This is a genomic window from Pseudomonas pseudonitroreducens (assembly GCF_021603645.1).
Taxonomy (GTDB): Bacteria; Pseudomonadota; Gammaproteobacteria; order Pseudomonadales; family Pseudomonadaceae; genus Pseudomonas; species Pseudomonas pseudonitroreducens.
On the sequence record NZ_BQHJ01000012.1, the window covers coordinates 111120 to 166337 of the forward strand.

Below are 55218 nucleotides of genomic sequence, written 5' to 3' on the forward strand. Positions count from 1 at the left end.
ACCAACCGCACCTCGCTGGAAACCATGGTCTCCCTGGCCGGCGAAAGCGTGCCGGAGAAATTCGAAGACCTGGACTTCTCCCTGCTGCTGCCGTCGTTCGTGCTCAGCGAGCTGAAGACCGCCTTCCAGCTCGGCTTCATGATCTTCATCCCGTTCCTGGTGATCGACCTGGTGGTGGCCAGCGTGCTGATGGCGATGGGCATGATGATGCTCTCGCCGATGATGATCTCGCTGCCGTTCAAGCTGATGATCTTTGTGCTGGTGGACGGCTGGGCCCTGATGATGGGCACGCTGACCAGCAGCGTGCAGCCCTTCTAGCGGCCTTGCGGAGAACGCCATGCTCACCCCGGAAAGCGCCGTCGACATCGTTTCCAACGCCGTGCACATCACCGCGCTGATCGTTTGCGTGCTGATCCTGCCGAGCCTGATCGGCGGCCTGCTGATCAGCATTTTCCAGGCGGCCACGCAGATCAACGAGCAGATGCTCAGCTTCCTGCCGCGCCTGCTGATCACCCTGGGGATGCTGGTGTTCGCCGGGCACTGGATCCTGCGCACGCTCTCAGAGCTGTTCATCCAGTCGTTCCACCAGGCAGGCCGCCTGGTCGGCTGATGCCATGCAGCCAGGCGCATCCTTCCTGCAGGCCTTCGACTACCTGCAAACGCTGCAGGCCTGGTGGTGGCCCTTCTGCCGGATCATGGCGGTGTTCGCCCTGGCGCCGATCTTCAGCCACAAGGCGATCCCCATGCGCCTGCGCATACTTCTCGGCCTGGCCCTGACCGTCGCCCTCGGCGCCGCGCTGCCACGGCCGCCGGCTATCGACCCGCTGTCCGCCCAGGGTCTGCTGGTAGCGCTGGAGCAGATCGTCTTCGGCCTGATGCTGGGCCTCTCGCTGATGCTGGTGTTCACCGTGTTCACCCTGGTCGGCGACGTGATTTCCACCCAGCTCGGCCTGAGCATGGCGGTGTACAACGACCCCATGAACGGCGTGTCGTCGTCCTCGATCCTCTACCAGCTGTACTTCATCCTGCTGGTGTTCCTGTTCCTCTCCATCGACGGCCACCTGCTGGTGGTGAGCATCCTCTACCAGAGTTTCATCTATTGGCCGGTGGGCAGCGGCCTGCACTACCTGGGGCTGGAGTCGGTAGTGGGCAGCCTGGCCTGGGTATTCGCCGCCGCGGTGCTGATCACCCTGCCGGTGGTGTTCTGCATGACCCTGGTGCAGTTCTGCTTCGGCCTGCTGAACCGCATCTCGCCGGCGCTCAACCTGTTCTCCCTGGGCTTCCCCATGGCGGTGCTGGCCGGCCTGGTATGCATCTGGCTGACCCTGCCGGATATCCCCGAGAACTACCTCAAGCTCACCCGCCAGCTGCTCGATGCCATCGGCGTGATCTTCCGCGAGGGGCGCCATGGCTGAGCAGCACAGCGCCCAGGAAAAAACCGAAGAGGCCTCCCAGCAGAAACTCAAGAAGAGCCGCGAGGATGGCCAGGTCAGCCGCTCCAAGGACCTCTCCACCACGCTCTCGCTGCTGGCCACGCTGGTCGCCCTGAAGTTCTGCGTGGAGCACTTCTACGAAGGACTGAAGCAGGGCTTCGCGCTGTCGTTCATCGATTTCAGGAACAGCGAGATCGGCCTCGACGACCTGCCGCTGGTGCTCGGCCATCACCTGGTGCTGTTCATCACCACGCTGCTGCCGCTGCTGGTCACGCCATTGCTGGTGGTGCTGTTCTCGATGATCCCCGGCGGCTGGATCTTCTCCAGCAAGAACTTCATGCCCAAGCTGTCCAAGCTCAACCCCATCACCGGGCTCGGACGCATCTTCTCGCTGCAGAACTGGACCGAGCTGGCCAAGTCGCTGCTGAAGATCGCCGTGCTGATCGTCGTCGCCGTCTACCAGCTGCACGGCGCCCTGCCCGGCCTGCTGGCGCTGCAGCGCAGCAACGTACACAGCGCCATCGCCGCAGCGTTCAGCACCTTCTACGACATCACTGTCTCGCTGCTGGTGGTGTTCATCCTGTTCTCGGTCATCGACATCCCGATCCAGTACTTCTTCTTCAAGAAGAAGCTGCGCATGACCAAGCAGGAGCGCAAGGAAGAGCACAAGAACCAGGAAGGCCGCCCGGAAGTGAAGGCGCGCATCCGCCAGTTGCAGCGCCAGCTGGTGCACCGGCAGATCAGCAAGACGATCAAGACCGCCGACGTGGTGATAGTGAACCCGGTGCACTTCGCCGTGGCGCTGCGCTATGACCCGAAGAAGGCCCAGGCGCCCTACGTGGTCGCCAAGGGCCTCGACGAGACCGCGCTGTACATCCGCAAGATGGCCAGGGCCCATGACCTGGAAGTGCTCGAACTGCCGCCGCTGGCCCGTGCGATCTACGCCACCACCCAGGTGAACCAGCAGATTCCGGCACAGCTGTACAAGGCCGTGGCCCACGTCCTGACCTACATCCTCCAGCTCAAGGCCTGGCGCTCCGGGCGCCGTGAACGACCGGAGCTGATCCGTAACGTCCCCATCCCCGAAGAATTGCTGAACAGAGTCTGACCATGCGCCTACTGCAGTCACTATTGCCGACGTTCCAGAGCGGCCGCATCGGCATCCCGCTGATCATCCTGTCGATCCTTTCGATGATCATCCTGCCGCTGCCACCGCTGGTGCTGGACGCCCTGTTCACCTTCAACATAGTGGTGGCGATCCTGGTGCTGCTGGTCAGCGTGTCGTCGAAGAGCCCGCTGGACTTTTCCTTGCTGCCCACGGTGATCCTGGTCACCACGCTGCTGCGGCTGACCCTGAACGTCGCCTCCACCCGCGTGGTGCTGCTCGACGGCCACACCGGCACGGGCGCGGCGGGCAAGGTGATCGAAGCCTTCGGCCACGTGGTGATCGGCGGCAACTTCATCGTCGGCCTGATCGTCTTCGTGATCCTGATGATCATCAACTTCATGGTCATCACCAAGGGCGGCGAGCGCATCTCCGAGGTGACCGCGCGCTTCACCCTGGACGCCCTGCCCGGCAAGCAGATGGCCATCGACGCCGACCTCAACGCCGGCCTGATCGAGCAGAACGAAGCCAAGCGGCGGCGCTCGGAAGTGGCCAAGGAAGCCGACTTCTACGGCGCCATGGACGGCGCCTCGAAGTTCGTCCGTGGCGATGCCATCGCCGGCATCCTGATCCTGCTGATCAACCTGTTCGGCGGCCTGGCCATCGGCGTATTCGTCTACGACCTGCCGGCTGCGCAAGCCTTCCAGCGCTATGCCCTGCTGACCATCGGCGACGGCCTGGTGGCGCAGATCCCGGCACTGCTGCTGTCCACCGCGGCGGCGATCATCGTCACGCGGGTCAACGAGTCGGCGGAGATCACCAGCCTGGTGCGCAAGCAGATGCTGGCCTCGCCGTCGCTGCTCTACACCGTCGCCGGCATCCTCGTGGTACTCGGCCTGGTGCCGGGCATGCCGCACACCGCCTTCTTCGCCTTCGCCGCACTGGTGGCGTTCATCGCCTGGCGCCTGTCGCTGGCCGGCCCGCCCATCGAGGCGCAGACGCTGGAGCAGACCCAGGCCCTGACGCACGCGATGGACCAGGAAAAGGCGCAGCAACTGGCCTGGGAAGACATCCCGCTGGTGGAGCGGCTGTCGATCTCGCTGGGCTACAAGCTGGTCAGCCTGGTCAACGAGGCCAGCGGCGCGCCACTGCCACAGCGGATTCGCGGGGTGCGCCAGACCCTCTCGGAGAGCCTGGGCTTCCTCCTGCCGGAAGTGCAGATCCGCGACAGCCTGCGCCTGAAGGCCTCGCAGTACGCCATCCACATCAACGGCGAGCGCATCGACGGCGCGGAAATCCACGCCGACCGGCTGATGGCGATTCCCTCGCCGGAGCTCTACGGCGAGATCGACGGCATCCTCGGCGTCGACCCGGCGTACCGCATGCAGGTGGTGTGGATCCTGCCGGCGGACAAATCCCGCGCGCTGAACCTGGGCTACCAGGTGATCGACTGCGCCAGCGTGGTCGCCACGCACCTGAACAAGGTGGTGCGCGAGCACCTGCCGGACATCTTCAAGCACGACGACGTCGAACACCTGATGCAGCGCCTGACCCTGCAGGCGCCCAAGCTCGCCGAATCGCTGAAGGCGCAGCTGACCTACTCGCAGCAGCACCGGGTGTTCCGCCAGCTGCTGCAGGAAGAAGTGCCGCTGAAGGACATCGTCACCATCGCCAGCGCCCTGCTCGAAGGCAGCGAGACCACCAAGGACCCGGTGCTGCTGGCCTCCGACGTGCGCTATGCGCTGCGCCGCAGCATCGTTTCCTCGATCGCCGGCGAGCGCCCGGAGCTGAGCGTATTCGTCCTGGAGAATGCCCTGGAAAACACCCTGCTCGGCGCCCTGAGCATCGCCCAGCAGGCCGGCCCGGTGAGCCTGGACAACATCCCGGTGGAGCCCAGCCTGCTCAACCAGCTGCAGCACAGCATGCCGGTGGTGAAGGAGAAACTGCGCAAGGAAGGCCACCCGCCGATCCTCACCGTGATGCCGCAACTGCGGCCGCTGCTGGCGCGTTATGCGCGGGTGTTCAGCCCGGGGCTGCACGTGCTGTCGCAGAACGAGATTCCGGAGCGGGTGGGGGTGCAGATCGTCGGGACGCTGGGGTGATGGAGCTGGCGGAGCGGGTGCCATTCTGAGCGTTCGGCGCGGGGTTTCCCCCTCACCCTAACCCTCTCCCAATGGGAGAGGGGACTGTCTGGTGCAGGCGGATATTCCCGTGCTTGCCGGCGAGCTTCGACACAACCACAAAACGCCGAACGGCCTCCTCTCCCTCTGAGCGGGGCGCGCAGCCAGGGCTGGGGTGAGGGCCCGCCCGAGCACCGGACTACCCCATCACGACAACCGCGCCCGCCCCAACAGGCTGCGGTTGAAACTCACCGACATCGTAGTCACCAACTCGGTAAACGCCGCACTCGGGCGGTCGAGCTTGAAGCCCTGCTCGAAGCGCGCATTCTTGGCGTCCTTCTTCGACCACTGGCAGATCGCCGTGATATCCACCGAACGGGTGTGGTCCTCGCGTACCGGTATTTCCAGGCGCATGTCGTAGCAGCTGCCCGGCGCCAGCGGCTCTTCCGTCACCAGCCGCAGGCCACCCATCGAAACGTCCAGGACCACACCCATGGGGTCGCCGCTCAGGCGGTTGGTCACGTTGATCTGGCCGATGTGGCGGAAGGTCAATCGACGGTGCTTGCGCATGGCGGCCTCTTGTAGGGAGCGGGCTCTGGGACAGGCGTTTCAGCAGCGAAACGCGCGCGCATCCTAGCAGCGGCAGCCGCTCAAACGAACTCAAAAGCTATCAACTGGCCAGTATTTATGGCGAAACCTTTGCGCCTTCCATCGCCACGCGCGCCGCTGCATTGATGCAACGGATATTCTGCAAACAACGCTGCATGATTGCCCGCAGTGCTGCGATTTTGCACACACCCTTCCGCGCCACCCCACGGCGCACGGGCGTTTCAGCCTGGCATGCAACATGCCTTGAGTCTTCTTGCGCGCCGCCAGGCGGCCGCATCGCCGTGTTGGGAATTTGCATCTGGAGAGGGAAATGGACCCGCTAAAACTGCTGCTGGACAGAGGCCTGCTGCTGTCCGACAGCCTGACGTCCCAGGGACGCTTCATCGAAGTCTCCGCCGAGCAGACCGACCAGCTCGGCTACCCGCCGGGCTCGCTGGATGGCCAGGGCGCCGAGCTGATCTACACCGCCGACTCGCTGAACGCCCTGATGCAGCTGTTCGCCAGCCCACCGGCGGACGAGCGTGTGCAGGACCTGGAGCTGACCCTGATCCGCCACAACGGCGGCCTGTTGCCAGTGCTCGCCAGCGGCGTGCTGCAATGGCGCGACGGCGAGCCGGCGCGCCTGCACCTGGTGAAGATGCCGCTGGGGCCGGTCAGCCGCCGCCTCGGCGAGCTGCAGAGCGCCAACGAGGTGATGAGCCAGATGCTCTTCAGCGCGCGGGTGGCCTACTGGTGCATCGAGTTCGCCGAGTCGGTGGACGTGCGCGAGACGCCCGACGAGATCGTCCGCCAGGTGTTCGAGAACCGCTCCTACTGGCGCATGTGCAACCGCGCCATGGCCAACATCTACGAGATGCCCGCCGACGTCGATTTCAGCGAACAGCCGGTGCGCCTGTACTGGCCGCGCAGCCCGGCCAACGAAGAGTTCGTGCGGCGCCTGATCGAGGCGGAATTCCACGTCGATGGCGCGCTGTCGGTGGACCGCCGCCACGACGGCTCGCCGGCCTACGTGGAGAACGACGTGCGCGCCAGCATCCACAACGGCCGCCTGCTGCGCATGTGGGGCAGCCTGCGCGACGTCAGCCAGGAGCTGCGCATGCAGCACGACGCCGAGCAGCGCATCGAAGCGCTGCGCAGGGTGTTCGACGCAGTGCCCGACGCCGTGCTGGTGATCGACGAGGCGGCCCAGCCGCAATGGCGCAACGCAGCCTTCGAGCAGACCTTCGGCATCACCCGCGCCGCCGGCCTGGCCTCGACGCTGAACCGCATGCCGCTGCCCGAGCGCACCTGGCAGGTGCTCGACCTGCCGGACCAGTTCGGCAACTATCAGTCGTTCAACAGCCACTGCTCGCGCATTCTCATCCGCGAGGGCGTGGCCTGGCGCGTCTTCGTGCTGCGCTTGGCGAACAAGGCGACGGAGCTGCATCCATGAGCAAAGAAGCATGAGCGAAGAAGGTTTCTTCGCGCCGCTGCGCATGGGTATGCGCTCGTCGGTCAGCGCGTCCGGGGAGATGCTTTCCGCGCTGCTGGAGACGCCAGCCCTGCACGCCCTGCTGGACAGTTTCAGCGAGGCGCTGATCGTCTGCGACGGCGACTCGCGGGTGCGCTTCATCAACCTCGCGGCGGAACGGGTCAACCGCGTCACCCGCGTCGATGTGCTGGGCCTGCCGGACGTGGACTTCTTCCAGCGTTCGGCACTGCAGTTCGACGACTTCCAGCAGGCCCTGCGCCGCGGCGGCAAGAGCGCGCTGACCCGCTCCCGCGACGGCCGGGTGTTCCTCACCCGCGCCCAGGCGGTGCCCACCGGCGCCTATGAGAAGCCCTACAGCCTGCTGATCCAGCGCGAATACGAACCGGGCACCGCCGGCAGCCTGCGCAGCCCCTCCGGGCGCGCCTCGACCACCGACCTGCAAGGCCTGGGCGACCCGCAGGACAACGCGCTGCACATGTCGCCGCTGCTCTCCTCCATCGCCGACATGGGCGTACGCGCCTTCCGCCGCCGCGCGCGCCTGTTGCTGCTCGGCGAGCCCGGCGTGGGCAAGACCGCCATCGCCCGGCACATCCACCGCGCCGCCGGCTGGGGCGACCGGCCGTTCATCGACGTGAACTGCGCGAGCATCCCCGAGACGCTGTTCGAGTCGGAGATGTTCGGCTACGAGCGCGGCGCCTTTACCGGCGCATTGCAGTCGGGCAAGCGCGGCTACATCGAGAGCGCCTCGGGCGGCACGCTGTTCCTCGACGAGATCGGCGAGATCCCGCTGCAGGTGCAGGCCAAGCTGCTCAAGTTCCTCGAGGACGGCACCATCCAGCCGGTGGGGTCGCCGCTGTCGAAACAGGTACAGGTGCAGGTGATCGCCGCCACCAACAAGGACCTGCGCGCCCAGGTGGCGGCCGGCGAATTCCGCGCCGACCTCTACTACCGCCTGGCCGTGCTGCCGGTGGAAATCCCGCCGCTGCGCGCCCACCGTGACGACCTGCCGGTGCTGATGGACATCCTCCTGGCGCGGATCAACCGCGACCGCCAGCCGCCGCTGCGGTTGTCCTCGGCATGCCGCGAACGCCTGCTGGGCTATGACTACCCCGGCAACATCCGGGAGCTGGTGAACATCTTCGAACGCCTGGCCGTACTCGCCGACGACGTGGCGGAAGAGCTGCACCTGCCGCCGGAGCTGCTCGGCGCGCCGCCGGCCGGCAGCCCCGTCGCGCTCGCCGAACCGGCTGCGGCCATCGACGACCAGCCGCTCAAGGCCCAGGTGCAGCGCTACGAGCGCCAGGTGATCCTGCGCGCGGTGCGCCTGTGCGGCAGCAAGCGCAAGGCGGCGATCCACCTGGGCATCGACGTCGGCACGCTGATCCGCAAGTTGCAGCGCGACGATTGACCGTCCTCCGCTCCACACCGCGATTCCCGACATGCGTAGGAGCGGACTCCGTCCGCGATATGCAACAGGCCGGCTCCGAGCAGCCGGCAATCGATCGCGGACGGAGTCCGCTCCTACCCAAAACCCACCTGCCTGCGCGGGACCAACCGGTCGTGCGGCTTTACCGCGCCCGACAGAAATCCCCCTGCGACAATCCACCGCTGCAAGCCTGCCTACAGGCGTTGTCATTTCTGCTTACACCTGTACTTTCTGATTTTAAATTTTCCATTTAATTTCAATCACTTAACTATTTGGCACAGCCTGTGCTCTGTGTATCTCCGACCCGTGACCGTGCGCGGGTCCTCGAATCGCGCTGGCGCTCCTGACCGAGAGAGCCGGCAGTTCTGGAGGCACAAGAATAATGCTCATCACAGGTATCAAGAGCCGGCCGGTCTACGACCAGTTGCGCCCGCTCGCCGGCGGCAACCACCACATCATCGCCGGCCAGGGCAGCGGCGGCAGCGCCATGCTCCGTCTGCTCGCCGAAATGCCGCGCAGCGCGCCCATCCGCGTGCTGTATTCCAGCGAATCCTTCTCCGGCCAGGATCACTTCGCCGCGCTGCGCGACATTACTGACGTGGAGCTTTCGATCTACTCGAGCAACCGCGCGCTGGTCGATGACCTGCACGCCCTGCTGGGCCAGTCGCGCATGGGTACCCGCCTGTACCTGGCCGGTTCGGAGAGCTTCATCGGCACCGCCATGCAGGCCGCCGACGCAATCAACCTGAACAAGGACGAAGTGCTGCGCGAGCACGCCGGCTCCTTCGTGCGCCGCGTCTGGTGCGTGCACTGCGACGGCTACACCGAGAACGTCACCCAGCGCGTCTTCGATTGCCCGCACTGCGCCCGCACCCTGGTGGTCCGCGACCACTACTCCCGCCGCCTCGCCGCCTTCCAGGCCGTCAAGGCCGACGCCGAAGTCCCCGGCGAACTGCCGGAAGCCGAGGAGCTCGACACATGAGCCAGTCCAACGGAACCCTGAATGTCCGCGTCACCCGCATCGAGCAGGTGACCCCGGAGATCAAGCGCTTCACCCTGGCTTCCACCGACGGCGCGCACCTGACGCCGTTCTCCGGCGGCAGCAACGTCGTGGTGCTGATGCCCCACGCCAGCGGCACCTACCGCAACGCCTACTCGCTGATGAGTTCGCCCTACGACGCCAGCGCCTACCAGATCGCCGTGCGCCGCGTGGAGGAAGGCCGTGGCGGGTCAAAGCACATGCATGACGTGGTGCAGGAAGGCGACGAGCTGGAAATCCTCCGCCCGGTGAACCTGTTCCCGCTGAGCAAGCATGCGCGCCTGCACCTGTTCATCGCCGGCGGCGTGGGCATCACCCCGGTGTGCTCGCAACTGGCCGAGCTGCGCCTGCGCGGCACGCCCTTCGAAGTGCATCTGGCCGTGCGCGGCGATGCCCATGCGCGCCTGGGTGAAGAACTGCTGCAGGAATACGGCGACGCGGTGCGCCTGTACCGCGACGAGCGTGGCGAGCGCCTGGATATTTCCGCCGTGCTGGCCGACCGCCCGCTGGGCAGCGACGTCTACGTCTGCGGCCCCGAGGGCATGATCCAGGCGACCATCGACGCCGCCCACGCCCACGGCTGGACCGACAGCCACATCCACTACGAGCGCTTCCTCGAACAGGGCAGCGTCGGCGAGGCGTTCCAGGTCACCCTGGCGCGCAGCGGCGCGAGCATCCAAGTGTCGCCCGACCAGAGCCTGCTGGAGGCCGCCGAGGCCGCCGGCCACGACATCCCGTACCTGTGCCGCGGTGGCGCCTGCGGCATGTGCGAGACCAACGTCCTCGAACTGGATGGCGAAATCCTCCACACCGACGACTGGCTGTCCGACGAGGACAAGGCCGCCAACAAGAAAATCATGCCCTGCGTGTCGCGTGCCAAGTGCTCGCGGCTGGTCATCGACTGCTGAGCCGGAGAACGACCATGACCATCCAATTCCGCCCCGACGAAACCTACCGCGACGACTACACCTACGCCAACAGCCAGGCCTGCATCGACCGCGCGCCCTGGCCCTTCCCGGACGACGAGTACATGTACTCGATGAACCTGGAGCCGCACGTTTCGGTGGGCAACGACGCCTTCCGCGCGGTGTTCGACATCGACGAGCACTACATCAGCGAGTGCCGCGACCGGGCGATCACCCTGGAGAAGGACCCGGGCATGCACTACGTCTCCGCGCCGCACATGATGGAGGCGCAGTGGGACCTGCTCGAGCTGATCATGGAGGCCTACGCCAAGGACTACCCGGAGTACTTCTCCCTGGAGAAGGACGGTACCCGCTGGCACTGGACCAACAAGCTGCTGAACATCGACGACACCTTCACCTTCGGTGATCCGTCGACCCTGCCCTATGAGCCGATGGAGTACGTCACCCGCCAGGCCCAGGGCGACTGGGTATTGCAGGAAGAACGCGACGGCACCCTGTACTGGGGCGCGGGCATCGCCACCCAGCGCGCCGACTACTCGCTGCGCTTCAACCTGGGCATGGCCTGGCACGAATTCCACGGCCCGGTGCCGCTGGTGAAGGAAACCGGCATGCTCGACCGCGCGCTGAAGTTCCTCCTGCGCCTGCGCAACGGCCACCCGGTGCGCCGCCTGAACTGGTCGCTGACGGTCAACCCGCGCCTGGACGTCTCCGCCGAGTCCCTGCCCGAGTGGGCGCCGGACCGCACCACGGTGACCGCCGAAAACGCCGGTCAGAAGGTCTACCTGCGCATCGAACTGCAACCGCTGCACCGTCTGCCGCGCAGCAACGCCATCGTGTTCCCGATCCGCACCTACCTGCTGAGCCTGGAAGACATCGCCAGCAACCCGGCGTGGGCCAAGCGCATGCACCGCGTGCTCAAGTCCCTAGACCAGCAGCTCGTCGACTACAAGGGCTTCACCCGCTACCACCAGCAGGCCGTGGAGTGGCTCTCGAAGTACGACGACGGCCAGTGATCGTCGCTTCGCACACATAAAAAACCAACCCGAAAAGGGAACCGGCGGGCGTCGTGAGGCCCGCCGGACGAATGCCTTCTGCCCATCAACCCCTGAGAGGAAACAACGATGAGTGGGTCCCCTGCCAAGCGTGCCGCTGGCGTTACCGATCAAGACGCCGAGCAGCTCGCTGCCCTCGGCTACAGCTCCAACTTCGAACGCAGCATGGGCCTGTGGGAGAACTTCTCCCTGGGCTTCACCTACCTGTCGCCGGTCGTCGGCGTCTACACCCTGTTCGGCCTGTGCCTGGCCGCCGGTGGTCCGCCGATGTTCTGGACCTACCTGCTGATCGGCCTGGGCCAGTTGCTGGTGTGCCTGGTGTTCTGCGAAGTGGTCTCGCAATTCCCCATCTCCGGGGGCGTCTACCCCTGGGCCCGTCGCCTGGTGGGCAAGCGCTGGGCGTGGATGGTCGGCTGGGTGTATGCCTGGGCGCTGTGTACCTCCATTGCCGGCATCGCCGTGGGCGCCAGCCCGTACATGGCCGCCATGCTCGGCTTCGACATGCACGGCAACGCCGCCATCGGCATCGCCCTGGGGCTGATCGCGCTGTCCACCGTGCTCAACCTGTCCGGCACCAAGCTGCTCGCCCGCGTCGCCATGTTCGGCTTCATCTGCGAGCTGGGCGGCGCGCTGCTGGTGGGCGGCTACCTGCTGATCTTCGAGCGCCACAACGACTTCAGCGTGCTGTTCAACACCTTCGACATCAAGATCGACGGCAGCTACTGGCCGGCCTTCCTCGCCGCATCCCTGGCGGGGCTGTTCCAGTACTACGGCTTCGAGGCCTGCGGTGACGTCGCCGAGGAAACCCCGAACCCCGGCAAGATGATCCCCAAGACCATGCGCATGACCATCTACATCGGCGGTGCGGCGGCGATGTTCGCCTGCCTGGCGCTGATCCTCTCGGTGCCGGATATCCAGCGTGTGATCAACGGCGAAGACACCGACCCGGTGACCACCATCCTCGCCAACGCCTTCGGCCCGGTGGGCTCGAAGCTGGTGATGGCCGTGGTGATGGTGTCGTTCGTCTCCTGCGTGCTGAGCCTGCAGGCCGCCGCCAGCCGCCTGCTGTTCGCCTATGCCCGCGACGAGATGATCGTCGGCAGCAAGGCGCTATCGAAGCTCAACAGCAACCACGTACCGGCGGTCGCGCTGATGGTGGCGGGCGTGATGCCGGCAGCGATCGTCTGCCTGGGTCTGTTCATGGCCGACGCCGTGGCCACCATCGTCGGCTTCGCCGCGATCGGCATCTACATCGCGTTCCAGCTGATCGTCGTCGCCGCGCTGATCGCCCGCGCCAAGGGCTGGGCGCCGGGTGGCCAGTTCACCCTGGGCAAATGGGGCGTGCCGGTGAACGTCGCGGCGCTGCTCTATGGCGTGGCGGCGATCACCAACATGGTCTGGCCGCGCACCCCGGATGCGCCCTGGTACATGAACTACTCGATGATCCTCACCACGGTGATCGTGCTCGGCGCCGGCCTGCTCTACATGCTGCTGGCCAAGCCCTACGACAAGGGCACGGCGCCAGCGGGCGACGCCCACCGGATTTCCCGCCGCCAACCATCCGTGCGCGCTGCGGGCGCGCTGACCGAACCAGCTTGATCGCAACGTTGACGCAATTCGGGCCATACGCCTGAGGGGCTGCGTCTGGAGCGCCACCTTTCCCCGGTGACGCTCCCCTGCGTTTGCGCAACGGACCGCCTTCTCCCGAGGGTTGGTCCGTTTTTTTATGCCCGCACGGAGCGCTTTTTTGTAGGAGCGAGGGGGGACGCCTTCGTTATTGCTTGCGAACGGATCTACCGGCGACTCCGGCGCTGGGCGATTCGCGAGCAAGCTCGCTCCTACAGGGAGATCCATTGCGAGCCCTCTGTAGGAGCGGACTCCGTCCGCGATCGACTCCCGGCAACTCCGAGCTGGCCGGTGGCACATCGCGGACGGAGTCCGCTCCTACCCAAAGGCTGCTAGCGGGCGATCCACAGCAGGCACAGTGACAGCGTCACCAGCGAGCCGAGGGTAGACAGCAGGATGCTCCGCGACACCACCGCCGCCTCGCGCTGGTAGTACTCGGCGAGCATGAACGGCCCGGTGCCGGTGGGCAGCGCGCTGAGCAGCAGCGCGGAATCGGCCCACAGCGGCGGCAGGTCGAAGACCCGGTAGGCGAGGAAGCCGGTGAGCAGCGGCTGGCCGACCAGCTTGATCGCCACCAGCGGCCAGGCGCCGACCTGCTCGCCTCGCACTTCCTGCTTCTGCGCCAGGAACAAGCCGAGCGATACCAGAGCACAGGGCGTCGTCGCGGCGGCGAGCATGTCGAGGAAATGCAGCAGCGGAGCGGGCAGGCCGATGCCGGTCAGGGCCCACAGGCCACCGATAATCGGGGACACCACCAGCGGGTTCTTGCCCAGCGCCTTGGTTACCACCCACACGGCGCGGCCGATGTGTTTCTCCTCCTGCAGGCCGACCTCGATGCACACCACCGAGATGGCGAACAGCACGCAGACCACCAGCAACGAGGCGATCAACGCCGGCTCCAGGCCATCCTGGCCGAACACCAGCAGGCACAGCGGAATGCCCATGTAGCCGGTGTTGGCGTAGGACGCGCTGAGCCCGTCGATGCTCGCCGCCGGAAGCGGGCGGCCCTGCAGCAGGCGCCAGACGAGAGTGGCGAAGAACACCAGCAGGCAACCGCCGGTGAAGGCGGCGAGGAACCCCGGCTGCCAGATTTCCGCCCAGGTCGCGGTGGCGGTGACCTTGAACAGCAGCGCCGGCAGGCACAGCCAGACCACCAGCTTGTTCACCTCCGACGCTGCCTGCGGGCCGAGGCGGTTGCTGCGCCGGCACAGCCAGCCGACCAGGATCAGCGCGAAGATCGGCAGGACGACGGCGAACACGGTGTGCATGGCAAAGAACCTGGAAAGCGGGAGCGGCAGGCGAGCATAGGGTTGCCAATCGATACCGTCCAATGCTTACTAGAGCGTCAATCCATACCCTTTGCGTATCGATGATCGACTTCCGTCAGCTGCGTTACTTCCTCGCCCTTACCGAGCACCTGCACTTCGGACGCGCCGCCGAAGCACTGCACATCACCCAGCCGCCGTTGAGCCGGCAGATTGCCGCACTCGAGGAAGAACTGGGCACGCCGCTGTTCGCCCGGCATTCCCGCTCGGTGGAACTGACCGCCGCCGGCCGCGACTTCCAGCAGCACGCTCGCGCCCTGCTGTCGGGCCTGGATCTCGCCGTGCGTGCCGCCCGTGCCACGGCGCGCGGAGAGCGTGGCGAGTTGCGCATCGGCTTCACCATGCTCGCCGCCTGGACGCTGCTGCCGCGCCTGCTGAAGACCTTCGCCGATGGCCACCCGGCAGTGAAACTGGTGCTCAACGAAGTCCTGCCACGCGACCTCGGCCCGGCCCTGGACAACGGCGAAGTGGACGTTGCCCTGACCTTCCCCGAACGCGAACCGCACCAGCGCCTCTACCGCACGCTGCAAAGCGAGCCGCTGTGCGCGGTGCTGCCGGCGGATCATCCGCTGGCGCAGGAAGCCGAACTGGACGTGGCGAAACTGGCCGGCGAACCCTTCATCACCTTCCCGCCCGCAACCGCACCGGCGCTGCACGAGTCGGTGATGGACTGCTGTCGCCAGCATGGATTCGCCCCGTCAGTGCGCATGGAAACGCACCTGCAGCAGACCATCGTCAACCTGGTGGCCGAGGGGCTTGGGGTGTCCCTGGTGCCGGATTCCATGCGGCGCATGCAACTGCCCGGCGTGGCCTTCCGCGCCATCGCGGGCTCGCCGCAAGTGGAGTACGGCGCGGCGTGGAGCCCGCACAACGACAACCCCTGCCTGGCGGCGTTTCTGCGCAGCGTGGGTGCGGTCGAAGCCTGAGATGTAGGGCGCATAACGCCTGCGGCGTTATCCGCCGCCATGGCGGATAACCCGTTCCGGGTTATGCGCCCTACGGTCGATAGAGTTCCACCCGCTAGACCCGCCCAGTCACCGGAATGCATGCGCCGGTGATGGCTGCCGCTGCATCCGAGGCCAGGAACAGCAAGGTCGCCGCCAACTGCTCCGGCCGCACCCAGCGGTCGAACTCGGCATCGGGCATGTCGGCACGGTTCTGCGGGGTGTCGATGATGCTGGGCATCAACGCATTAACGGTCATGTGTGCGTCCTTCAGCTCTTCCGCCAGCGCTTCGGTCAGGCGCATGACGCCGGCCTTGGACGCCGCGTAGGCGCCCATGCCCAACGCGGCGCGATTGGCCGCCGCAGCGGCGATATTGAGGATGCGCCCGTGCCCACGGGCCTTCAGGTGGGCCAGCGCGGCCTGGCTGGAGACCACGGCAGTACGCAGGTTGATGCGGTACATCAGGTCCCAGGTGTCGACGTCGCCGTCGGCCAGGGTTTCCCAGTGGAAGCCGCCCGCCACGTTGATCAGTGCATCCAGGCCACCGAAATGCTCGTTGACCTGCTCCAGCGCTGCGCGGGCGGCCGCTGAATCGGTGAGATCGATGCCGCCGATGGACAGCGCCCCGGCCTGTGGATAACGCGGCCCGACGGCACGATCGAGCAGGGCAACCTGCCAGCCGGCATCGGCGAACGCCTGGCCGACCACGCTGCCCAGATGGCCGAAGCCGCCGGTGATGGCGACGATCCTGTTCATGGAATGCTTCCTCGCGATGAAGTGGGAGGCGCACTTATAGGGTTAGCAGGCGCGCCACGAAAGGTCGCGGGCGCCAGATGAGGGGACGGATCGGGACGGGGGATTTGCCGGCAGGCACGGTGCTCGGCACAGCCCTCGCCCTGACCCTGGCTGCGCGCCCCGCTCAGAGGGAGGGACCGTCTGCAGCCGGATGGCAGCACGGTGTCAGCCGGCACAATCGACTCCCTCTCCCTTCGGGAGAGGGCTGGGGGTGAGGGGAACAGGCGCGCAGCGGAGCCAATCCCCCAAGCTCTTACTTCACCAACCGCGCATCCAGGCTGTTCTGCGCCAGCCGCTGCGCCTGCTCCTTGGTCATGCCCAGGTGCTCATGCAGGGCCTGGAAGTTCTCGGTGACGTAGCCGCCGAAATAGGCCGGGTCGTCCGAGTTCACCGTCACCTTCACGCCACGCTCGAGCATGTCGAGGATGTTGTGCTCGCGCATGTGGTCGAATACGCAGAGCTTGGTGTTGGACAGCGGGCAGACGGTCAGCGGGATCTGCTCGTCGATGATGCGCTGCATCAGCCGTTCGTCTTCGATGGCGCGCACACCGTGGTCGATGCGCTCGATCTTGAGCAGGTCCAGAGCTTCCCAGATGTACTCGGGCGGGCCTTCCTCGCCGGCGTGGGCGACGGTAAGGAAGCCTTCGCTGCGGGCGCGGTCGAACACGCGCTGGAACTTGCTCGGCGGGTGGCCGACTTCGGAGCTGTCCAGGCCGACGGCAACGAAAGCGTCGCGGAATGGCATAGCCTGGTCGAGGGTCTTGAAGGCTTCTTCCTCGGACAGGTGACGCAGGAAGCTGAGGATCAGGCCATGGCTGATGCCCAGTCGCTTCTCGCCATCCTTGAGCGCGCCCTGGATGCCGCGCAGCACCACTTCGAAGGGAACGCCACGGTCGGTATGGGTCTGCGGATCGAAGAACGGCTCGACGTGGATGACGTTCTGCGCCTTGCACTTCTCGAGGTACGCCCAGGTCAGGTCATAGAAGTCCTGCTCGGTGCGCAACACGTCGGCGCCAGCGTAGTAGAGGTCGAGGAACTCCTGCAGGTTGTTGAACGCATAGGCCTTGCGCAGGCTCTCGACGTCGCCCCAGGGCAGGGCGACCTTGTTGCGCTCGGCCAGGGCGAACAGCAGCTCGGGCTCCAGCGAACCCTCGAGGTGCAGGTGCAGTTCGGCCTTGGGCAGGGCATTGAGCCAGTCGTACATGGGTGAGGTCTCGTTATGGGTAGGTCAGGCGCCGCCATTGGCACACAGGCGGTTCCGGCAAGCAATTGGCCGCGAGGGGGCAGGCCCCATCACGCAGTGGACAGAGATAATTCTGACGCAAAAGACAGATATCCGCGAAATCTTCCGACCGGCCTCCTTCCTAGAATCACGCTCCCCCCTTTCACGGTGGCCTGTCCCCATGAACAAGACACTGCTGGCGCTGCTGATGCCCCTGACCCTGGTCGCCTGCGACGGCTCCTCCTCCGATTCCCAGTACAACGAGTTGGTAACTCCCGCCTTCCTGCACAACGTGCAGCGGATCGACCGCGACATGGAGAGCCTGGTCAACGGCGACTTCGACGCCGGCCAGGGCGCCAGCGCTGCGCGGCGGGTGGAGAACCCCGCGAGCCACATCGCCGAACTCGAACACGACCTCAATCAGGTGCAGCAACTGCGCCACAGCGAGGATGCCAGCCGCTTTGCCAGCAGCCTGTCGCGCTACTACGAACTGCAGATCGGCTATTACCAGCAGCTCAAGCGCTACGCGGAAACCGCCGACAAGGCCAGGAAGGAGGCCCTCGCGCAGGAACTCAACGTCGCTTACCAGGCGTTGCGCGTGCTGCCCGACCAGGTGCTGGCGGCGCAGAAGCAGTTCGTCGAGCGCGCCGACCTGCCCCACTGACCGTAAGGGCTGGCCAGGCGCCGCGGCGCTCGCTGGTGCGTCTCCTGTGCATTGCCTAAGATGGCGCACTCGCCTCTTACGGAATGGACATCCCCCTCGATGCTGCGCGCGCTCAAAGAAGAAAAATTCCTCCTCCTCGCCCTGCTGGTGGCGATCGCGGTGTATCCGCTGGAGCACAGCCTGCTGGGCGGCGGCAAGATGCTCGCGGGGATCGCCGCGACTGCGCTGCTGGCGGTGATCATCGGCGTCTCGCTGCGCGTCGCGCACCACGCCGAAATCCTCGCGGAAAAGGTCGGCGAGCCCTACGGCACCATGATCCTCACCCTGGCGGCGGTGCTCGTGGAGGTGGTGATCCTGGCGATCATGATGGGCCACAACCACTCCCCGACGCTGGCCCGCGACACCATCTACGCCGCAGTGATGCTCGACATGAACGGCATCCTCGGCCTGGCCGCACTGCTTGGTGGCCTCAAGCACGGCGAGCAGTCGTACAACGACGACTCGGGCAAGACCTACGTGACCATGATCCTCACCGCCGTGGGCATCTCCATGGTGGTCCCGGAGCTGATCCCGGCCGAGCAGTGGAAGCTCTACTCATTCTTCACCATCGGCTGCATGGTCATGCTCTACGCGCTGTTCCTGCGCATGCAGACCGGCCAGCACAGCTACTTCTTCAGCTACAACTACGCCACCCACGGCGAGCACGCCGAAGGCCACGAGGCGCCGGGCAACAGCAAGCAGTCCATGGCCCTGCTGGTGGTCGGCGTGGTGCTGATCGGCGCACTCGCGGAAGTGATGTCCAAGGCCCTCGACGTGGGCCTGGAAGGCAGCGGCGTGCCGCCCATCGTACCGGCGCTGCTGGTGGCGGCGATCTCCGCCAGCCCGGAAATCCTCACGGCTCTGCGCGCGGCCATGGCCAATCGCATGCAACCGGTGGTCAACATCGCTTTGGGAGCCTCGCTCTCGACCGTCATCCTCACCGTCCCGGTGATCGAGGCGCTGGCGCTGTTCAAGGGCCAACCGATCCAGATGGCGATGACCCCGCTGCAGACCGGCATGATGTTCATCACCCTGATGGTCGCCGGCTACAACCTGCATGACGGCAAGACCAACGCCATCGAAGGCATGACCCACTTCGTGCTGTTCGCCACCTTCCTGATGCTGTCGTTCATGGGACTCTGACCATGCTCAAGATCTACCTCGCCGGCCCCGATGTATTCCGCCCCGACGCCTTCGCCCAGGGCGAGCGGCTCAAGGCGCTGTGCGCCGAGTTCGGCCTGCAGGGCCTCTACCCGCTCGATCACTCGGTGCCCGACGACATCGCCAACCCGTCGGAGCAGGCTCTGTGGATCTACCAGGCCAACCTCAACCTGATCGCCGACGCGGACGCGGTGCTGGCCAACCTCAATCCCTTCCGTGGTGCCGAGCCGGACAGCGGCACGGCCTTCGAGCTGGGCTACGCCGCCGCGATGGGCAAGCCGCTGTATGGCTATATCGAGGAAGGCGGCAATTGCGCGCAGCGCCTGCCCTGCGAGTGGCTGGGCGAGGAGCCCGGGCGTGACCGCGAGGGCAACCAGATCGAAAGCTTCGGCCTGCCGCTGAACCTGATGCTCGGCGTCCCCGTGCAGATCGCCGTGGGCGGGGCGCGAGAAGCACTGGAGCTGCTACGGGAAGAATTGCTTTCGTAGGAGCGGACTCCGTCCGCGATTGGTCCGCATCGCGCCGAATACCATCGCGGACGGAGTCCGCTCCTACGCCCTGTGCTGCAACGGCAAATTGGCAGCAACAAAAAACGCGCCCTGGGGCGCGTTTTTGTTGGGCTCGCAAAGGCTGTCAGCGACGGCCCTCGAGCTTGAAGAAGAACACCTTGGTCGCCTGGCGGGCGACGATCCGGCCACCGCTGACGCGTGGCTCGAAGCGCCACTTGTCCATGGCATCGCGCACGGCGTTGTCGAACATCCGCGGCGGCGAGGACTCCAGCACCTGGATGTCGGCGATGCGGCCATCGCTGGTAATGGTGAACAGCACCTTCACCCGGCCTTCGATGCCACGGTTCAGCGCCATGCGCGGATAGACCGGCGGATCCATGCGCAGCGGCTTGATGTCGCTGTCGTTCAGGCTGCCGGTAGGCAGGCCGGCGGGCCCTTGCGATCCGGTCGGCGCGGCCTGGGCGCCCTGGGTGAACTGACCGACGGTCGGTGCGGCGGGCGGCGGCGGGGCGGCCGGAGTCGGCGGCGCGGCGGCTTCCTCGGCGGGCTCGGGGTCAGGCTCGGGCTTGGGTTTCGGCTTGGGCTTGGGCGAAACCTTGGGCACGGCCTTCTCGGGCGGCTTGGGTTTGGGCTTGGGCTTCTCCACCGGTTTGGGCGGCTCGATCGGTTTCGGCGGCTCGGGCTCCGGCGGCGGCGGAGTCGGCGCGGCGGCCGGAGGCTGCTGCACCTCGGGCTTGGGCGGCAGGGTGACGACGCTTACCTGCATGGCCTTGGGCATCTCGCCGGCACCCAGATTCAGCTCGGCCGGAGTCGGCATCACCCAGACCAGCGCGGCAACGATTGCCACGTGCATGGCGATCGCCAGGCCGGAGGACTTCCACCAGCCCCCCGGAGGCGGCGGCTGCTCGCCATCCTCCACGCCTTCAACCGGCGTGGCATAGGGAATCAGGACCTCTTCGGGAACCACTTCTTCGTCACGGCGGGGGCCCGCACAACTGACGAGTCGCAGGGTGGCCTCATTGACGCGCTGAGCGTTCACGCTGGGCAAATGGGCGCCGTCATCCGCCTTGGCGGAAGTGAACAGCTGTTCCTCAGCGTCCACGGCAGGACCGGGGTCCGCCGCTTTGCGCGGTTGAGATAACGACATGAGAAAGCCTGCGGGAAGAGTTCACGAAGCAGTATCTGCTGATAATTATTATCATTCACTAGTTCCGCGAGGGCAACCTTCTCTGTCAGATCGGTGCGCTGGCACAACGCAGAAGGCCGTCCTGCAGGGCCTGTGGATCAAGCTCGGCAGCCAGGATCAGCTCGATCCGGCTGTCCTTGCGCCAGGCGCTGGGCGTCCACGGAGCCGGACCAACGGTACGGTTACAGGCCAGCCAGGCGTCCTCGCCGTGGACCACAGCCTTGGCCCGCAACAAGCCGGGAAGCCCGCCCAACCAGGCGTCCAGCTCGGCCGTGCGGAAGCGCCAGTCACGCTGGAAACGCCAGCCGACCGCCTGTCGGCCATCTTCAACGCGTACCTGGCGCAATGGTGATTCGCGGCGCAACAGCATCGCAGGTTCGGCGCTCGAGGCAGGCTGCGGCAAATCAGCGCCCGCCGCATCGACCGCTTCCCTCGGCAGCTCGCTCAGCGACAGGCGGCCCTGGGTCGTCCAGCGCAATGACACGGCCGGCCAGCGCGCCGCCAAGGCCGAACGCGCTGCGTCATCCAGCGCTTCGGACTTGTTCAGCAACAGCATCGTCGCCTCGCCCAGCGCCAGCTGCTGTGCCTCAGGCAAGGGTTGCCCGGCGGCCAGCGCGGCGGCATCGAGCACCATGACCAGCGGTTGCACGGCCAGCACGCCCAGCCAGGGAGCGGTGCGCAGTTGTGCGAGCAGTTGCGCGGGATGGCCGAGGCCGGACGGCTCGATGAACAGGCGCTGCGGCCTGGCCTTGCGCAGCAGGCGAGCGAGGCCGACCTGGAAGGGCGCGCCATTCACACAGCACAGGCAGCCGCCGGCCACTTCGCCCAGGGCAACGCCGTCTTCGTCGCGGGACAACAGCGCGGCATCCAGGCCGACCTGGCCGAATTCGTTGACCAGCACGGCCCAGCGCTCCCCCGCCGGGCGTTGCGCCAGCAAGGACTGCAGCAGGCTGGTCTTGCCGGCCCCGAGGGGGCCGGCGATGAGATGAGTCGGGATCTGCTTCAACATTCGCCCATGGTGCCGCCTGACGCTCGCCGGGAAAAGCGCTAGAGTCGCGGCTTCGTCACTCCACGCCCGGATCGATCATGCGCCTGTTGCTGCCTCTCGCCCTCGCTTGCCTGCCCCTTCTCGCCCACGGCGAAGCCTGCGTGGTGCACACCCAGGGCAAGGACATCGACGTGAAGGTCTGCCAGCAGAACCGCACCATCCCGGAAAAACTCTTCCGCGAGGGCTTCTGCCAGCCGCAGCTGAAGGACCAGAAGGTCGAGGTGACCTACGCCGAAAACTGCCCCAGTGGCGCCTTTGGCGTCTGCGAAAACGCCCAGACCCAGGGCGTTGCCTATCGCCAGGACATCCACTATTACGGCGTTGCCAGCGACGCACGAATCCTTCAGCCGTTCTGCGAGAACCAGAGCAAGGGCCACTGGCGCAAAGCGCAGTAATGGTCATCGCCTTGTCACACGCTTCGGGCCTACTGTCCCCGGGTACCTCACACCCTCCCGGCACCCCACGCCGGGCATGATCTTGGTGAATTGGGCCGCTCTCCCCGGGCGGCCTGTTTTTTTGCCCGGGCGAAGCCTTGCGTAGGAGCGGACTCCGTCCGCGATGACTCACAGCCACTGTGCATTCCAGAAGGGATAATCCCCAATCCGCCTGACCATTCCCGCTCGTATCGGGTTGGCGACGATGTAACGCGCCGCAGGCAGCACTTCCTTTTCATTGCGTAGCGCGTGATCGTGAAAAGCGGACGTCCAGACTGATCCCCGTCGTCCCGACAGCCGATTGAACTCGCGTGCGCTGAGAGCCTTCAATCGTCCGACGCTAGTCTCCAAGCGCTCACCCTCTCCCAGTTGCAGCAGCCAATGCGCATGGTCAGGCATCAACACCCACGCAAGTAATCGGTTTTCGCCCAGCGATAGTCGACCTTCGAAACACCGGGCTACACAGCAGGCCTTAGGGAAGTTCACAAACAGCGGCTCTCGGCGGAAGGTGGTGACGGTCAGCAGATAGATCTCGCCTGCGATAGATGCCCTGCCTTTGCGCAGTGCCTGGTGGCCGGCAAGCCAGGAAGGCTCTCGGGGTCTGCTCATGGATCAACCTCTGTGCGGAGGCCTGACTATCGCGGACAGAGTCCGCTCCTACCCAACGGTCGGGTCTGGAGCGGAGGTAGGTAATTTCAGATGGGCGTCACGCATTCGTCTCCCAGGGCTCGAATGGATCGGGCAAGCGCTTCCAGGCAGTGGTGCCGGCGGCCATCTCGTCATCATCCAGCAGGCAGCGATCCAGTTCGTCGAACAGGCGCTGGAAGTCCAGGTTCTGGCCGATGAACACCAGCTCCTGGCGGCAATCGCCGCTGTCCTCGCGCCAGTGGCGCAGTACGCCCTGGAGCTCGGTGGTGTCCTGCGGCCAGTGCTCGCGCGGGACGAAGCGCCACCAGCGTCCGGCCAGGCCGTGGCGCATCAGGCCGCCGGCCTGGGACCAGCTGCCCGCCTCGCGGTAGCGGCTGGCGAGCCAGAAGAAACCCTTGGAGCGCAACAGCCGGCCATTGCTCCAGGGCTCGGCGAGAAAGTCATGGAAGCGCTGCGGGTGGAACGGCCGGCGCGCGCGGTAGACATCCGAGGAGATGCCGTAGGCCTCGGTCTCCGGCAGATGCTCGCCGCGCAGCTCCTTGAGCCAGCCCGGCGCCCGCTCGGCGCGCTGGAAGTCGAAGCGGCCGGTGTCGAGGATGCGCGCCAGCGGTACCTGGCCCATGACCATGGGCTGGATATCGGCGTCGGGGTTGAGCCTGCGCAGGATCGCCAGCAGCTCGTCACGCTCGGCGCTGCCGATCAGGTCGATCTTGCTCACAAGGATCACGTCGGCGAACTCCACCTGCTCCACCAGCAGGTCGCTGAGCGAGCGCTCATCGTCCTCGCCCAGGGTTTCGCCGCGCTCGGCAAGGCTGTCAGCGCCCTGGTAGTCAGCGAGGAAGTTCAGTCCGTCGACCACCGTGACCAGCGTGTCCAGCCGCGCCAGGTCCGACAGGCTGCGGCCCTGCTCGTCGCGGAAGGTGAAGGTCTCGGCCACCGGCAGCGGCTCGGAGATGCCGGTGGACTCGATCAGCAGGTAGTCGAAGCGGCCTTCGCTGGCGAGGCGGCTGACCTCTTCCAGCAGGTCCTCGCGCAGGGTGCAGCAGATGCAGCCGTTGCTCATCTCCACCAGGCGTTCCTGGCCGCGGTTGAGGCTGACGTCGCGCTGTACCTCGCGGCCGTCGATGTTGATTTCGCTCATGTCATTGACGATGACCGCGACCTTGAGGTCCTCGCGGTTCTTCAGCACGTGGTTGAGCAGCGTGCTCTTGCCGGCGCCGAGGAAGCCGGACAGCACGGTTACGGGAAGTGGCGCATTCATCACGGTGGGACTCCAGGGCAATCAGGCTTCGCGGACGTGCAGTTCGCGCCGTTCCTGGCGCTCCTTGGCCTCGATGCACAGCGAGGCGGTGGGGCGCAGCAGCAGGCGGCGCAGGCCGATCGGTTCGCCGGTTTCCGCGCACCAGCCGTAGTCACCCCGGGCTAGGCGCTCCAGCGCCTGGTCGATCTTGTCGAGCAGCTTCTTCTCGCGCTCCAGCAGGCGCAGTTGCCACTGGCGCGACTCCTCGCGACTGGCGACATCGGCTTCGTCGCTGGCCCGCTCGGGGTCCTGCAGTGCCTGGAATTCTTCCTCGATGCGAACCTGCAGCTCGTCGCGCTGGTCCAGCAGCAGTGCGCGGAAATAGCCCTGTTGCGCCTCGCTCATGTAGGCCTCGCCGGGCTGGGCAAGCAGTTCCTGTTCGGTCATGACCGTCTCCGGAAGGGAGTGATCTTTTATGTTATATTATAACAATGCACGATTCGCAATTGAGAGCTGACAAGCATCCGACGACGTGCGATACCGACGTTTCGCTCCACCACCTGCCGAGACCATCGATGCTGCGCCGCGCCCTGCTGCTCTGCCTGTTCGCCCCCTTCGCCCACGCCAGCGGCTCCGCGCCACTGCCGTTTCCCGGCGAGGAGCCGGCACGCTGCGCCTGGTCAGCCTCGGTACTGGCCTGCATGGACGATTCGGGGAATCTCTACAGCGTCGCCACCCAGGGCCACGACACCTACCTGCGCGGCTTCGAGGCCAGCAGCGGCCGGCGCTGGGCGCAGACCGGCACGCGCTACGGCAGCCTGACCTTCTTCAGCGGCGTGGCCAGCGACGGCCAGGTGTGGGTCGGCACCAGCCGCGGCATCGGCTGGACCAACATCAGCCGCTTCAGCAGCTCGTCAGGCGACAGCGCCCGGCTGACCTGCGGGCGCGTGAGCGGCTGCAAGCAGCAGGAGCGCTGAAGAACCCATTGCGGGATTGCCGGGAAGCAAATACGTTATGTTATAACAATTACTGGACGCGACCTGCCCATGACCGCCCTGCTCCCCGATATCGCCTGCCAATCCACCCGCCTGCCCATTCCGCTCGACTGGGTCGGCATGCAGGGCATCGCCGTGCCACTGCGTATCGCCGGCGAGCGCGTGGCCGCCTTCGCCGACGCCGGCGTCAGCCTCGACGAGGCCGAGGCACGCGGCATCCACATGTCTCGCCTGTACCTGGCGCTGGAAGCGTTGGCCACAGCAGAGCTCTCGCCAACTCTGCTGCGTGATCTGCTCAAGCAATTCCTCAGGAGCCACGCCCAGTTGTCGCGGCGCGCCAGTCTGGCGCTGCATTTCGAGCTGCTGTTGCGGCGCCCGGCGCTGGTCAGCCCGCTGAGCGGCTGGAAGCGCTATCCCTGCGAGGTCCACGCGCAACTGGAAGACGATGCGCTGCACCTGGAGTTGCGCCTGACGCTGCCGTACTCCTCGACCTGCCCTTGCTCGGCGGCACTGGCGCGCCAGCTGATCCAGGAGCGTTTCGACGCCGACTTCGCCGGCCGCGCGCTGAAGGCCGGCGAGGTCCGCGCCTGGCTCGGCAGCCCGCAGGGTATCGTCGCCACACCGCACAGCCAGCGCAGCGAGGCACAGCTGAAGCTGCGCCTCGCGCCGACCGTGCAGGCGTTCGCTTTCGCCGAGCTGGTCGACCACGCCGAAGACGCCCTCGGCACCGCGGTGCAGACGGCGGTGAAGCGCGCCGACGAACAGGCCTTCGCCCTGGCCAACGGGCAGAACCTGATGTTCTGCGAGGATGCCGCACGCCGACTGCACCGGTCGTTGATGCAGCGCGATGAGGTATCAGGCTTTGAAGTACGCGTGGTGCATGCGGAAAGCCTGCATGCCCACGATGCGGTGGCCGTGAGTCGCTGGGAGCGCGACTAGACGGTGAGGTCCAGTGCCAGGCGGATCTGGTCGCGGCAGTGGATCCCGTTCTCGTAGATCGGCTCGGGGTAATGCCGTACGAAGTGATCCGTCTCGATGCCCACGATACGGAAGCCCACGCGCTGGTACAGGCCGAGCTGGGCCAGGCTGGAGTTGCCGGTGGCGATGGTCAGGCGCTGCAGGCCGGCCTCGCGAGCCTGTTCGATGGCCGCCAGCAGCAGGCGACGGCCCAGGCCACGCTCCTGCCATTCGTCCTCCACCGCCAGGCTGGTGATCTCGGCGACGCCGGGTTCGCGCGGAGTCAGCGTGAGGACGCCGCGCACGCAGGCCGCCTCGTTCAGCGCCAGCAGGCGGGAGTCGTGCAGATAACTCTCTATCTGTTCGCGGCTGGGGTCGGCCTTGAGCAGCAGCGACCAGGGCGCCTGGGCCGGCGACAGTTCGACGAGGGACAGGTCCGGGAAGAAATTCACCATGATTCATCTACCAAAGAGTCAGTGGGGAAAGCGGGTTTAGCTTCCCACGCGCCTCGATGCAAGCCTTTTACTCCGCACCGGAAATGCATCGGGCCCGCCGAAGCGGGCCCGATGCATTCGCGGCAAAGGCTCAGGAGTAGATGTCCCGCCGGCTCCAGGGCACCTCGTGGCCGCCATCCGCGTGCGGCTTGCTGGCGAGAATCTGGTGCAGGTTGATCCAGCCCTTCTTGAAGCCGTAGGCACAACCGGCCAGGTACAGGCGCCAGATGCGCAGGGCCTGCTCGGGCACCAGCTTCGCCGCGTCGGCCAGCTTGGCTTCGAGATTGGCGCTCCAGAACTCCAGGGTGCGCGCGTAGTGCAGGCGCAGACCTTCGACGTCGACCACCTCCAGCCCTGCCTCGCTCATCCGCGCGACGGCCAGGGACAGGTGCGGCAGCTCGCCGTGGGGAAACACGTAGCGGTCGATGAAGTCGCCGGCGCCGCGACCGACTGGACGGCCGTCGGTATTGCTGGAGGTGATGCCGTGGTTCATCACCAGACCGCCCGGCCGCACCGCGTCGTACAGCTGCTGGAAGTAGATGCCCAGGTTCGCGTGGCCGACGTGCTCGAACATGCCCACGCTGACCACCTTGTCGTAACGACCATCGCGCGGCAGGTCGCGATAATCCAGCAACTCCAGCGTCACCTTGCCCTCCAGACCTCCGGCCTTGACCCGCTCGCGGCCGAGCTTGAGCTGCTCTTCACTGAGGGTGATGCCGTGCACCTCGACACCGAACTCCCGCGCTGCCAGGCGCGCCAGCCCGCCCCAGCCACAGCCGACGTCGAGCAGCTTTTCGCCCGGTTTCAGCCGCAGCTTGCGGCACAGGTGGCGCAACTTGGCCAGTTGGGCTGTGGCCAGGTCTTCGGCGCCGGTCTCGTAGTAGGCGCACGAGTACACCATCTCCGGATCGAGCCAGAGCTGGTAGAACTCATTGGACAGGTCGTAGTGGTAATGAATGGCTTCGGCGTCGGTAGCCTTGTCGTGGCTTTCGCGAACGTAATCGGCATCGCTGTCGTCATCGCCCAGCGCAGCGCTCAGTGCATCGGCCATGGCGATGACTTCACCGATCTGGCCCTCGATGTCCATGCGATTCTCGACATAGGCGCGGCCGAGAATATCGAGGCTAGGGTGGGTGATCTCGGTCAGCAGAGTCGGATCGCGAACGACGAGCGTCACCTGCGGATCTGGCCCAAGGTCGAATGCCTGGGCCTCGCCGATACGAATTCGCAGCGGCAACTGCAGGGACAGCAACTCAGAGGGCAGGTTGGCGTTCATGCATACCTCCTGGTCACAGGGCTGAAAAACTATAGACCAGCTCATCCATAGTCTTCCCCTATGGCCTGGCCCGCATAAAAACTATCGTGGCGCCGACCACGGCGGGACGTGCCGATTCCTTTGCTTTGGAGTGTTTGCCCGGGACCTGCGTTCCCGGAAACTTCCAGGCTGCAATGGAAGAATAGTTCGCTACGAAAGCGTAGCAGCCGATCCGCCACTCATCGTTTCCAGGCCTGAGATAGAGCCTTTCCTGCCGGGTAACGATGACACCGGCGTGACAGATTGCCGCTGCCTTGCACTACACTGTGGTCCCTCCGCACACCTCCGAAGCGGAGATCCTCTGAAGTAAAGGGGGCTTTCTTGAATACCTTTTCCGCGCCACGTCCGGCGGTCCGCACCGTATTGGTGGGGCTGATGCTGGCGATCTTCCTCGGTGCGCTCGACCAGACCATCGTCGCCGTATCCCTGCCGGCGATCTCCGCCGGCTTCGGCAACTTCGACCTGCTCGCCTGGGTCATCTCCGGCTACATGGTGGCGATGACCATCTCCATGCCGATCTACGGCAAGCTCGGCGACCTCTACGGACGCCGCCTGCTGATGCTCTTCGCCATCGGCCTGTTCACCTTTGCCTCGCTGCTCTGCGGCGCCGCGCAGAGCATGGAACAACTGGTACTCGCCCGCGTCCTGCAGGGCATCGGCGCCGGCGGCATGATGTCGGTGAGCCAGGCGATCATCGGCGACATCGTCCCGCCCCGCGAGCGCGGGCGCTACCAGGGTTACTTCAGCAGCATGTACGCGGTGGCGAGCATCGCCGGCCCGGTGCTGGGCGGCGTGCTCACCGAGTACCTGTCGTGGCGCTGGGTGTTCCTGATCAACCTGCCGGTGGGCCTGGTCGCCCTTGCGGTATCGCGGCAGACCCTGCGCGGCCTGCCCGTACCGGGCCGCAGGCCGGTGATCGACTACCTCGGCACAATGCTGATGATCGCCGGGCTGGGCAGCCTGCTGCTGGCGATCACCGCGGTCGGCCAGGGCGCGCGCTGGAACGATCCGAAGATGCTCGCGCTGTTCTTCGCCGCGCTACTGCTGATCGGGCTGTTCGTCGTGCAGGAACGCCGCGCGCCGGAACCGCTGGTGCCGATGCACCTGTTCGGTATTCGCGCCGCTACCCTGAGCTGGCTGATCAGCTTCTTCGCCAGCTTCCAGGTCATCTCGCTGTCGGTGCTGGTGCCGTTGCGCTTCCAGTCGGTCACCGGCGCGGGGGCCGACAGCGCCGCGCTGCACCTGCTGCCGCTGGCCATGGGCGTGCCGATTGGCGCGTACTGCTGCGGCCGGCTCACAGCGATCATCGGCCGCTACAAGCCGCAGATCGTCGCTGGCGCCTTGTTGATGCCGCTGGCGATTGCCGGCCTGGCGCTGACGCCGCCGAGCGCCTACTTCTTCTCCGGCGTCTGCATGCTGCTCACCGGGATCGCCGCCGGCACGCAGTTCCCCACCAGCCTGGTGGCGGCGCAGAGTGCGGTCGAAACGAAGCATCTGGGCGTGGCGACCAGCAACATCACGCTGTTCCGCTCACTGGGCGGGGCGGTGGGGATCGCACTGATGTCCGCGCTGCTGCTGGCGATGCTGCAGCCACTGGCAGGCGAGGCGGGTCATGGGCTGTCGGCCAGCGCCCTGCTGGCCAGCCTGAGCGGCGAAGGCCATGAAACGCAGCGGCTGGCGCTGGATGGGGTGTTCGGGCAGCTGTTCCTGATCAACGCCGGGTTCGGCGCCCTGGCCCTGCTGATCGCCCTGTCGCTGCCCGACCACGCACTGCGCGGCCGAAGCAACGATTAGCGAATGGCGCGGGTCAGTCCTCGTCGTTGAGGTAGCTGACCTTGCGCAGGTCCGGCAGCAGCAGGCAGACCAGCAGCGCCACGCCGCACATGACCGAAACGTAGATGTAGAAGTACTCCTCGACGCCCATGCTCTTCAGCCCCAGGGCCGCGTATTCGGCGGAACCCCCGAAGATCGCGTTGCCCACCGCATAGGACAGGCCCACGCCCAGGGCGCGGATCTGCGGCGGGAACATCTCGGCCTTGATCAGGCCGCTGATCGAGGTGTAGAGGCTGACGATGGCCATGGCCAGGATGATCAGACCGAACGCCGCGTAGGGGCTGCTGACGGTCTTCAGCGCGGCGAGGATCGGCCAGGTGCAGAGCATGCCCAGGGCGCCGAACCAGAGCATCGAGGTCTTGCGGCCGATACGGTCGGACAGCGCGCCGAACAGCGGCTGCATGCACATGTAGCAGAACAGCGCGAAGGTCATCACGCCGCTGGCCACCTTGGCGTCCATCCCGGCGGTATTCACCAGGTACTTCTGCATGTAGGTGGTGAAGGTGTAGAAGATCAGCGAGCCGCCGGCAGTGAAGCCGAGCACGGTGAAAAAGGCGCGCTTGTGGTGGGTGAACAGTTCGGTGAGGGTGCCCGATTCCTTGCGCTTGAGGTTGGCTTCCTTGGCCGTCTCGTTCAGCGAGCGGCGCAGGTAGAAGGCGATCACCGCGGTGATCGCGCCGACCACGAAGGGAATCCGCCAGCCCCATTCCTTCAGCTCATCGGTGGTCAGCAACTGCTGCAGGATCACCACTACCAGCACGGCCAGCAGCTGGCCGCCGATCAGGGTCACGTACTGGAAGGAAGCAAAGAAGCCGCGCTGGCCCTTGAGTGCCACCTCACTCATGTAGGTCGCACTGGTGCCGTACTCGCCGCCAACCGAGAGCCCCTGGAACAACCGCGCGAGCAGCAGCAATGCAGGAGCCGCCACGCCGATGCTGGCGTAGGTCGGCATCACCGCGATGGCCAGCGAGCCGCCACACATCATCAGCACCGAGATCATCATCGCGGTCTTGCGGCCCTTCTTGTCGGCGATGCGGCCGAACAGCCAACCGCCAATGGGGCGCATCAGGAAGCCCGCGGCGAATACCCCGGCGGTGTTGAGCAGTTGCACCGTCGGATCGTCGGAGGGGAAGAAGGCATGGGCGAAGTACAGGGCGGTGAAGGCGTAGACGTAGAAGTCGAACCACTCCACCAGGTTGCCCGAGGAGGCGCCGACGATGGCGAGGATGCGCGAGCGGCGCTCGTGGGCGGAGTACTGCGGTGCAGCAGGTGCGTTCATGGGGATTCTCTTGTCGGTTTAACTGCATCCCGGACGTGAGGACGGTACTCCCTCGCCGCCCTTGCCAGCGAATCGCCGCAAGGCATTTTCCGCTGACACAATCAGAAACAGTATAGACGCTTCCGATAGCCGGCTAACGAAATCCGCGGCCTGCGCCGGACCTTTCGGTTCGAATATCGGACACTTGCGAACGCGCGTTTGTCGTTTCCGATTGACCGGCCCTTGGCCAGCTTCTATCGTTGGCTCCGCTCCCCGCCCTGCGGGAGACTTGTCAGGTACCCCTCGCAGGGTCGGAGCCCGACCTTGTCCACAAGACAAGGTCGATTTCCATTCCCCTCGTGTAGCGGCTCAAGCCGCCTGGCCTCGGTGCCCCGTCCACACCCCCGGACGTGCAGGCACCGGGGGAATGTTGATCTTCCCCTGGCCTCATCCCGCGAATTGCTCCGCCCCAAAACGAAAAAAGGCCCCCGAAGGGACCTTTCTCCTTGCGCCTGCGCGCTTATTCCACCGTGACGGACTTCGCCAGGTTGCGCGGCTGGTCAACGTCGGTGCCCTTGAGCACGGCAACGTAGTAGGACAGCAGTTGCAGCGGCACGGTGTAGAGGATCGGCGCCAGGCAATCATGGATCGCCGGCATCCCCACCACGTGGGTGCCCGCGCCGTTGTCGATACCGGTGCCGCCCTCGGCGAAGACCACCAGTTCGCCACCACGGGCACGCACTTCCTGCAGGTTGGACTTGAGCTTTTCCAGCAGCTCGTTGTTTGGCGCCACGGTCACCACCGGCATGTCGGCGTCGACCAGGGCCAGCGGGCCGTGCTTCAGCTCACCGGCGGGGTAGGCTTCGGCGTGAATGTAGGAGATTTCCTTGAGCTTCAGCGCGCCTTCCAACGCCACCGGGTACTGGGCGCCACGACCGAGGAACAGGGTGTGGTGCTTCTCGGCAAACAGCTCACTGACCTTCTCCACCACCTTGTCCATGGAAAGAGCCTCTTCCAGGTGGGTCGGCAGGCGGCGCAGCTCATTCACCAGCTCGGCCTCGACGCCTTCACCCAGGCGCTTCTGCACCTGGCCGATGCCCAGGGTCAGCAGCAACAGCGCGACCAACTGGGTGGTGAAAGCCTTGGTGGAGGCCACGCCGATCTCGGGACCTGCGTTGGTCAGCAGGGTCATGTCCGACTCGCGCACCAGCGAACTGGTGGCGACGTTGCAGATCGCCAGGCTGGAGAGGAAGCCCAGCTCCTTGGCATAGCGCAGCGCAGCCAGGGTGTCGGCGGTCTCGCCGGACTGGGAAATGGTGACGAACAGCGAATCCGGGTGCACCGCGACCTTGCGGTAGCGGAACTCGCTGGCGACCTCGACCTGGCAGGGAATGCCGGTCAGGCTTTCCAGCCAGTAACGGGCGACCATGCCGGCGTGGTAGCTGGTGCCGCAAGCAACAATCTGCACGGTGCGCACCTTGGCCAGCAGCTCGCGGGCCTGCGGGCCGAAGTTGTCCACCAGCACCTGCCCGCTGCCCAGGCGACCTTCCAGGGTGCGTTGCACCACGGCCGGCTGCTCGTGGATTTCCTTGAGCATGAAGTGGCGATAGCCGCCCTTGTCGGCCGCCTCGGCGCCCTCGTGGTAGCGCACTTCCTCGCGCTGCACCGGGTTGCCGTTGACGTCCCACAGCTGCAGGCTGTCGCGATGGATTTCGGCGATGTCGCCTTCTTCCAGGTAAATGAAGCGGTCGGTCACCTGGCGCAGCGCCAACTGGTCAGAGGCGAGGAAGTTTTCGCCATGGCCCAGGCCCACCACCAGCGGGCTGCCGCTGCGGGCGGCAAGGATGCGGTCCGGCTGCTTGCTGCTGATCACCGCCAGGCCATAGGCGCCGTGCAATTCCTTGACGACGGCCTTGAGCGCGACGGTCAGGTCACCCAGCTCGCCCAGGCGCAGGTGCAGCAGGTGGGCGATGACCTCGGTGTCGGTCTGCGAGGTGAACTCGTAGCCACGCGCCTTGAGCATTTCGCGCAGGGGCTCGAAGTTCTCGATGATGCCGTTGTGCACCACGGCCACTTCGCCACGGGAGAAGTGCGGGTGGGCGTTGGCCTCGGTGGGCGCACCGTGGGTGGCCCAGCGAGTGTGGGCGATGCCCAGGCGACCGAGCAGCGGCTGCTCGGCAATGGCCTGCTCGAGGCTGGATACCTTGCCCGCCCGACGGCGGCGATCCAGCGCGCCGGTATTGTCGATCACCGCCACACCGGCGCTGTCGTAGCCACGGTATTCCAGGCGCTTGAGGCCTTCGACGAGGATCGGGGTGATATTACGCTCGGCGATGGCGCCTACGATTCCACACATGGCTTGTGTCTCCTGTCAGTCTTCACAGCGCGCGCGGATCACTTTCACGCCGCGCGCCTGGATCAGTTCGAACGCTTCATCGCTCAGGCGTTCGTCGGTAATCAGTGCCTGGACACTGCTCCAGGGCAGCTCCAGGTTGGGTATGCGCCGGCCCAGCTTGTCGGACTCGGCCATGACGATCACCTCGCGGGCGACCTCGGCCATGACCCGGCTCAGGCCCAGCAGTTCGTTGAAGGTCGTCGTGCCGCGCTCGAGGTCCAGGCCGGTGGCACCGATGAACAGCTGATCGAAATCGTAGGAGCGCAGCACCTGTTCGGCCACCTGTCCCTGGAACGACTCCGAGTGCGGGTCCCAGGTGCCGCCAGTCATCAACAGCACGGGCTCACGCTCCAGCTCGCGCAGTGCGTTGGCCACGCTCAGGGAGTTGGTCATCACCACCAGGCCGGGCTTGCGGCCCAGCTCGGGTATCAGCGCGGCGGTGGTGCTGCCGCTGTCGATGATGATTCGCGCGTGCTCGCGGATGCAGGCGGCCGCCGCCCGGCCGATGGCCTGCTTGTAGCGCGACAGCGGCTGGCTCGGCTCGGCGATCAGCTCATGGGGCATCGGCACCGCGCCACCGTAGCGGCGTAGCAGCAGGCCGTTGCCTTCCAGGGCGGCCAGGTCCTTGCGGATGGTCACCTCGGAGGTGGCGAAGCGGCGCGCGAGATCGTCCACGCTGACCTCGCCCTGTTCGGCGAGCAGCGCCAGGATGTCGTGGCGACGTTGGGGCGTATTGCGTTTCGACATGAACGATTAAGTTTCGATTCGAAAGATAAGTGTGCGAATCAAAACCCATGTTGTTTCGTTCGTCAAGAATTTCCCGTTCGAACGGAAGCGATCTTCTGCAGGAGCGGACTCCGTCCACGATGTTTACCGGCGGTGCCGGGGTTCGCGAGCAAGCTCGCTCCTACAGGAAACGCCGTGTGCTCAGTCGACTTCGAGTCGGTTGCGTCCGCCGCGCTTGGCGCGGTAAAGCGCCTGGTCGGCCCGTTCGAAGGCGGTTTCGGCGCGCTCACCTGCACGGAAGGCTGTCAGGCCCGCCGAGCAGGTAATGCTCAGGCGCTCACCCTTGAAGTGGAACGGACAGGCCTCGATGGCGCCGCGCAGCACGTCGAGCAGTTGCTGCCCACCGTCCAACGGCGTGGAGGGCAGCAGCACGACGAACTCTTCGCCACCGAAGCGGGCGATGAAATCGGTCTTGCGCACGCGCTTGGCCAGCTCGTTGGCAATGATTTTCAGCACCTTGTCGCCGGCCAGGTGACCGAAATCGTCGTTGATGCGCTTGAAGTGATCGACATCCAGCACCGCCAACAGCAGGTCGCCGCCATAGCGCTCCCAGCGCGCGACCTCCAGCTCCAGTCGCTCGCTCAACGCGGCACGGTTGGGCAGGCCGGTCAGGGCATCAGTCATGGCCTTCTGGCGCTGGTCCTCGATGTTCGCCTGGAAGGTGCGGGCTTCCTCTTCCATGCTGGCGACACGGGTCACCAGCGACTGGATGCGCTCGCTCACTTCGCGTTCACGGACCTCGCGCTCCTCACGGAAGCGGTCCATGGTGCCCACCAGCCCCTGCAGGCGTGACTCGACGTTGCGCTTCAGGCCTTCCAGGTCGGTGGCCTCCAGCACACTTTCCTTCAGGCCGCTGACCTGTGCGCGCAGGGTGTCGTCCAGCTCACGGGCGCTGGAGCTGGTGCCACTGTGATTTTCCTGTACTGCCTGCAAGCCATCGAGGAAGGCGCCCAGGCGCGCGTTGAGCTGGTGCAGGTAACCTTCGAATTCGCGCTGGCCGCTGTCGTTCAGCGACAGCACGAGGACGCCCAGGTCATCCAGCACGGGCACCAGTTCGTACCAGTTGAGGCTGCCGTGGATGCGCGAACGCAGCGCCTCGGCCTGGATCTGCTGGGCAGCCGGCAGGTGCATCTCGTCCAGCAGGCGCAGCAGGCTCGCCTCGATGTGCGGCGCCACCGCGCTGTAGCCGGGCTCCGGACGCGGCGGCAAGGCATAGGGATCGCTGGCCTGGTGCGCGTCCTCCGGCGTGCCGAACAGGCCAGGCGGCACCGGCAGACTGTCGAGCAACCTGGCCTCATCGTGGGCGGGATGCTCAGTCGCGGAAGCGCTGGCAGCGGCTTGCACCACGGCGACAGGCTCGGCTCGTGCGATCGACGACGGCGCTGCGAAGGGCTCCGGCACCAAGGCTGGTGCAACGTCGGCAAGCGGCGCCAGGGCAGGCTCGGCAGCCTTCTCAGCGACGACCGCATCGACAGGTGCAGGTGCAGGTGCAGGTGCAGGTGCAGGTGCAGGTGCAGGTGCAGGTGCAGCAGATTGGGCATTGCTGGACGGCGGTAACTCCAGCGCCGCTTCGGGCATCGGCTCGCTTTCTGGCGTGGCGCTGGGCGCGACAGGGTTCGGTTCCGCCCCATCCGCGTCATCACTGTCGCGGCTGCCGAACAGCCGCTGCAGGAATCCGGGCCGCTGTTCTCCGCCAGCAGTGCCAAAATGATCCAGCACCTGGCGCTGCAGGCGACTCAGCTCACCCAGCAGCGCGGGAAGTTCGCGGGAGGAACTGCCGCGGCTGGGAATATCCTTGGCCAGGCGCTTGAGCGGCTTGCGCACATCACCCGGCATGTCCAGGGACAACAGTTGTTGCGACAGCTGGCCGAGCGCGGCGACGTTCTGCTCGATACGCTGCTGGCGGCGCTGCTCGGAGTCGAGTACGGCCTTTTCCAGTTGCGGGATCAGGCGCGACAGCCCGGCATCCATATCGTCGCGGCGCAACACTTCGCGCAGCTCCTGCATGCAGGCATCCACCGCCTTGTCGCTGCCTTCGGCCGCCAGGCTGCTGCGCACCAGGCCGCGACGCAGCAGGTCGAGGCGGGCATCCCAGCGCCGTTCGAGCTTCTCCTGCTGTTCGAGGTTATCCAGGTATTTCTGTTTCCAGCGCTGGTCGTCGTCGCGACTCATTCAGGGTCCTCGCCGCGCAAGGCGAGCGACGAGGACGAACGCAGGGCATCCGGCAGGCGGATTTCCACGGCTACCGGCAGGTGGTCGGAAATCGGGTGCGGGAGGACACTGACGCGTTCCAGCGCCAGCTCGGAACTGAGCAGGATGTGGTCCAGGCAGCGCTGCGGGCGCCAGCTGGGGAAAGTGGCCTCGACCTGCGGGGCGATGAGCTGGAGGTCGCGCAATGGCGAGCTTTCCAGCAGGTCGGTGGCATGGGTGTTCATGTCGCCCATCAGCACGTGATGGCGGTAGTCCTGCAGCAGCTCGCGGATATAGGCGAGCTGGCGGGTACGGGTCCGCGCGCCGAGGGCCAGGTGCATCATCACCACCGCCAGCGCGTCCCTGCCTTCGCCGAAGCGCATGAGGATCGCGCCGCGACCGGGCGGGCCGGGCAGCGGATGGTCTTCCAGGGCAGTGGGCTGCAAGCGGCTGAGCAGGCCGTTGCTGTGCTGGGCGATGCGCCCGAGGTTGCGATTGAGCTGCTGGTACCAGTAGGGGAAGGCACCGAGCTGGGCCAGGTGCTCGACCTGGTTGATGTTGCCGGAGCGGATGCTGCCACCATCGGCTTCCTGCAGGGCCACCACGTCATAGTCGTGGAGCAGTTCGCCGATGCGCTGCAGGTTGTTGGCACGCCCGGCGGCCGGCAGCAGGTGCTGCCAGCCGCGGGTCAGGTAGTGGCGGTACCTTTCGGTACTGATGCCCACCTGGATATTGAAACTGAGCAGGCGCAGCCGGCCGTCGTCGGGCAGGCCGGCGGGTATCCCATGGGCGCTGTTCACCCGTGGGACGCAGGCCCCCGCGACACGCTCACGAGTCCGCCGGCGCAGCATCGTCGTCGGACCTTACTGGGCAGCCTTGGCGTCGGCGCGTTCCTTGGCGATCAGCTGGTCAGCCAACTGCAGCGCCTCGTCCGGGCCGCCGGCCGAGCCGATATCGAAGCGGTACTTGCCATTGACCACCAGGGTCGGCACGCCGCTGATCTGGTAGGCCATTGCCAGTTTCTTGGCCTTCTCGATCTGGCCCTTGATGGCGAAGGAGTTGTAGGTGCTGAGGAACTTGTCCTTGTCCACGCCCTGCTCGGCGACGAAGTCAGCCATTTCTTCCGGAGTGGTCAGGGCCTTCGGGTTGTTGTGCAGCTTCTCGAAGACCGAGTGGTGCACCTTCTTCTCTACACCCATGGATTCCAGGGTCAGGAACAGTTGGCCGTGGATGTTCCACAGACCGCCGAACATGGCCGGGATACGCACGAAGTGAACGTCGGCCGGCAGCTTCTCGACCCACGGGTTGATGGTCGGTTCGAACGCATAGCAGTGCGGGCAGCCGTACCAGAACAGCTCCACCACCTCGATCTTGCCGGGCTGGGAGACCGGAACGGCCTGGTTCAGCTCGGTATAGTTCTTGCCCGCTTCGAAGTCGGCGGCGTTCGCGTTGACGGCGAACAGGCCGGCGAAGGCAAGAGCGGCGGTGAAAATCAGGTTACGCATGGTTCACTCCTTGGCTGAGCGGAACCGCCACGCTGCGGCGCGGCGGGATGAAGCGGTTTGACCGGAGGGGCCAGACACGGTTCCAGCATTGTAGTGGTGACGGATGCAAAAAAGGGTGGCCGAAGCCACCCTTTTTTTCCAAGCAGTTTTTCGCTCCGGCGTTTTCGCCGGATGCCCGCTTAGTGCAGGCCTTCGATGTAGCTGGAGATCGCAGCGATGTCCTTGTTGGACAGCTTGGCGGCGATGCTGCGCATGATCATGGCGTCGCCGTCGTTGGTGCGCTCGCCTTCGCGGAAAGCAGTCAGCTGCTTGGCGGTGTAGGCCGCGTGCTGGCCACCCAGGTGCGGGAAGCCGGCTTCGGCGTTGCCCTGGCCAGCCGGGTTGTGGCAACCGGTGCAGGCCGGCATGCCTTCGGCGAGCTTGCCGCCGCGGAACAGGGCTTCACCCTGGGCGACCAGCTTGGGATCGGCGGCGCCGACGCTGCCATTCTGGCTGGCGAAGTAGGCGGCGATGTCGGCCAGGTCCTCATCGCTGAGGTTGGTCAGCAGGCCGGTCATTTCCAGCACGGTGCGCTTGCCGTCCTTGATGTCGTGCATCTGCTTGAGCAGGTAACGCTCACCCTGCCCGGCCAGTTTCGGGAAGTTGGGCGCCATGCTGTTGCCATCGGCACCGTGGCAGGCACCACAGACAGCAGCTTTCGCCTGACCGGCCTTGGCATCGCCAGCGGCGTTCGCCACACCGACAAGACCCAGGGTCAACAGCAGACTCACGATCAATTTGTTCATCAGCTAATCCAATAACGGCTAAGGGTGAAAGAGTAAGGCCCCGAGTTACTTCGACATCCACTGGATAATTGTCTGGTAGTCCTCGGCGCTGCAGTCGGTGCACAGGCCGCGAGGCGGCATCGCGTTGAAACCGTTGGTCACATGTTGCACCAGCGTATCCATGCCCTTGTCCAGGCGTGGCTTCCAAGCGGCGGCGTCGCCCTTCTTCGGCGCCATTGGCAACTGACCATTGTGGCAGGCGCCACAGGCTCTGTTGAAAACGGCTTCCGGATCCTGGGCCGCCAGGGCGCTGGATGCCAGCGCGGCAACGATGGCTGCGAACAGCAGTTTCTTCATGATTATCCTCATCGCAGGGAACATCCGCGTTCTTGATTGCGCGGACTCCAACGTTCCCGTGTGGCTCGACCCTGGGGGATAAAGCGCACACAAAATCCGCGGCATTATATACTTCAGATGCCCAAACGGAAACGAAACCGCCCCCCGCGACACCGCGTCGCACCCGCCGCGAAGTTACCCATGTCCTCGAATAACGCTACGAAAAACCCGATTCTCGGCCTCTGCCAACAGGCCACTTTCCTCATCTCCGCCGCCAAGGTGAACCAGTGCCCGGAAGATTCCGGCCTGGAAGTCGCCTTCGCCGGCCGCTCCAACGCGGGCAAGTCCAGCGCGTTGAATGCGCTGACCCACGCGAACCTGGCACGCACCTCCAAAACCCCCGGCCGCACCCAGTTGCTGAACTTCTTCCGCCTGGATGACGAACGCCGCCTGGTCGACCTGCCCGGCTACGGCTACGCCAAGGTGCCGATTCCGCTGAAACTTCACTGGCAGCAGCACCTGGAAGCTTATCTCTCCAGCCGCAATGCGCTAGCCGGCGTGGTGCTGCTGATGGATATCCGTCATCCGCTGACCGATTTCGACCGCCTGATGCTCGACTGGGCGCAGGCCAGCCAGCTGCCGATCCACGTGCTGCTGACCAAGGCCGACAAGCTGGCCTACGGCGCGGCGAAGAACGCGCTGCTCAAGACCCGCAAGGAAATCCTCGACGGCTGGGGCGATGTCGCCACCCTGCAGCTGTTCTCGGCGCCCAAGCGCCAGGGCGTGGAAGAAGCGCAGCTGGTCCTGGCCGGCTGGCTCGGGCTGCTGGACGAGGAAGAAGAAGAGGAGGCCTGAGGCCAAATCGCAGGCAAAAAAAACCCCGAGCTTCGTATGGGGAGGGGGAAGTTCGGGGTTTAAGTCCGGACCGCTAGGGCGGGGTCCAGTAATCTGCCAACACTAAACACTGCAAAGGAGCATCGAAGGGCTTCACCAGCCATTCACCAGTTCTGACTCGGCTCCTCGCGGGAAAGTTCAGCAGGTCACAAAAGATTTTTTCCGGCAGGCCCGCAGCAACCCGGACAATCGTGCCAGAAGGCCCGCCTGACGGGCCCTCCGACCGTTCGTCCAGTCGTCAGTGCGCCTCATCCCAGTTCGCCCCGACACCGGCCTCGACGACCAACGGTACGTCCAGTTGCGCCGCGCCGCTCATTAGCGGCCGAATGCCATCACGGACCTGATCGACCAGGTCTTCGCGTACTTCCAGCACCAGTTCATCGTGCACCTGGAGGATGACGCGGGCATCGATAGCGCTGTCCTGCAGCCAGTTATCCACAGCCACCATCGCACGTTTCATGATGTCCGCCGCGGTGCCCTGCATCGGCGCGTTGATCGCCGTGCGTTCGGCGGCCTTGCGCATGGCGCCGTTCTTCGAGGCGATTTCCGGCAGGTACAGGCGGCGGCCGAACAGGGTCTCGACGAAGCCCTGCTCGGCGGCCTGGGCGCGGGTGCGCTCCATGTAGGCCAGCACACCCGGATAACGGGCGAAGTAGCGGTCGATGTAGGCCTGGGCTTCCTTGCGCTCGACGCCGATCTGCTTGGCCAGGCCGAAGGCGCTCATGCCGTAGATCAGGCCGAAGTTGATCGCCTTGGCGCTACGGCGCTGATCGGAAGTCACCTCGTCCAGCGGTACGCCGAAGACTTCGGCGGCGGTGGCGCGGTGCACGTCGCGATCATGGCGGAAGGCGTCCAGCAGGCCTTCGTCCTTGGCCAGGTGGGCCATGATGCGCAGTTCGATCTGCGAATAGTCCGCCGCCAGCAGCTTGTAGCCCTTGGGCGCGACGAAGGCCTGGCGAATGCGCCGGCCTTCTGCGGTGCGGATCGGGATGTTCTGCAGGTTCGGGTCGCTGGAGGACAGCCGGCCGGTGGCCGCCACCGCCTGGTGGTAGCTGGTGTGGATGCGCCCGGTGCGCGGGTTGATCTGCTCCGGCAGCTTGTCGGTGTAGGTGCTCTTGAGTTTGCTCATGGAGCGGTACTGCATGATCACCTTGGGCAGCTCGTAATCCTGCTCGGCCAGCTCGGCGAGGACGTTTTCCGCTGTCGACGGCTGGCCAGTGGCAGTCTTCGACAACACCGGCAGCCCCAGCTTTTCATAAAGTACGGCGCCCAGTTGCTTGGGCGAGCCGAGGTTGAATTCTTCGCCCGCCAAGTCATAGGCCTGGCGCTGCAGCTCGACCATCTTCTCGCCCAGCTCGACACTCTGCTTGCCCAGCAGGTTGGCGTCGACCAGTGCACCATTCCGCTCGATACGCGCCAGCACCGGCACCAGCGGCATTTCGATCTCGGTCAGAACCTTGGCCAGCGACGGGATAGCTTCCAGCTTCTGCCACAGCGTCTGGTGCAGACGCAGGGTGACGTCGGCGTCTTCAGCGGCGTAGGGGCCGGCCTGCTCCAGGGCGATCTGGTCGAAGGTCAGCTGCTTGGCGCCCTTGCCAGCAATGTCCTCGAAGCGGATGGTGCTGTGGCCGAGGTACTTCAGCGCCAGGCTGTCCATGTCGTGGCGGGTCGCGGTGGAGTCCAGCACGTAGGATTCGAGCATGGTGTCGTAGGCGATGCCCTGCACGGCGATGGGCGTCGAAGCGTTGGCCAGGACATTCATGTCGTATTTGGCGTGCTGGCCGACCTTGCGCTTCTTCGGGTCTTCCAGCAGCGGCTTGAGCGCCTTGAGCACGGCATCGCGGTCCAGCTGCGCCGGCACGCCCATGTAGCTGTGCGCCAGCGGCACATAGGCGGCTTCACCTTCCGTGACCGCGAAGGACACGCCCACGACCTGGGCCTGCTGCGGGTCGAGGCTGGTGGTCTCGGTGTCGAAGGCGATCAGCTCGGCGGCTTCCAGCTTCTTCAGCCAGGCATCGAACTGGCTCTGTTCCAGGACGATCTCGTAGCGCTTCTCCGCCGCTGCAGCCGGAGCCTCTTCCAGCGCCAGCTGGGGAGTTCCGGCCTTGGCCGCCTGGCGTTGCAGGTCGTCCAGCCCAGTCTTGAATTCCAGGGTGCGGTACAGCTCGGTCAGCGCCTCGCGGTCCGGCTCGCCGGGGTGCAGGGCATCGATCTCGATGTTCAGTTCGACATCGCACTTGATGGTCGCGAGCTTGTAGGACAGGTAGGCCATGTCCTTGTGCTCTTCGAGCTTGGCCGGCAGGCCCTTGGCACCGCGGATCGGCAGCTCGGGCACCTTGTTCAGGCTGGCGTAGAGCACATCCAGGCCGCCACCCACGCCGGTGAGCAGGCCGAGGGCGGTTTTCTCGCCGACGCCGGGCACGCCGGGAATGTTGTCGACCTTGTCGCCCATCAGCGCCAGGTAATCGATGATCAGTTCAGGACCGACACCGAATTTCTCTTTAACGCCATCCACGTCGAGCACGCTACCGGTCATGGTATTGACCAGCGTAATGTGCCCGTCGACCAGCTGCGCCATGTCCTTGTCACCGGTGGAGATCACCACCGCCCGGCCTCCGGCCGCGCTCTGCCGGGCCAGGGTACCGATCACGTCGTCCGCTTCCACGCCTTCCACACACAGCAGTGGCAGGCCGAGGGCGCGCACGGTGGCGTGCAGCGGTTCCACCTGCACGCGCAGGTCGTCCGGCATCGAGGGACGGTTGGCCTTGTATTCGGCAAACATCTCGTCGCGGAAGGTCCCGCCCTTGGCATCGAAGACCACCGCGAAGGGGCTATCCGGGTATTGCTTGCGCAGGCTCTTGAGCATGTTCAGCACGCCCTTCACCGCTCCCGTGGGCATGCCGGTGGAGGTCATCAGCGGCGGCAGGGCATGGAAGGCGCGATACAGGTAGGACGAGCCGTCCACGAGGACGAGGGGTGCTTGGCTCATGAGGGGAATCAACCTTTTCAGAAGGGCTCGGGCTAAAATGTCCGTAGCCAATTCGACAAAGGGACAAGGTTATCATGCGTACGTTGAACCGCCTGTTGCTCGCCGCTCTACTGGGTCTTGGCGCGACTTCCGTCATGGCGGCGGACGACGCCCCGACGCCGGAACCGGATGTGACCATCCGCCAGGAGGGCGACAAGACCATCCAGGAATACCGCGTCAACGGTTTCCTCTACGCCATCAAGGTCATCCCCAAGCATGGCAAGCCGTACTTCCTGGTGCGCCAGGATGGCAGCGACGGCAACTTCATCCGCTCGGACCAGCCCGACAAGCTGATTCCGCAGTGGCAGATCTTCAGCTGGTAAACCTTCCCGCCCACGACGCTCCAGAGGATTGAGCATGTCGGTATTCACGCCTCTGGAACGTCCGGTTCTCGAAGACTTCCTCGCCCCCTATGGCCTCGGCCGCCTGCGCGACTTCCGCGGCATCGCCGAAGGGTCGGAGAACAGCAACTTCTTCGTCAGCCTCGAACAGGGCGAGTTCGTCCTGACCCTGGTCGAGCGCGGCCCAGTGCAGGAAATGCCGTTCTTCATCGAGTTGCTCGACGTGCTGCACGAAGCCGATCTGCCGGTGCCCTACGCCCTGCGCACGAAGGACGGCGAGGCGCTGCGTCAGCTCGCGGGCAAGCCTGCGCTGCTGCAGCCGCGCCTGGCTGGCCGCCACGAGCGCTCACCGAACAACCATCACTGCCAGGAAGTCGGCGATCTGCTGGCCCGCCTGCACCTGGCGACCCGTGAACGGATCATCGAGCGCCCCAGCGACCGTGGCCTGAGCTGGATGCTGCATGAAGGCGAGACGATGCAGTCGCACCTTTCCGGCAACGCCGCGACTCTGCTGGGCGATGCGCTGGAAGAAATTGCCCGCCTGCTCGCCGAACAACCGGCACTGCCACGCGCCAACCTGCATGCCGACCTGTTCCGCGACAATGTGCTGTTCGACGGCCCGCATCTGGCCGGGGTCATCGACTTCTACAACGCCAGCTCGGGCTGGATGCTCTACGACCTGGCGATCACCGTGAACGACTGGTGCTCCAGCGACGACGGCGCCCTCGACGGCCCGCGCGCCCGAGCCCTGCTGGCGGCTTATGCATCGAAGCGGCCGTTCACCGCGCTGGAGGCCGAGCTGTGGCCGGAGATGCTGCGGGTGGCTTGCGTGCGCTTCTGGCTGTCACGGCTGATCGCCGCCGAGGCGTTTGCGGGGCAGGATGTGCTGATCCACGATCCGCAGGAGTTCGAACGGCGACTGGCGCAGCGGCAGACGGTGGGGATTCACCTGCCGTTTGCGCTGTAAACGCTCCGACGGCTCTTCGTAGGAGCGAGCTTGCTCGCGAACAGGCCCCGCAGCGGAGTTGGTTCGCGAGCAAGCTCGCTCCTACAAAAGAGCAGGCCGGTGTAATGCGGGAGTGAAGATCTGAACCGGAGAGGACATCCCTGCCGTTGATCCTCTACTCAAGGTCAACCCCGGCCTGGCCATCCATGGTCGGGCGTTCGCCGGGCGACGCGTGCGGGCGCCGTAAAGATCTAATTCGGCGCTGGCATCCTTGCCGTTTCTTCTCTGCTCAAGGTCAACCCCGGCCCGGCCATCCATGGCCGGGCGTTCGCCGGGCGACGCCTGCGGGCGCCGTAAAGATCTAATTCGGCGCTGGCATCCTTGCCGTTTCTTCTCTGCTCAAGGTCAACCCCGGCCCGGCCATCCATGGCCGGGCGTTCGCCCTTCAAAACGCATGCGTTTTGAGCGGGCTCACCCACACTTCGAATGACCGCAGTTGAGACAGGTGGCACAGCCATCCATCTGCACCACCGCCATGGTGTTGCACTTGCCGCACAGTTGGGCGCCGGAGGGGAAGCCTTCGCCTGGTTCGGCCTTGTTGGTGCCTTGGGCTGCCTCGTAGGCGGCGCGCTTCTCGGCCAGGTACAGGCGCTGTTCCTCGTCCAGTTGCGGGCCTTCCATCAGGCCGATGGCAACCATGTGGCGCTCGATGACCGCACCGATTTCGGCAACGATCGACGGCATATAGATGCCGCCGCGCTTCAGGTAGCCGCCGCGCGGGTCGAACACCGCCTTCATTTCTTCCACCAGGAAGGTGCAGTCGCCGCCCTTGCGGAACACCGCGGACATGATCCGGGTGAGCGCGACGATCCACTGGAAGTGGTCCATGTTCTTCGAATTGATGAAGATCTCGAAGGGCCGGCGCTGCTCGTACGGGGTATCCGGGTTGAGCACCACGTCATTGATGGTCACGTACAGCGCATGCTCGAACAGCGGCGACTTGATCTTGTAGGTCGCGCCTACCAGCAATTCCGGGCGCTGCAGGGTTTCATCCATCTTCACCACAGCGGCAGCCGCGGCGGCTTCCACGCGGGCCTTTTCCTCGGCCACGTCCACCACCTGGAAGCCTTTGATCTTCTGGTTGATCTTGACGCTCATAGCTCTCTCCAGGGGTCTCAGTACTTACCGTAATAGCCTTCTTTCAGGGCGTCGAAGAGGTTGGCGGCGGTATGCATCTCGCCGTCGTACTCCACCTCCTCGTTGCCCTTGAGTTCGACCACGCTGCCATCTTCCAGCTCGAAGCGGTACACCGTCTTCTCCAGGTCCGATTCCTTCACCAGCACGCCCTGGAAGGCCGCCGGGTTGAAGCGGAAGGTGGTGCAGCCCTTCAGGCCCTGGCGCCAGGCGTAGAGGTAGATGTCCTTGAAGTCCTCGAACGGGTAGTCGGTGGGGACGTTGGCGGTCTTGGAAATCGACGAGTCGATCCACTTCTGCGCGGCGGCCTGGATATCGACATGCTGTTGCGGAGTGATGTCGTCGGCGGTGATGAAGTAGTCCGGCAGGCGGTGCTTCTCTTCCTCGGCGCCCGGCACGGCGTGGTTGTCCACCTGGTCGCGGTAGGCCAGCAGCTCGTAGCTGAAGACCGAGATCTTCTCCTTGGTCTTGCGCCCGGGGCGGATCAGGTTGCGCGAATAGTGGTGGGCGAAGCTCGGCTCGATGCCATTGGAGGCATTGTTGGCCAGGCTCAGGCTGATGGTGCCGGTGGGCGCGATGGAGCTGTGGTGAGTGAAGCGTGCGCCGTGCTCGGCCAGTTCCTCGATCAGTTGCGGTGCATGCTCGGCGACGCGCTGCATGTAGCGCGAGTACTTTGCGTGCAGGACGCGGCCGGCGACCTTGTCACCGACCTTGAGGCCATCGGCCTTCATTTCCGGGCGCTTGCGCAGCATTTCGGCGGTGACTTCGTACTCCTTCACCAACGCCGGCGCCGGGCCTTTCTCGCGGGACAGTTCCAGCGCCACTTCCCAGCCCACCAGGGCCATCTCGCGCGCCACTTCTTCGGTGAACACGCAGGCTTCCGGGCTGCCGTAGCGCAGCTTGAGCAGGGTCAGCGCCGAGCCCAGGCCGAGGAAGCCCATGCCATGGCGACGCTTGCCGAGGATTTCCGCGCGCTGCTGTTCCAGCGGCAGGCCGTTGATCTCCACCACGTTGTCGAGCATGCGGGTGAACACGCGGACCACTTCGCGGTAGCGCTCCCAGTCGAAGCGCGCGTTGTCACCGAAGGCGTCGACCACGAAGCTGGTCAGGTTCACCGAACCCAGCAGGCAGGAGCCATAGGGTGGCAGCGGTTGCTCGCCACAGGGGTTGGTGGCGCGGATCGCCTCGCACCACCAGTTGTTGTTCATCTCGTTGACCCGGTCGATCAGGATGAACCCCGGCTCGGCGTAGTCGTAGGTGGACACCATGATCATGTCCCACAGGTGCCGCGCCTTGACCCGCCCGTAGACCTTGCAGGCCACGCGGCCGTCGTCACCCACCAGGTAGTTGTCGTGCACCGGCCAGTCGCGCCAGACGACTTCGCCCGGGTTGTTCAGGTCGACTTCGTCGCGCTCCTTCGCGTGGATCGGGAACACCAGCGGCCAGTCCTCATCGACTTCCACCGCGTGCATGAAGCCATCGGTGATCAGCAGACTGAGGTTGAACTGGCGCAGGCGGCCGTCTTCACGCTTGGCGCGGATGAACTCGCGGACGTCCGGATGGCTGACGTCGAAGGTGCCCATCTGCGCGCCGCGCCGCCCCCCGGCGGAGCTGACGGTGAAGCACATCTTGTCGTAGATATCCATGAACGACAGCGGCCCGCTGGTGTGTGCGCCGGCGCCGGAGACGTAGGCGCCGCGCGGGCGCAGGGTGCTGAATTCGTAACCGATGCCGCAGCCGGCCTTGAGGGTCAGCCCGGCCTCGTGGACCTTCTCCAGGATGTCGTCCATGGAGTCACGGATGATCCCGGAGACGGTGCAGTTGATGGTCGAGGTGGCCGGCTTGTGCCCCTGCGCGCCAGCGTTGGAGATGATCCGCCCGGCCGGGATGGCGCCATTGCGCAAGGCCCAGAGGAAGCGCTCGTACCAGTGCTCGCGCAGGGCCTTGTTCGCCTCGACGTCGGCCAGGGCGCGGGCGATGCGCTGCCAGGTCTCGTCGACGCTGCCGTCGATGGGTTTACCGCTCTTGTGCTTGAGGCGGTACTTGCTGTCCCAGATATCCTGCGAGGCAGGTTGCAGGGCGAGAACTCCTTGGTTGGCGCCGCGTGGGCGCGCATCGGTCTTGGCCATCCGAGAAATAACCTCCTGTCGGTTGGGTGGCAGGGCGCAAAGGAGCGCGAGTAGACCCAATATGTAGACACAGAAGACTGATCGGCATCAATATCTTGTGCCTGGCTCGCACCATTACACACGATAGACGGTTGACCGGAAGACGCTGAAAAACAAGCACGAAGGCGACGATTGGCGGGGCGTCGGCCGCAAATCAGGCAGGGAAGTTTCAGGCAGGAATGGTGCGACGATCAGGCGCGGCGATGGGCTTTCGTAGGAGGGGACTTCGTCCCCGATGTTGTCCGGCGCGAGGCGAACCTATCGCGGACGAAGTCCCCTCCTACGCTCAGGTCGGGTTCAGGGGCGCATAAAGCGGAACGCTTTATCCGCCATCCGAAGCCCAGCGGCGGATAACGCCCGAGGCGTTATTCGCCCTGCGATCAGGGAAGCTACGACAGCAGCCCGAATCAAAGCTTCTCCAGGCACCCCGCAAACTCATCCGCCAGATTGCCCAGCAGATTCTCGTAGCCCTGGGCATCGACCTTCACCCCCACGCCCAGGTCATCCAACTCGGCCAGGCGCACCGGCAGGCCCTGGCTCAAGGTATCGGCCAGGCGCGGGCGGATCGGCGGCTCGCTGAAGATGCAGGACGGCCCGGCCTTCTGCAGTTGCGCACGCATCATGGCGACGTGCCGGGCCCCCGGCTGCACGTCTGCGGACACCGCGAAAACCCCGGCATGGCGCAGGCCATAGGCCTCTTCGAAGTAGTCGAAGGCTTCGTGGAAGACGAAGAACGGCTTGCCCTTGAGCGGATCGATGCGCTGCTGCAGGCGGGTATTGAGTTGTTCCATGCGCTCGTCGAAGGCCTTCAGGTTGGCCTCGTAGCGGCTGGCATTCGCTGGATCGGCGATGGCCAGGTCCTCGGCCATGCGCGCGGCGATCACCTGGGCGTTGGCCGGCAGCAACCAGAGGTGGGCGTCGATCATGCCGGGACGGTGGTCGTGATCATGGCCAAGGTCGTCATGATCATGATCGTCATGGTCCGGGTGGTTGGACTCACTGAAGTCGGCGAACTTGCGCAGGTGCATGCCGGCCTGGTCCTGCAGCGCGACGCTCGGGCCCTTGCGGCTGTCGAGCACCTTGGGCAGGAAGTTCTCCAGGTCCGGGCCGACCCAGTAGAACAGTTGCGCATCGCGCACGCGACGGATGTCCGAGGGGCGCAGCGAGTAGCTGTGCGGCGAGGCGCCCGGCGGCAGCAGCACGTCCGGCGTGCCTTCGCCGTCCTGGATGGCGGCGGCGATCAGTTGCAGCGGCTTGATGCTGGTCAGCACGCTGACCTCGGCACGCACGGGAAGGCTGAGCAGCAGCGCGCAGGCGGCGGTCAGCAGGGCGACGGGACGGAAGGACACGGCGGCACTCACACAGGAGAGAGATGAAAGAGTAATATAATAACGTCTCTGAACCCGAGCGTCGCCGCGCATGTACAAGATCGCCCCGAAGACTCCCCTCGCCTGCCGCCCGCACGACCACGCCAACTGCGTGGCCAGCGCCCTGGCCGACGCCGACGCGCTGTGCGCGCGCCAGGGCGTGCGCCTGACCGAGCTGCGCCGGCGTGTGCTGGAGCTGGTCTGGGCGAGCCACAAGCCGCTGGGCGCCTACGACATTCTCGCCGTGCTGAGCGAGGAAGACGGCCGCAAGGCGGCGCCGCCGACGGTCTACCGCGCGCTGGACTTCCTCCTGGAAAACGGCCTGGTGCACCGCATCGCCTCGCTCAACGCCTTCATCGGCTGCGCACACCCGGAACACGCCCACGAAGGCCAGTTCCTGATCTGCCGCGCCTGCCACACCGCCATCGAGCTGGAACAGCCGGCCATCAGCGAGGCCATCGTGGCTGGCGCCAAGGGCGTCGGCTTCGCCGTGGAAACCCAGACCGTCGAGATCGTCGGCCTCTGCGGCGCCTGCGCCCCCGGCCAGCGGGAGGCGTGATGAGCGACGCCCTGATCCGCCTGCAAGGCGTCGGCGTCAGTTATGGCGGCCAGGCGGTGCTGCAGAACGTCGACCTGACCATCGCTCCCGGCGAGATCGTCACCCTGATCGGCCCCAACGGCGCCGGCAAGACGACCCTGGTGCGCAGCGTGCTCGGCCTGCTCAAGCCCGACACCGGCAGCGTCTGGCGCGCGCCGAAGCTGTCCATCGGCTATATGCCGCAGAAACTCCACGTCGACCCGACCTTGCCGCTCACCGTCTTCCGCTTCCTCCGTCTGGTGCCCGGTGTACAGCGCACCCAGGCGCTCGACGCGCTGCAGGAAGTCGGCGCGGCGCATGTGATCGACAAGCCGCTGCAGAGCGTTTCCGGCGGTGAGCTGCAACGCGTCCTGCTGGCCCGCGCCCTGCTGCGCAAACCGGAACTGCTGGTGCTTGACGAGCCCGTGCAGGGCGTCGACGTCGCCGGCCAGGCCGAGCTGTACCGCCTGATCGGCCGCCTGCGCGACCGCCTCGGCTGCGGTGTGCTGATGGTTTCCCACGACCTGCACCTGGTGATGAGCGCCACCGACAAGGTGGTCTGCCTGAACCGCCACGTCTGCTGCTCCGGGCATCCGGAACAGGTCAGCGGCGATCCGGCCTTCGTCGAGCTGTTCGGCCAGGATGCCCGCAGCCTGGCGGTCTATCACCACCACCACGACCATTCCCACGACCTGCACGGCGAGGTGGTGAAACCCGCCTTCCCCGCCGGCACGCGCTTCACTCCGGTCCACCAGCACGGCCCCGACTGCAACCATGGCTGATTTCCTGCTCAACGCCCTCCTCGCCGGGCTGGCCCTGGCGGTGGTCGCCGGGCCCCTGGGTTCGTTCGTCGTCTGGCGACGCATGGCCTACTTTGGCGACACCCTGTCCCACGCCGCCCTGCTCGGCGTCGCCCTCGGCTTCCTGCTGGACGTCAGCCCGACGCTGGCGGTGACCGTCGGCTGCGTGCTGCTCGCCGTGCTGCTGGTCACCCTGCAGCAACGCCAGCCGCTGGCCGCCGACACCCTGCTCGGCATCCTCGCCCACAGCACGCTGTCGCTGGGCCTGGTGACCCTGAGCTTCATGAAGGAAGTGCGCGTCGACCTGATGGCCTACCTGTTCGGCGACCTGCTCGCCGTCAGCCACACCGACCTGTTGTGGATAGTCGCCGGCAGCGCCCTGGTGCTGGGGCTGATCTGCTGGCTGTGGCGGCCGCTGCTGGCGATCACCGTGCACGAGGAACTGGCGCGGGTCGAAGGGCTGCCGGTCACCGCCATCCGTCTGGCACTGATGCTGCTGATCGCCATCGTCATCGCCGTGGCCATGAAGATCGTCGGCGTGCTGCTGATCACCTCACTGCTGATCATCCCCGCCGCCGCCGCCCAGCGGCATGCGCGCAGCCCTGAACAGATGGCCTTCGGCGCCAGCCTGATCGGCCTGGTGGCGGTGTGCGCCGGGCTCTCGCTGTCCTGGTTCAAGGACACCCCCGCCGGCCCCTCCATCGTGGTCAGCGCGGCGGCCCTGTTCCTGCTGAGTTTTGTCCTGCCGCGCCGGACGGTGTAGAATTTGGCGATTTTTTGATCAAAGAGACCCTGACGCATGAAGTCGTTCGTCATCCGCCTGTTCTCGCTGATGGCCCTGGCGCTGGCCCTGACAGCCTGCCAGAGCACCGCGAGCAATCTGGCCAACAGCAGTGGCTTCGAAACCGAACTGGCCGCCGGCCGTCTGGAATCCGCGCAGCTTGCGCTGGGTTCCGAGCAGGAAGACGCCACCCAGCTCGCCGAGCGCCGCAAGCGCCTGGCCGACGCCTACCTGGAGCGCAGCCGCGAAGCCCTGGCCAAGGGCGACGTCAATGGCGCCACCACCGCCCTGACCCGCGCCCGCTCGCTGATGCCCCGCGCGCCCGGTGTTGCGGCTGATGTCAGCGGCCTGCAGAAGCCCGCCGCACCCGGCGCTCAGCCAACCTGCACGCCGTAAGCCCACGGGCGCCCGTTCGTGGTGCCCGTTATTCCCTTTTGTTCCGCAGTTAGTTGAACAAAGATTAATCAGCCATAAAAAAGCAGGTTAAAATGCGCGGTTTTGGCTGACCGCCTACGTTTGTCGTCTATCCCTCGACAACTTGGTAGGTCCCGAATCTGTTTAGGGCTTGCGAGCTAGAGCAGTACCAGGCGAAAACAGGCGAGAAAGCGGAGTCTACTCACGCGTAGATGAGCATTTCTCGCCTGTTTTCAACGCCGTAATGCCGACGCGCAGCACGCCATGAACAGGTTCCCACACGCCGTACCCACAAGGTTTGCTACGTGATCGAATTCCACGACGTCCACAAGACCTATCGCGTCGCCGGACGCGATATCCCGGCCCTGCAGCCGACCCGCCTGAGCATCCAGGGCGGCCAGGTGTTCGGCCTGATCGGCCATTCCGGCGCCGGTAAAAGCACCCTGCTGCGCCTGATCAATCGCCTGGAAGAACCCAGTGGCGGGCGCATCGTCATCGACGGCGAAGATATCACCGCCCTCGACGCCGACGGCCTGCGCCGTTTCCGCCAGCGCGTCGGGATGATCTTCCAGCACTTCAACCTGCTGGCCTCGAAGACCGTCGCCGACAACATCGCCATGCCGATGAAGCTCGCCGGTACCTTCAGCGCCGCCGAGATCAGCGCACGGGTGGACGAACTGCTCGAGCGCGTCGGCCTCCAGGACCACGCCCGCAAATACCCGGCGCAGCTGTCCGGCGGCCAGAAGCAGCGCGTCGGCATCGCCCGCGCCCTGGCCTGCCGACCGACCATCCTGCTCTGTGACGAGGCCACCAGCGCCCTCGACCCGCAGACCACCGGCCAGGTCCTGCAACTGCTGGCGGAAATCAACCGCGAGCTGAAGCTGACCATCGTCCTCATCACCCACGAGATGGACGTGATCCGCCGCGTCTGCGACCAGGTTGCGGTGATGGATGCCGGCAGCATCGTTGAACAGGGCGACGTCGCCGATGTGTTCCTCCATCCGCAGCACGACACCACCCGCCGTTTCGTCTTCGAGGCCGAGCGTGTGGACGAGGACGAGCAGCACGACGACTTTGCCCACGTGCCGGGCCGCATCCTGCGCCTGACCTTCCGTGGCGAGGCGACCTACGCGCCGCTGCTGGGCACCGTGGCGCGCCAGACCGGGGTCGACTACAGCATCCTCGCGGGGCGCATCGACCGCATCAAGGACCAGCCCTACGGCCAGCTAACCCTGTCCCTGGTGGGCGGTGACATCGAGGCCGCGATGGCACAGCTGAACGCCGCCGAAGTCCACGTCGAGGTGCTGCGCGCATGAGCGAGTTCTTTTCCAATATCGACTGGTCGGAAATTCTCCAGGCCAGCATCGACACCTTCTGGATGCTCGGCGGCTCGCTGCTGTTCACCATCGTCCTGGGCCTGCCGCTGGGTGTGCTGCTGTTCCTCACCGGGCCCAAGCAGATGTTCGAGAACCGCGCGGTCTACGCCCTGCTGTCCTTCGTGGTGAACGTGCTGCGCTCGCTGCCCTTCATCATCCTGCTGATCGTGATGATCCCCTTCACCGTGCTGATCACCGGCACTTCGTTGGGCGTCGCCGGGGCGATTCCGCCGCTGGTGGTGGGCGCCACGCCGTTCTTCGCGCGCCTGGTGGAAACCGCCCTGCGCGAGGTGGACAAGGGCATCATCGAAGCGACCCAGGCGATGGGCGCCAGCACCCGCCAGATCATCTGGAACGCGCTGCTGCCCGAAGCCCGCCCGGGCATCATCGCCGCCATCACCGTCACCGCCATCACCCTGGTGTCCTACACCGCGATGGCCGGCGTGGTGGGCGCCGGCGGCCTCGGCGACCTGGCCATCCGCTTCGGCTACCAGCGCTTCCAGACCGACGTGATGGTGGTCACCGTGGTGATGCTGCTGGTGCTCGTACAGATTCTGCAGACCGTCGGCGACAAGCTGGTGGTCCACTTCTCCCGCAAGTAACCGACTGGCCCGCCGGACGCGGGCCTTCTTAGGAGCCGACAATGAAAAAACTGCTCGCTGCTTTCGCCGCTGCCGCAGCCATCTCCGCCCCGCTGGCCCAGGCCGCCGACAGCCTGACCGTCGCCGCCACCCCGGTGCCGCACGCCGAGATCCTCAACTTCGTCAAACCCATCCTGGCCAAGGAAGGGGTCGAGCTGAAGGTCAAGGAGTTCACCGACTACGTGCAGCCCAATACCCAGGTCGCCGAGAAGCGCCTGGACGCCAACTTCTTCCAGCACCAGCCGTACCTGGATGAGTTCAACAAGGCCAAGGGCACCAGCCTGGTCGCCGTCACCGGCGTGCACATCGAGCCGCTGGGCGCCTACTCCACCAAGTTCAAGAAGCTCGACGAGCTGCCCTCGGGCGCTACCGTGGTGATCCCCAACGACGCCACCAACGGCGGCCGCGCCCTGCTGCTGCTGGACAAGGCCGGCGTGATCAAGCTGAAGGACAACAAGTCCATCACCGCCACCCCGAAGGACATCGTCGAGAACCCGAAGAACATCAAGGTGCGTGAGCTGGAAGCGGCCACCCTGCCGCGCGTGCTGACCCAGGTCGACCTCGCCCTGATCAACACCAACTACGCCCTGGAAGCCAAGCTGAACCCCACCAAGGACGCGCTGGCCATCGAAGGCTCCGACTCGCCCTACGTGAACATCCTGGTTGCCCGCCCGGACAACAAGGACAGCGCCGCCATGCAGAAGCTGGCCGCCGCCCTGCACAGCCCCGAGGTGAAGCAGTTCATCCTCGAGAAGTACAAGGGCGCCGTCGTTCCGGCGTTCTGATCGCCGACGCAGCTTTACCCCTGAAAAGCCCGGTCGAATGACCGGGCTTTTTCGTTTCCGGCTTTGGGCTTTGGGCTTTGGGCATTTTGTAGGAGCGAGGGGGACGCCTAGTTCTTGCTCGAGAACGGTGCTCGCCGATGGCAGCGGAGCTGGGCGGGTTCGCGAGCAAGCTCGCTCCTACAGGGTTACGCCGGCCGCTCTATCACGGCGTATTGAGCAATTTTTCACCAACCTTTCCTGCATATTTTCCATGCCGCAAAGGCATCGTTTTTTTACCGCTACGCGAAAACCCACGGTTGGCGTGGCCTGCAGCGATTTGCCAAAAACACATAGCACTGAAAGTTATTTAAATAAGAGAAACAATCACTTCAAGAGCTAAGGCGCTCCGCCAATCATGCAGGTCCGTTTCAAGCGCGACGCAGAGCCGCGCAGACCTGCAAGGAGATCGTTCATGGCTCAACCCCAGCATGCCCTCGCGCCGGATGCGTTCCTGCGCCACGTGCCCGGCGGCGACCTGGTCGATCTCGGCCGCCCGCTGCGCCACGCGCTGGAGCTGGGCCGCCACGTGCCGGCGAAAGCCCGCGCGCTGAGCCGCCGCGAAGGCGTGCTGCTCGGCCTGTTCGCCCTGACATTGCACGGTGCGGTGATCTACTGGCTGAGCCAGCAGCCAACGCCCCAGCTGCCGGAGGTACCGCCACAGGTGCCGCCGATGACCATCGAATTCACCGCGCCGACGCCGTCGGTGGTAGAGCCACCACCGCCTGAACCGATTCCCGAGCCGGTGGTGCAGGAGCCGCCGCCCCCGGTGGTGGACGAGAACGCGGTGAAACCGCCGCCACCCAAGCCGATCCCCAAACCCAAGCCGAAACCGGCTCCCAAGCCCGTGCCCAAGCCGGTCGAGCAACCCACACCGCCGAAGGCCGAAACCCCGCCGCCGCAACCGACACCGCCCGCTCCGCCGGCACCGGCTCCAGCCCCGCTGACGCCGCCCTCGGCCAGCGCCGGTTACCTGAAGAACCCGGCGCCGGAATACCCGCCGCTGGCCCAGCGTCGCG

At 65.6% G+C, this 55218-nt stretch carries 53 protein-coding genes (2 of these 53 running past the window's edge); 30 read left to right on the forward strand and 23 right to left on the reverse strand.

Features of this window, described 5'->3' with window-relative positions; translation table 11 throughout:
• The 5 genes in view from fliP to L6D89_RS25915 are tightly spaced (at most 19 nt apart) and all read left to right on the forward strand, a layout consistent with a single transcriptional unit that may run on beyond the window.
• On the forward strand, positions 1-318 hold the 3' end of the coding sequence (gene fliP, locus L6D89_RS25895) for a flagellar type III secretion system pore protein FliP (protein WP_236201596.1). It extends 453 nt beyond the left edge of the window; the window shows 318 of its 771 coding nt (coding positions 454-771); its start codon lies off the left edge, out of view; it ends in the stop codon at positions 316-318.
• A gap of 19 nt (positions 319-337) precedes the next feature.
• Entirely contained in the window at positions 338-610 is a 273-nt protein-coding gene (locus tag L6D89_RS25900; protein ID WP_236201597.1) for a flagellar biosynthetic protein FliQ, read from the forward strand.
• Positions 611-614: 4 nt separating this feature from the next.
• Entirely contained in the window at positions 615-1415 is an 801-nt protein-coding gene (gene fliR / locus L6D89_RS25905) for a flagellar biosynthetic protein FliR (protein ID WP_236201598.1), read from the forward strand.
• The gene (gene flhB / locus L6D89_RS25910; RefSeq protein WP_236201599.1) at positions 1408-2541 is read left to right on the forward strand and encodes a flagellar biosynthesis protein FlhB; all 1134 of its coding nucleotides are present in this window, start codon (positions 1408-1410) and stop codon (positions 2539-2541) included. Before fliR ends, flhB begins: the two co-directional genes overlap by 8 nt.
• 2 nt (positions 2542-2543) lie before the next feature.
• The gene (locus L6D89_RS25915; protein WP_236201600.1) at positions 2544-4640 is read left to right on the forward strand and encodes a flagellar biosynthesis protein FlhA; all 2097 of its coding nucleotides are present in this window, start codon (positions 2544-2546) and stop codon (positions 4638-4640) included.
• 225 nt (positions 4641-4865) lie between these two features.
• On the opposite strand, the gene L6D89_RS25920 is transcribed toward L6D89_RS25915, so the two are convergent.
• Positions 4866-5228, reverse strand: coding sequence for a PilZ domain-containing protein (locus L6D89_RS25920; protein ID WP_236172167.1), 363 nt, complete (start codon positions 5226-5228; stop codon positions 4866-4868).
• Between the two features lie 349 nt (positions 5229-5577).
• Between L6D89_RS25920 and L6D89_RS25925 the strand changes: the two genes are divergently transcribed.
• From L6D89_RS25925 to L6D89_RS25950, 6 genes are all read left to right on the forward strand, one after another.
• On the forward strand, positions 5578-6699 hold the full coding sequence (locus L6D89_RS25925; protein WP_236172168.1) for a PAS domain-containing protein: 1122 nt from the start codon (positions 5578-5580) through the stop codon (positions 6697-6699).
• A 10-nt stretch (positions 6700-6709) separates the two neighbouring features.
• On the forward strand, positions 6710-8146 hold the full coding sequence (locus tag L6D89_RS25930) for a sigma-54 interaction domain-containing protein (protein ID WP_236172169.1): 1437 nt from the start codon (positions 6710-6712) through the stop codon (positions 8144-8146).
• 400 nt (positions 8147-8546) lie between these two features.
• Entirely contained in the window at positions 8547-9146 is a 600-nt protein-coding gene (locus L6D89_RS25935) for a dimethylamine monooxygenase subunit DmmA family protein (protein ID WP_236201601.1), read from the forward strand.
• Positions 9143-10111, forward strand: a complete 969-nt coding sequence (locus tag L6D89_RS25940) for a PDR/VanB family oxidoreductase (protein WP_236172170.1) — start codon at positions 9143-9145, stop codon at positions 10109-10111. Before L6D89_RS25935 ends, L6D89_RS25940 begins: the two co-directional genes overlap by 4 nt.
• A 14-nt stretch (positions 10112-10125) precedes the next feature.
• Positions 10126-11142: a heme-dependent oxidative N-demethylase family protein gene (locus L6D89_RS25945; protein WP_236201602.1), complete on the forward strand. Its 1017-nt coding sequence runs from the start codon at positions 10126-10128 to the stop codon at positions 11140-11142.
• Positions 11143-11250: 108 nt separating this feature from the next.
• Positions 11251-12780 carry an APC family permease gene (locus L6D89_RS25950; protein ID WP_236172172.1) on the forward strand — a complete coding sequence of 510 codons (1530 nt, stop codon included), beginning with the start codon at positions 11251-11253 and terminating at the stop codon, positions 12778-12780.
• Positions 12781-13139: 359 nt separating this feature from the next.
• Here L6D89_RS25950 and L6D89_RS25955 read toward each other — a convergent pair whose 3' ends face one another.
• Positions 13140-14075, reverse strand: a complete 936-nt coding sequence (locus L6D89_RS25955; RefSeq protein WP_236201603.1) for an AEC family transporter — start codon at positions 14073-14075, stop codon at positions 13140-13142.
• 101 nt (positions 14076-14176) lie between these two features.
• Here L6D89_RS25955 and L6D89_RS25960 point away from each other — a divergent pair, with 101 nt between their 5' ends.
• Positions 14177-15058 carry a LysR family transcriptional regulator gene (locus tag L6D89_RS25960; RefSeq protein WP_236201604.1) on the forward strand — a complete coding sequence of 294 codons (882 nt, stop codon included), beginning with the start codon at positions 14177-14179 and terminating at the stop codon, positions 15056-15058.
• A 94-nt stretch (positions 15059-15152) separates the two neighbouring features.
• On the opposite strand, the gene L6D89_RS25965 is transcribed toward L6D89_RS25960, so the two are convergent.
• A complete protein-coding gene (locus tag L6D89_RS25965) occupies positions 15153-15833 on the reverse strand; it encodes an SDR family NAD(P)-dependent oxidoreductase (protein ID WP_236201605.1) in 681 nt (226 codons plus the stop codon).
• A 292-nt stretch (positions 15834-16125) separates the two neighbouring features.
• On the reverse strand, positions 16126-17076 hold the full coding sequence (locus L6D89_RS25970; protein ID WP_236172176.1) for an adenosine deaminase: 951 nt from the start codon (positions 17074-17076) through the stop codon (positions 16126-16128).
• Between the two features lie 199 nt (positions 17077-17275).
• Here L6D89_RS25970 and L6D89_RS25975 point away from each other — a divergent pair, with 199 nt between their 5' ends.
• The 3 genes from L6D89_RS25975 to L6D89_RS25985 all read left to right on the forward strand — a co-directional run bounded on the left by L6D89_RS25975 (position 17276) and on the right by L6D89_RS25985 (position 19446).
• A complete protein-coding gene (locus L6D89_RS25975; RefSeq protein ID WP_236201606.1) occupies positions 17276-17758 on the forward strand; it encodes a hypothetical protein in 483 nt (160 codons plus the stop codon).
• Positions 17759-17857: 99 nt separating this feature from the next.
• Positions 17858-18940, forward strand: a complete 1083-nt coding sequence (locus L6D89_RS25980) for a calcium:cation antiporter (RefSeq protein WP_236201607.1) — start codon at positions 17858-17860, stop codon at positions 18938-18940.
• Between the two features lie 2 nt (positions 18941-18942).
• A complete protein-coding gene (locus tag L6D89_RS25985; protein WP_236201608.1) occupies positions 18943-19446 on the forward strand; it encodes a nucleoside 2-deoxyribosyltransferase in 504 nt (167 codons plus the stop codon).
• A 145-nt stretch (positions 19447-19591) separates the two neighbouring features.
• Here L6D89_RS25985 and L6D89_RS25990 read toward each other — a convergent pair whose 3' ends face one another.
• Positions 19592-20614 (reverse strand): energy transducer TonB, encoded by a 1023-nt coding sequence (locus L6D89_RS25990; protein ID WP_236201609.1) that lies wholly within the window; start codon positions 20612-20614, stop codon positions 19592-19594.
• Between the two features lie 85 nt (positions 20615-20699).
• Positions 20700-21662 carry a CobW family GTP-binding protein gene (locus L6D89_RS25995; RefSeq protein WP_236201610.1) on the reverse strand — a complete coding sequence of 321 codons (963 nt, stop codon included), beginning with the start codon at positions 21660-21662 and terminating at the stop codon, positions 20700-20702.
• Positions 21663-21739: 77 nt separating this feature from the next.
• On the opposite strand from L6D89_RS25995, the gene L6D89_RS26000 reads away from it, so the two are divergent.
• Positions 21740-22096 (forward strand): NADH:ubiquinone oxidoreductase, encoded by a 357-nt coding sequence (locus L6D89_RS26000; RefSeq protein WP_236201611.1) that lies wholly within the window; start codon positions 21740-21742, stop codon positions 22094-22096.
• A gap of 168 nt (positions 22097-22264) precedes the next feature.
• Here L6D89_RS26000 and L6D89_RS26005 read toward each other — a convergent pair whose 3' ends face one another.
• The 3 genes from L6D89_RS26005 to dksA form a co-directional block, all read right to left on the reverse strand.
• Positions 22265-22744, reverse strand: a complete 480-nt coding sequence (locus L6D89_RS26005; protein WP_236201612.1) for an REP-associated tyrosine transposase — start codon at positions 22742-22744, stop codon at positions 22265-22267.
• Positions 22745-22841: 97 nt separating this feature from the next.
• Positions 22842-24044 (reverse strand): zinc metallochaperone GTPase ZigA, encoded by a 1203-nt coding sequence (zigA, locus tag L6D89_RS26010; protein WP_236201613.1) that lies wholly within the window; start codon positions 24042-24044, stop codon positions 22842-22844.
• A 21-nt stretch (positions 24045-24065) separates the two neighbouring features.
• Positions 24066-24470 carry an RNA polymerase-binding protein DksA gene (gene dksA, locus L6D89_RS26015; RefSeq protein WP_236172185.1) on the reverse strand — a complete coding sequence of 135 codons (405 nt, stop codon included), beginning with the start codon at positions 24468-24470 and terminating at the stop codon, positions 24066-24068.
• A 128-nt stretch (positions 24471-24598) separates the two neighbouring features.
• Between dksA and L6D89_RS26020 the strand changes: the two genes are divergently transcribed.
• Positions 24599-25000 (forward strand): hypothetical protein, encoded by a 402-nt coding sequence (locus L6D89_RS26020; protein ID WP_236201614.1) that lies wholly within the window; start codon positions 24599-24601, stop codon positions 24998-25000.
• A 69-nt stretch (positions 25001-25069) separates the two neighbouring features.
• The gene (gene folE2, locus L6D89_RS26025; RefSeq protein WP_236201615.1) at positions 25070-25957 is read left to right on the forward strand and encodes a GTP cyclohydrolase FolE2; all 888 of its coding nucleotides are present in this window, start codon (positions 25070-25072) and stop codon (positions 25955-25957) included.
• On the opposite strand, the gene L6D89_RS26030 is transcribed toward folE2, so the two are convergent.
• Entirely contained in the window at positions 25954-26430 is a 477-nt protein-coding gene (locus L6D89_RS26030) for a GNAT family N-acetyltransferase (RefSeq protein ID WP_236201616.1), read from the reverse strand. The two genes, folE2 and L6D89_RS26030, sit on opposite strands and share 4 nt — an antisense overlap.
• 130 nt (positions 26431-26560) lie before the next feature.
• Positions 26561-27745, reverse strand: coding sequence for a C17 cyclopropane fatty acid synthase CfaB (cfaB, locus tag L6D89_RS26035; protein WP_236201617.1), 1185 nt, complete (start codon positions 27743-27745; stop codon positions 26561-26563).
• 360 nt (positions 27746-28105) lie between these two features.
• On the opposite strand from cfaB, the gene L6D89_RS26040 reads away from it, so the two are divergent.
• Entirely contained in the window at positions 28106-29578 is a 1473-nt protein-coding gene (locus tag L6D89_RS26040; RefSeq protein ID WP_276574844.1) for an MDR family MFS transporter, read from the forward strand.
• Positions 29579-29591: 13 nt separating this feature from the next.
• Here L6D89_RS26040 and L6D89_RS26045 read toward each other — a convergent pair whose 3' ends face one another.
• The 8 genes from L6D89_RS26045 to L6D89_RS26080 form a co-directional block, all read right to left on the reverse strand.
• Positions 29592-30896: an MFS family transporter gene (locus tag L6D89_RS26045; RefSeq protein ID WP_236172190.1), complete on the reverse strand. Its 1305-nt coding sequence runs from the start codon at positions 30894-30896 to the stop codon at positions 29592-29594.
• A gap of 499 nt (positions 30897-31395) precedes the next feature.
• A complete protein-coding gene (gene glmS / locus L6D89_RS26050) occupies positions 31396-33231 on the reverse strand; it encodes a glutamine--fructose-6-phosphate transaminase (isomerizing) (RefSeq protein ID WP_236201618.1) in 1836 nt (611 codons plus the stop codon).
• Positions 33232-33246: 15 nt separating this feature from the next.
• Positions 33247-34017, reverse strand: coding sequence for a DeoR/GlpR family DNA-binding transcription regulator (locus L6D89_RS26055; RefSeq protein ID WP_236201619.1), 771 nt, complete (start codon positions 34015-34017; stop codon positions 33247-33249).
• A 180-nt stretch (positions 34018-34197) separates the two neighbouring features.
• Entirely contained in the window at positions 34198-36228 is a 2031-nt protein-coding gene (locus tag L6D89_RS26060) for a GGDEF domain-containing protein (RefSeq protein WP_236201620.1), read from the reverse strand.
• Positions 36225-37097, reverse strand: coding sequence for an endonuclease/exonuclease/phosphatase family protein (locus L6D89_RS26065; RefSeq protein WP_236201621.1), 873 nt, complete (start codon positions 37095-37097; stop codon positions 36225-36227). Before L6D89_RS26065 ends, L6D89_RS26060 begins: the two co-directional genes overlap by 4 nt.
• Positions 37098-37109: 12 nt before the next feature.
• Positions 37110-37751 (reverse strand): thiol:disulfide interchange protein DsbA/DsbL, encoded by a 642-nt coding sequence (locus L6D89_RS26070; RefSeq protein ID WP_236172194.1) that lies wholly within the window; start codon positions 37749-37751, stop codon positions 37110-37112.
• Positions 37752-37930: 179 nt separating this feature from the next.
• On the reverse strand, positions 37931-38536 hold the full coding sequence (locus L6D89_RS26075) for a c-type cytochrome (RefSeq protein WP_236172195.1): 606 nt from the start codon (positions 38534-38536) through the stop codon (positions 37931-37933).
• A gap of 45 nt (positions 38537-38581) precedes the next feature.
• Entirely contained in the window at positions 38582-38872 is a 291-nt protein-coding gene (locus L6D89_RS26080; protein WP_017521244.1) for a c-type cytochrome, read from the reverse strand.
• Positions 38873-39052: 180 nt separating this feature from the next.
• Here L6D89_RS26080 and yihA point away from each other — a divergent pair, with 180 nt between their 5' ends.
• Positions 39053-39706, forward strand: coding sequence for a ribosome biogenesis GTP-binding protein YihA/YsxC (gene yihA / locus L6D89_RS26085; protein WP_236201622.1), 654 nt, complete (start codon positions 39053-39055; stop codon positions 39704-39706).
• Positions 39707-39983: 277 nt separating this feature from the next.
• Here yihA and polA read toward each other — a convergent pair whose 3' ends face one another.
• The gene (polA, locus tag L6D89_RS26090) at positions 39984-42734 is read right to left on the reverse strand and encodes a DNA polymerase I (protein WP_236201623.1); all 2751 of its coding nucleotides are present in this window, start codon (positions 42732-42734) and stop codon (positions 39984-39986) included.
• 74 nt (positions 42735-42808) lie between these two features.
• On the opposite strand from polA, the gene L6D89_RS26095 reads away from it, so the two are divergent.
• Both L6D89_RS26095 and L6D89_RS26100 read left to right on the forward strand, forming a co-directional pair.
• Positions 42809-43096 (forward strand): DUF2782 domain-containing protein, encoded by a 288-nt coding sequence (locus L6D89_RS26095; RefSeq protein WP_205338483.1) that lies wholly within the window; start codon positions 42809-42811, stop codon positions 43094-43096.
• Between the two features lie 34 nt (positions 43097-43130).
• Entirely contained in the window at positions 43131-44081 is a 951-nt protein-coding gene (locus L6D89_RS26100; protein WP_236201624.1) for a homoserine kinase, read from the forward strand.
• A gap of 450 nt (positions 44082-44531) precedes the next feature.
• On the opposite strand, the gene L6D89_RS26105 is transcribed toward L6D89_RS26100, so the two are convergent.
• The 3 genes from L6D89_RS26105 to znuA all read right to left on the reverse strand — a co-directional run bounded on the left by L6D89_RS26105 (position 44532) and on the right by znuA (position 48771).
• Positions 44532-45218 (reverse strand): TSCPD domain-containing protein, encoded by a 687-nt coding sequence (locus tag L6D89_RS26105; protein ID WP_236172199.1) that lies wholly within the window; start codon positions 45216-45218, stop codon positions 44532-44534.
• 17 nt (positions 45219-45235) lie between these two features.
• The gene (locus tag L6D89_RS26110) at positions 45236-47383 is read right to left on the reverse strand and encodes an adenosylcobalamin-dependent ribonucleoside-diphosphate reductase (protein ID WP_236201625.1); all 2148 of its coding nucleotides are present in this window, start codon (positions 47381-47383) and stop codon (positions 45236-45238) included.
• Positions 47384-47829: 446 nt separating this feature from the next.
• Entirely contained in the window at positions 47830-48771 is a 942-nt protein-coding gene (gene znuA, locus L6D89_RS26115; protein WP_236201626.1) for a zinc ABC transporter substrate-binding protein ZnuA, read from the reverse strand.
• 70 nt (positions 48772-48841) lie between these two features.
• Between znuA and zur the strand changes: the two genes are divergently transcribed.
• The 8 genes from zur to L6D89_RS26155 all read left to right on the forward strand — a co-directional run.
• Positions 48842-49348: a zinc uptake transcriptional repressor Zur gene (gene zur / locus L6D89_RS26120; protein WP_017521236.1), complete on the forward strand. Its 507-nt coding sequence runs from the start codon at positions 48842-48844 to the stop codon at positions 49346-49348.
• Positions 49348-50148: a zinc ABC transporter ATP-binding protein ZnuC gene (gene znuC, locus L6D89_RS26125; protein WP_236201627.1), complete on the forward strand. Its 801-nt coding sequence runs from the start codon at positions 49348-49350 to the stop codon at positions 50146-50148. The genes zur and znuC overlap by 1 nt, the downstream gene beginning before the upstream one ends.
• Complete coding sequence (znuB, locus tag L6D89_RS26130; RefSeq protein WP_236201628.1) at positions 50141-50929, forward strand: zinc ABC transporter permease subunit ZnuB; 789 nt, start codon at positions 50141-50143, stop codon at positions 50927-50929. The genes znuC and znuB overlap by 8 nt, the downstream gene beginning before the upstream one ends.
• 36 nt (positions 50930-50965) lie before the next feature.
• The gene (locus L6D89_RS26135) at positions 50966-51343 is read left to right on the forward strand and encodes a hypothetical protein (protein ID WP_236201629.1); all 378 of its coding nucleotides are present in this window, start codon (positions 50966-50968) and stop codon (positions 51341-51343) included.
• Between the two features lie 323 nt (positions 51344-51666).
• Positions 51667-52677 (forward strand): methionine ABC transporter ATP-binding protein, encoded by a 1011-nt coding sequence (locus tag L6D89_RS26140; RefSeq protein WP_236172205.1) that lies wholly within the window; start codon positions 51667-51669, stop codon positions 52675-52677.
• Positions 52674-53339 carry a methionine ABC transporter permease gene (locus tag L6D89_RS26145; RefSeq protein WP_236172206.1) on the forward strand — a complete coding sequence of 222 codons (666 nt, stop codon included), beginning with the start codon at positions 52674-52676 and terminating at the stop codon, positions 53337-53339. The genes L6D89_RS26140 and L6D89_RS26145 overlap by 4 nt, the downstream gene beginning before the upstream one ends.
• Before the next feature lie 41 nt (positions 53340-53380).
• Positions 53381-54163, forward strand: a complete 783-nt coding sequence (locus L6D89_RS26150) for a MetQ/NlpA family ABC transporter substrate-binding protein (RefSeq protein WP_236172207.1) — start codon at positions 53381-53383, stop codon at positions 54161-54163.
• 451 nt (positions 54164-54614) lie between these two features.
• On the forward strand, positions 54615-55218 hold the 5' portion of the coding sequence (locus tag L6D89_RS26155) for an energy transducer TonB (RefSeq protein ID WP_236201630.1). 206 nt of this gene lie beyond the right edge of the window; 604 of the gene's 810 nt are visible here — the first part of the coding sequence; its start codon is at positions 54615-54617; its stop codon lies off the right edge, out of view.

Excerpts from the sequence above, each read along its gene's own strand:
- L6D89_RS26005 (WP_236201612.1), bottom strand. The coding sequence starts at position 22,744 with ATGAGCAGACCCCGAGAGCCTTCCTGGCTTGCCGGCCACCAGGCACTG.
- znuB (WP_236201628.1), top strand. The coding sequence starts at position 50,141 with ATGGCTGATTTCCTGCTCAACGCCCTCCTCGCCGGGCTGGCCCTGGCG.
- L6D89_RS26095 (WP_205338483.1), top strand. The coding sequence starts at position 42,809 with ATGCGTACGTTGAACCGCCTGTTGCTCGCCGCTCTACTGGGTCTTGGC.
- znuC (WP_236201627.1), top strand. The coding sequence starts at position 49,348 with ATGAGCGACGCCCTGATCCGCCTGCAAGGCGTCGGCGTCAGTTATGGC.
- L6D89_RS26105 (WP_236172199.1), bottom strand. The coding sequence starts at position 45,218 with ATGAGCGTCAAGATCAACCAGAAGATCAAAGGCTTCCAGGTGGTGGAC.
- L6D89_RS25975 (WP_236201606.1), top strand. The coding sequence starts at position 17,276 with ATGAACAAGACACTGCTGGCGCTGCTGATGCCCCTGACCCTGGTCGCC.
- L6D89_RS25945 (WP_236201602.1), top strand. The coding sequence starts at position 10,126 with ATGACCATCCAATTCCGCCCCGACGAAACCTACCGCGACGACTACACC.
- fliR (WP_236201598.1), top strand. The coding sequence starts at position 615 with ATGCAGCCAGGCGCATCCTTCCTGCAGGCCTTCGACTACCTGCAAACG.
- L6D89_RS25995 (WP_236201610.1), bottom strand. The coding sequence starts at position 21,662 with ATGTTGAAGCAGATCCCGACTCATCTCATCGCCGGCCCCCTCGGGGCC.
- cfaB (WP_236201617.1), bottom strand. The coding sequence starts at position 27,745 with ATGAACGCCAACCTGCCCTCTGAGTTGCTGTCCCTGCAGTTGCCGCTG.
- L6D89_RS25950 (WP_236172172.1), top strand. The coding sequence starts at position 11,251 with ATGAGTGGGTCCCCTGCCAAGCGTGCCGCTGGCGTTACCGATCAAGAC.
- L6D89_RS26055 (WP_236201619.1), bottom strand. The coding sequence starts at position 34,017 with ATGTCGAAACGCAATACGCCCCAACGTCGCCACGACATCCTGGCGCTG.
- L6D89_RS26045 (WP_236172190.1), bottom strand. The coding sequence starts at position 30,896 with ATGAACGCACCTGCTGCACCGCAGTACTCCGCCCACGAGCGCCGCTCG.
- L6D89_RS25985 (WP_236201608.1), top strand. The coding sequence starts at position 18,943 with ATGCTCAAGATCTACCTCGCCGGCCCCGATGTATTCCGCCCCGACGCC.
- L6D89_RS25900 (WP_236201597.1), top strand. The coding sequence starts at position 338 with ATGCTCACCCCGGAAAGCGCCGTCGACATCGTTTCCAACGCCGTGCAC.
- L6D89_RS25940 (WP_236172170.1), top strand. The coding sequence starts at position 9,143 with ATGAGCCAGTCCAACGGAACCCTGAATGTCCGCGTCACCCGCATCGAG.
- L6D89_RS26070 (WP_236172194.1), bottom strand. The coding sequence starts at position 37,751 with ATGCGTAACCTGATTTTCACCGCCGCTCTTGCCTTCGCCGGCCTGTTC.
- yihA (WP_236201622.1), top strand. The coding sequence starts at position 39,053 with ATGTCCTCGAATAACGCTACGAAAAACCCGATTCTCGGCCTCTGCCAA.
- L6D89_RS25955 (WP_236201603.1), bottom strand. The coding sequence starts at position 14,075 with ATGCACACCGTGTTCGCCGTCGTCCTGCCGATCTTCGCGCTGATCCTG.
- L6D89_RS25965 (WP_236201605.1), bottom strand. The coding sequence starts at position 15,833 with ATGAACAGGATCGTCGCCATCACCGGCGGCTTCGGCCATCTGGGCAGC.
- L6D89_RS25960 (WP_236201604.1), top strand. The coding sequence starts at position 14,177 with ATGATCGACTTCCGTCAGCTGCGTTACTTCCTCGCCCTTACCGAGCAC.
- L6D89_RS25970 (WP_236172176.1), bottom strand. The coding sequence starts at position 17,076 with ATGTACGACTGGCTCAATGCCCTGCCCAAGGCCGAACTGCACCTGCAC.
- folE2 (WP_236201615.1), top strand. The coding sequence starts at position 25,070 with ATGACCGCCCTGCTCCCCGATATCGCCTGCCAATCCACCCGCCTGCCC.
- L6D89_RS26150 (WP_236172207.1), top strand. The coding sequence starts at position 53,381 with ATGAAAAAACTGCTCGCTGCTTTCGCCGCTGCCGCAGCCATCTCCGCC.
- L6D89_RS25920 (WP_236172167.1), bottom strand. The coding sequence starts at position 5,228 with ATGCGCAAGCACCGTCGATTGACCTTCCGCCACATCGGCCAGATCAAC.
- L6D89_RS26030 (WP_236201616.1), bottom strand. The coding sequence starts at position 26,430 with ATGGTGAATTTCTTCCCGGACCTGTCCCTCGTCGAACTGTCGCCGGCC.
- L6D89_RS26135 (WP_236201629.1), top strand. The coding sequence starts at position 50,966 with ATGAAGTCGTTCGTCATCCGCCTGTTCTCGCTGATGGCCCTGGCGCTG.
- flhB (WP_236201599.1), top strand. The coding sequence starts at position 1,408 with ATGGCTGAGCAGCACAGCGCCCAGGAAAAAACCGAAGAGGCCTCCCAG.
- L6D89_RS26110 (WP_236201625.1), bottom strand. The coding sequence starts at position 47,383 with ATGGCCAAGACCGATGCGCGCCCACGCGGCGCCAACCAAGGAGTTCTC.
- L6D89_RS26080 (WP_017521244.1), bottom strand. The coding sequence starts at position 38,872 with ATGAAGAAACTGCTGTTCGCAGCCATCGTTGCCGCGCTGGCATCCAGC.
- zur (WP_017521236.1), top strand. The coding sequence starts at position 48,842 with ATGTACAAGATCGCCCCGAAGACTCCCCTCGCCTGCCGCCCGCACGAC.
- L6D89_RS26000 (WP_236201611.1), top strand. The coding sequence starts at position 21,740 with ATGCGCCTGTTGCTGCCTCTCGCCCTCGCTTGCCTGCCCCTTCTCGCC.
- L6D89_RS25915 (WP_236201600.1), top strand. The coding sequence starts at position 2,544 with ATGCGCCTACTGCAGTCACTATTGCCGACGTTCCAGAGCGGCCGCATC.
- L6D89_RS26075 (WP_236172195.1), bottom strand. The coding sequence starts at position 38,536 with ATGAACAAATTGATCGTGAGTCTGCTGTTGACCCTGGGTCTTGTCGGT.
- L6D89_RS26060 (WP_236201620.1), bottom strand. The coding sequence starts at position 36,228 with ATGAGTCGCGACGACGACCAGCGCTGGAAACAGAAATACCTGGATAAC.
- L6D89_RS26020 (WP_236201614.1), top strand. The coding sequence starts at position 24,599 with ATGCTGCGCCGCGCCCTGCTGCTCTGCCTGTTCGCCCCCTTCGCCCAC.
- L6D89_RS25935 (WP_236201601.1), top strand. The coding sequence starts at position 8,547 with ATGCTCATCACAGGTATCAAGAGCCGGCCGGTCTACGACCAGTTGCGC.
- dksA (WP_236172185.1), bottom strand. The coding sequence starts at position 24,470 with ATGACCGAACAGGAACTGCTTGCCCAGCCCGGCGAGGCCTACATGAGC.
- L6D89_RS26065 (WP_236201621.1), bottom strand. The coding sequence starts at position 37,097 with ATGCTGCGCCGGCGGACTCGTGAGCGTGTCGCGGGGGCCTGCGTCCCA.
- polA (WP_236201623.1), bottom strand. The coding sequence starts at position 42,734 with ATGAGCCAAGCACCCCTCGTCCTCGTGGACGGCTCGTCCTACCTGTAT.
- zigA (WP_236201613.1), bottom strand. The coding sequence starts at position 24,044 with ATGAATGCGCCACTTCCCGTAACCGTGCTGTCCGGCTTCCTCGGCGCC.
- L6D89_RS25980 (WP_236201607.1), top strand. The coding sequence starts at position 17,858 with ATGCTGCGCGCGCTCAAAGAAGAAAAATTCCTCCTCCTCGCCCTGCTG.
- L6D89_RS25990 (WP_236201609.1), bottom strand. The coding sequence starts at position 20,614 with ATGTCGTTATCTCAACCGCGCAAAGCGGCGGACCCCGGTCCTGCCGTG.
- L6D89_RS25925 (WP_236172168.1), top strand. The coding sequence starts at position 5,578 with ATGGACCCGCTAAAACTGCTGCTGGACAGAGGCCTGCTGCTGTCCGAC.
- glmS (WP_236201618.1), bottom strand. The coding sequence starts at position 33,231 with ATGTGTGGAATCGTAGGCGCCATCGCCGAGCGTAATATCACCCCGATC.
- L6D89_RS26100 (WP_236201624.1), top strand. The coding sequence starts at position 43,131 with ATGTCGGTATTCACGCCTCTGGAACGTCCGGTTCTCGAAGACTTCCTC.
- L6D89_RS25930 (WP_236172169.1), top strand. The coding sequence starts at position 6,710 with ATGAGCGAAGAAGGTTTCTTCGCGCCGCTGCGCATGGGTATGCGCTCG.
- L6D89_RS26145 (WP_236172206.1), top strand. The coding sequence starts at position 52,674 with ATGAGCGAGTTCTTTTCCAATATCGACTGGTCGGAAATTCTCCAGGCC.